This is a genomic window from Mariniluteicoccus flavus (genome assembly GCF_054776655.1).
In genome coordinates this window covers 1-56950 of record NZ_BAAHBN010000012.1, presented here as the reverse complement: position 1 = coordinate 56950, position 56950 = coordinate 1, and the positions used below count along the sequence as shown (strand labels likewise).

Sequence of the window (56950 nt, the reverse complement as noted above, 5' to 3'; positions counted from 1 at the left end):
TCGACCACGCGCAGCGTCTCGGCGAAGTCCTCCTCGGTCTCGCCGGGGAAGCCCACGATGATGTCGGTGGTGATGGCGGCCTCGGGCATGGCCTCGCGCACGCGGTCGAGGATGCCGAGGAACCGCTCGCTGCGATAGGAACGGCGCATCGCCTTCAGCACGCGATCGGAGCCCGACTGCAGCGGCATGTGCAGCTGCGGCATCACGTTCGGGGTCTCCGCCATCGCCGCGATCACGTCGTCGGTGAAGTCCTTCGGGTGGGGCGAGGTGAACCGCACGCGCTCGAGCCCGTCGATCTGGCCACACGCGCGCAGCAGCTTCGCGAACGCCTGCCGGTCGCCGAACTCCACGCCGTACGCGTTCACGTTCTGCCCCAGCAGCGTCACCTCCTGGACGCCCTCGGCGACGAGCGCCTCGATCTCGCGGAGGATGTCGCCCGGCCGGCGGTCGGTCTCCTTGCCGCGCAGCGCCGGCACGATGCAGAACGTGCACGTGTTGTTGCAGCCCACCGACACCGAGACCCAGGCCGCGTACGCCGACTCGCGTCGGGTCGGCAGGTTCGACGGGAAGGTCTCGAGCGCCTCCTTGATCTCGACCTGGGCCTGCTGCTCGACGCGCGCCCGCTCCAGCAGCGTCGGAAGGGAGCCGACGTTGTGGGTGCCGAACACGACGTCGACCCAGGGCGCGCGCTTCACGACGGTGTCGCGGTCCTTCTGGGCCATGCAGCCGCCCACGGCGATCTGCATGTCGGGCTTGGTCTCCTTGACCGAGAACAGGTGGCCGAGGTTGCCGTAGAGGCGGTTGTCGGCGTTCTCGCGCACCGCGCAGGTGTTGAAGACGACCACGTCGGCGTCGGTGCCCTTCTCGGCGCGCGCATAGCCCGCGTCCTCGAGCAGCCCCGAGATGCGCTCGGAGTCGTGGACGTTCATCTGGCAGCCGTAGGTCCGCACCTCATAGGTGCGCCGCGGCGCACCCTCGGCTGGGGTCGCGGCGGGCGTGGGCAGGATGCGGGTATCGATCGACATGGCCCGCACATCCTACCCCGCCATCCCTGTTCGACAGCCGCGGCGGCGTACGCCCCGCCGGCCCGACCGGGAGTCAGTCGTAACCCAATCGGAACGCGTCAGACGGGTTCTCCGGGCGGGGAATGCTCTACTGTCTCAGCCATGGCGCACACCCCGATCGACGACTCCGGACCCGTGCAGGACCCGACGCCCGCCCACGCGGCGCCGCGGGCCGCCCGCGAGCCCATCGTCGCCATGACGAATGTCGACAAGCACTTCGGCCCGTTGCACGTGTTGAAGGACATCAACCTCACCATCGGCAAGGGTGAGGTCGTCGTCGTCCTGGGCCCGTCGGGCTCCGGCAAGTCGACGCTGTGCCGCACGATCAACCGACTCGAGACCATCGACTCCGGCTCCATCACGATCGACGGCAACGAGCTGCCGTCGGAGGGCAAGGAGCTCGCCCGCCTGCGCGCCGACGTCGGCATGGTGTTCCAGTCGTTCAACCTCTTCGCCCACAAGACGATCCTCGAGAACGTGACGCTGGGCCCCCAGAAAGTACGCCGCCTCTCGCCCAAGGATGCCAAGGACCACGGCATGAAGCTGCTGGAGCGCGTCGGCGTCGCCAACCAGGCCAGCAAATACCCCGCCCAGCTCTCGGGCGGCCAGCAGCAGCGCGTCGCCATCGCGCGCGCCCTGGCCATGAACCCAAAGGTCATCCTGTTCGACGAGCCCACCTCGGCGCTCGACCCCGAGATGGTCAACGAGGTCCTGGACGTGATGGTCGACCTCGCGGAGCAGGGCATGACCATGGTCGTGGTCACCCACGAGATGGGGTTCGCCCGCAAGGCCGCCGACCGCGTCGTGTTCATGGCCGACGGACAGATCGTCGAGGAGAACGAGCCCGAGCCGTTCTTCACCAACCCGCAGAGCAATCGCGCCAAGGACTTCCTGTCCAAGATCCTCACCCACTGATCCATCCACACGCTGATCCACTCACCAACGAAAGCACCGGAGGAACCATGACCTCGACCCGCAAGCTGCTGGCCGCCACGGCCGGCCTCGTCCTGACGGCCGGCATGGCCGCCTGCAACACCACCCCGGGCGCCCAGCCCGCCAACCCGGGTGGCAACGCCTCCGGCGGCAGCGGCGAGGCCGTGAAGATCGGCATCAAGTTCGACCAGCCCGGCCTCGGTCTCAAGGAAGGTGCGAACTACACCGGCTTCGACGTCGAGGTCGCGAAATACGTCGCGAAGGAGCTGGGCTACGACCCGGCGAAGATCCAGTTCGTCGAGACCCCCTCGGCCCAGCGCGAGACGATGCTCCAGGGCGACCAGGTCAAGATGATCTTCGCGACCTACTCCATCACCGACACCCGCAAGCAGAAGATCTCGTTCGGCGGCCCCTACTTCATCGCCGGCCAGGACCTGCTCGTGAAGTCGGATTCGACCATCGCCGGACCCGAGACGATGAACGGCAAGAAGCTGTGCTCTGTCGCGGGCTCGACCCCGGCGAAGAACATCAAGGACAAGTACGCGAAGGACGTCCAGCTGCAGGAGTACGACACGTACTCCAAGTGTGTGGAGGCCCTGTCGTCGGGCGCCGTGGACGCGGTGACCACCGACAACGTGATCCTCGCGGGCTACGCCGCCCAGCCGCAGTACAAGGGCAAGCTCAAGGTCGTCGGCAAGCCCTTCTCCACGGAGAAGTACGGCGTCGGCATCAAGAAGGGCGATGTCGAGACCTGCAACAAGGTCAACACCGCTCTGGGGAAGATGCAGTCGTCGGGCGAGTGGCAGAAGGCCCTCGACAAGACGGTGGGCCAGTCGGGCTTCAAGCCGGACACCTCGACCAACCCGCCCAAGGCCGAGGCCTGCGCCTGATCCACCTGTGCGGGGTGGGGCGTACGCGTACGCCCCACCCCGTGCTGTGCCCCTATCGACCGTGCTGTGACCCTTATCGACCCGTTGGGAGAACCGTGTCTGGAGTGAGCGAACTCTTCAGCGAATACGGCGACGACATCCTGTGGGCCTTCGTGATGACGATCGGCCTCACCGTGCTGTCGGCGTTGGGCTCGCTGCTGATCGGCACCGTGGTGGCCATCGCGCGGGTGTCGCCCGTGCCGTTCCTCCAGAAGCTCGGCACGCTGTATGTGAACATCGTGCGCAACACACCGCTGACCCTGATCGTGGCCTTCTGCGCCCTGGGGTTCCTCAACACGATGGGTCTCAACCCGTTCAAGAGCTGGAGCGGCGCACAGATCTGGATGCCGAACTTCTTCTGGGGTGTCGTCGCCCTCGCCGTCTACCACGCGAGCTTCGTCGCCGAGGCCCTGCGTTCCGGCGTCAACACCGTCCCCCTCGGCCAGGCGGAGGCGGCCCGCGCGATCGGCCTGGACTTCCGCCAGTCGCTCTCGGAGGTCGTCCTCCCCCAGGCCTTCCGTGGAGCCATCGCCCCGCTGGGCAACACCCTGATCGCCCTGACCAAGAACACCACGGTCGTCGCCACGATCGGCGTCGCCGAAGCCTCCTACGTGATGAGGGACATGATCGAGCAGCGAGCCGACCTGATCCTGCTGATCTTCGCCATCATGGCCCTGTTCTTCGTGATCCTCACCCTCCCCATCGGGCTGCTGTTCACCCGGTGGTCCCAGAAACTGGCGGTGCAGCGATGAGTGCCCAGAGCGTCCTGTTCGACGCGCCCGGCCCCCGGGCCCGTCGCCGCAACACCCTGCTGACGGCGATCTCCGTCGTCGTCCTGCTGGCCGTGCTCGCCCTGGTGGTCTGGGGCATGAGCAGCCAACTCGGGCCCGAGAAGTGGGCGCCGTTCACCGAGGCCGACACCTGGACGCAATACCTCGTGCCCGGTCTCATCGGCACCCTGCAGGCCGCGGTCATCTCGGTCCTGCTGGCCGGCGTGCTCGGCATCCTCCTGGGGGCGGGCCGACTGTCACAGATCGCCGCCATCCGTGTTCCCGTCACCATGTTCATCGAGTTCTTCCGTGCGGTGCCGGTGCTCATGATGATGCTGTTCTCCTACTACCTCTATCTCAACCTGGGGCTGCTGAGCGGCTTCGCGCTCACACTCGCCGGCGTTGTCACGGGACTGACGCTCTACAACTCGTGCGTCATCGCCGAGCTCATCCGGTCCGGCGTCCACTCCCTCCCCAAGGGGCAGGGTGAGGCGGGGCTGGCGATCGGGCTGACGCGCGGCCAGACCCTCGCGACGATCCTGCTGCCCCAGGCGATCACCGCGATGCTGCCCTCCCTGGTGAGCCAGCTCGTCGTGGTCCTGAAGGACACGGCGCTCGGCTACATGATCAGCTATCCCGAGCTGCTCCGCGCCGGGCAGACCCTCGCGTCCGGACGCAGCAACACCATCGTCACCTTCATCGTGGTGGGGGTCATCTTCGTGATCGTCAACTATGTGCTCACCACCGTCGCGCAGTGGCTCGAGAAGAAGCTCGCCAAGCGCACGTCGGGTCACCTCGACCTGCAGAACGAGGCTGCGGCGAACGAGGCCTGAGTCAGTGGGCCACTTCCGTGGCCCGCGACTCGCGCACCACGGTGACTCGGATCTGGCCGGGATAGGTCAGCTCGTCCTCGATCTGGGCCGCGATGTCGCGGGCCATCACCTGGGCATCCACGTCGTCCACCTGACCCGGTGACACCATGACGCGGATCTCCCGCCCGGCCTGCATCGCGAACACCTTCTCGACCCCGTCGTGGGCCGCGGCGATCTCCTCGAGCCGCTCGAGCCGCTTGATGTAGGCCTCCAGCGATTCGCGCCGGGCGCCCGGGCGCCCGCCAGAGATCGCATCGGCGGCCTGGGTCAGGATCGCTTCCACGGTGCGGGGCTCGACCTCGTTGTGATGGGCCTCGATGGCGTGGACGATGTCGGGGTGTTCGCCGAAGCGGCGCGCCAGGTCGGCACCGACGATCGCATGGGTGCCCTCGACCTCGTGGGTCAGGGCCTTGCCGATGTCGTGGAGGAAGGCCGCGCGTCGGCACGTCGCGACGTCGAGCCCCAGTTCGCCCGCCATCAGTGCGGCGAGATGGCCGCACTCGACGAGGTGCTTGAGCACGTTCTGGCCGTACGACGTGCGATAGCGCAGCGCCCCGATCGTGGGGAGCAGGCCGGGATCGAGGTCGGTGATGCCCATCTCGGCCACGGCATCCTCAGCCGCTCGGAGGCAGCGCTCCTCGACCTGGCGCTGGGCCCGTTCGTGGGCCTCCTCGATGCGGGCGGGATGGATGCGACCGTCGGCGACCAAGTCGTTCAACGCCAGCCGCGCCACCTCGCGGCGCACGGGGTCGAAGCACGAGAGCAGGACGCTTCCGGGAGTGTCGTCGATCATCACGTTCGCGCCCGTGACCTGCTCGAAGGTGCGGATGTTGCGGCCCTCTCGGCCGATGATGCGGCCCTTCATGTCATCGGACGGCAGCTCGACCGTCGACACCACCGATTCCGCCGTCTGTTCGGCGGCGAGGCGCTGGATGGCCTGGACGATGATCTTCCGCGCCCGCGGCTCGGCATCGCGGCGGGCCGCGGCCTCGATGTCGCGGGCCACCACGAGGGCCTGCCGCTTGGCATCGTGCTCGGCCGAGGCGACCAGTTCGGCGCGGGCGTCGTCGGCGCTGAGCCCAGCGACACGCTCGAGCTCGGCCAGACGCTCGCCCTCGGCGGCGCGCGCCCGCTCCATGACACGCTCGGCCTCCTCGCGCTGCGCCGCAAGGGCGGCCAGACGCTCCCCCACGACCTTCGCCTCGGCGTCGAGCCGATCCTCGCGCTCCGCCAGCCTGGCCTCGCGGCGGTCGGCCGCTGCGACGCGGTCGCGGAGCTCCGCGCGCTCGGTCTCCATGCGCGTCCCGTGCTCGGTGCGCTCGCCGACCAACTGCTGGTGGAAGCGCGTCAGCTCGCTGTCGCGCCGGTTCTTGGCCTCGACCCGATCGGCCTCCGCCGCGCTGCGGACGCGCTCGGCCTCGGCGAGTTGCTCCTGACCCCGCGCCCGCAGCTCCGCCGCGTACGCCTCGGCCGCACGCCGGATCTCCGACGCCTCGGCGTCGGCCCGCGACCGCAGCTCGGCGGCGCCCGCCTCGGCGCGGTCGCGCACCCCGGCCAGGGCTCGGGCGCGCTCCGAGTCTTCCGTCGCAGCCAGCTCGCGGCTGCGGCGGACGCTGCGGAAGACCACGAGGACTCCCGCGAGCACCACCGCGAGCAGGACCAGCTGGACGATCTCGGCACCCGACATGGCCACTCCTCTTCACGCGCACCCGGCGTCCGCCGGGGACTCGAACCTAGTCGCGCGGCGGGCCCACGACCAAACGACGCGCGGTCACGGGCGAACCACGGGCGGGCTCAGCCGAAGGCCTCGTCGGACGGGTCGGTCGCCATCACCTCGGCGAGCACCGAACTCGTCGTGGACGGGCCGAAACCCTTGCGGGCAAGGGCTCCCGCAAGGCGCCGACGCTGGACGACCGGATCGAGCCCACCCATGGAACGCAGCTTCTTCTCGGCCAGGGCCAGCGCGGCCTCGCGCTCGTCGTCGGAGCCGACCTCAGCCATGGCCTCGTCGATCACGTCGCGATCGACCCCCTTGCGGCCGAGCTCTTGACGCAGGGCCCGCCGCGACAGGTGACGCCGCTGCTGGCGCGACTCCACCCACGACGCGGCGAAACGCGCGTCGTCCACGAGTCCGACCTCGTCCATGCGGTCGAGCACGCGCTCGGCCGCCTCCCCCGGGACCCCCTTCCTGCGCAGGGTCTCGGCGAGCTCGTGGCGCGTCCGCGCCTGCATCGTGAGCTGGCGCAGCACGATCTGGCGCGCGACCTCCTCGGGGTCGGCCTCGGGAGCGTTCTCGGCCACGATCAGAAGTCGACCTCGCCGGTGACCGGATCGACCCCGGCGGGCACGTCGAGCTGCGGGCCTATGCCGAGCTTCTCCTTGATCTTCTTCTCGATCTCGTTGGCGACGTCGGGATTGGACTTCAGGTAGGTGCGGGCGTTCTCCTTGCCCTGACCCAGCTGGTCGGCCTCGTAGGTGAACCACGCCCCTGCCTTACGGATGATGCCGTGCTCCACCCCCATGTCGATCAGCGAACCCTCGCGGGAGATCCCCTGGCCGTAGAGGATGTCGAACTCGGCCTGCTTGAACGGCGGCGCCACCTTGTTCTTCACGACCTTCACGCGCGTGCGGTTGCCGACCATGTCGGTGCCGTCCTTCAGCGTCTCGATGCGACGCACGTCGAGGCGGACCGACGAATAGAACTTCAGCGCGCGGCCACCGGTCGTGGTCTCGGGCGAGCCGAACATGACGCCGATCTTCTCGCGCAGCTGGTTGATGAAGATCGCCGTGGTGCCGGCGCCGCTCAGCGCGCCGGTCATCTTGCGCAGCGCCTGCGACATCAGGCGGGCCTGCAGGCCCACGTGGGAGTCACCCATCTCGCCCTCGATCTCGGCGCGGGGCGTCAGCGCCGCAACCGAGTCGATGACGATCAGGTGGAGGGCGCCCGAGCGGACGAGCATGTCGGCGATCTCGAGCGCCTGCTCGCCGTTGTCGGGCTGGCTCACCAGCAGCGCATCGGTGTCGACGCCGAGCTTCTGGGCGTATTCGGGGTCGAGGGCGTGCTCGGCGTCGATGAACGCGCAGATGCCGCCCTGGGCCTGGGCGCTGGCGATCGCGTGGAGCGCGACCGTCGTCTTGCCGCTGGACTCGGGGCCATAGATCTCGACCACGCGGCCGCGCGGCAGCCCGCCGATGCCGAGCGCGACATCGAGCGCGATGGAGCCGGTGGGGATCGTCTCGATGGGGGCACGCGTGTCTTCGCCGAGCCGCATGATCGAGCCCTTGCCGTGTTGCTTCTCGATCTGGGACAGGGCGGTTTCGAGGGCCTTCTCGCGATCTGCAACAGCCATGGTGGCTTCCTTTCTGGGTCCCGCTGAGGGGGTGTGTCGACTGGTGCCCCCGACATTAGGGACGGGCTCTGACAATTGTTCACGAGCGACCCCCGCCTGTGGACAGAGCTTCGAGGTCGTTCCCGACAGTGGATAACTTACCGAACACGTGTTCGAAGTCGCACCTTCGCCCGCGGCGTGTCGCGCGAACGTTCAGCGCTCGGAGGCCGGGAGCTCCAATTGCACCCGCACCGCGCGCCACACCGCCTTCGCCGGAACGCCGTCGGCGAGGGCTTCGACCACCGTCCGGGTCGCGAGGTCGGCGAGCGTGACCTGCTCCGCCCAGACGCCGGCGTACGCCTCGCCCAGGTGGGTGCGCAGGCGGCGCCACAACTCGGTCTCGGTCACGCGGGCAGTCTAGGCCACCGCGGAAGGGACGCCTCGCGCGCGCCGGCGGCTCAGGGCAACAGGCCCGCGCGGCGGGCGGCGACCACGGCCTCCCAGCGCGATGACGCCCCCAACCGGCGCATCGACGAGCGGAGGTAGCTCTTCACCGTCTCCGCGCTGAGGGCCAGCCGGGCGGCGACCTCGGCGTTCGACTGGCCCTGCGCGATGCACGAGAGCACGTCCACCTCACGGGCGGTGAGGCGGAGGTCGGCGGGCGGTGGCTGGCCGCCGTCAGACAGCGTCCCCGCCAGGTCGACCAACTCGGCGCGCAACACCGGGTCGTCGCACGTCGCGGCCACGACCCGGAGGCGGGCGAAGGCCTCCCGGACGGCCTCCCACTCGGCTCCCCGGTGGTCACCGACGGGCACCGGGCCCGCCCCCAGGACGATGTCGCGGGCGTGGGCGACCTGGGCGGTCAGGGCGGCGTTCACGGCGAGCTGCTGTTCGAGTTCGCGCGCCCCTTCGGCCGCCAGGCGGAGCGTACGCTCGCCCAGACTGGCTGATTCGCGCGTGGCGCCATAGAGGACGGCGCGGACCCGCCGTCCGACCACGATCGGGACGGCCAGGACGGACTGGAGCCGCTCGGCGCGGATCACGTGGTCGTAGTGGTGACTGATGCGCTCGGCACCCACGTAGTTCTCCACGGCCATGGGGCGGCGCAGCGAGGCGGCCTTGCCGCCGATGCCGGTCCCGAACCCGACCGACAGCCCGCGCAGCGCGCCCTGGACATCCCCGGCGAAGGCATTGAGGTGGAGCCGGTCCTGTTCGCGGCTCACCACGCCGATGAAGGTGACCGACAGGCCCGCCTCCGCACGGACGCGGGCCAGTGCCCGCTCGATCAACTGCTGTTCGTCGACGAGCTGGCCCTCGCCGCGTGCGCGTCCGTCGTCGGCCGCGCCGCCCTGCGCCCTGTTCTCGCGCGCCATGATCCCCTCCGCCCCGGCATCGTTGCCCAGCAGTGCCGGAGATCCTACCGTCCCGGTCCCGTGACGTGGGGTGTTCACCCTCGCGCGGGCGGCCGAACCGGCACGTCGGGCCCCTCGACCCGGCCTTGGTCGAGATTGTCGGACGCGCCCGCCACAATGGGGCGCATGACCGATCCGCTGGCCCATTTCGGCGAGGCCACCCAGGCGTGGTTCCGGGCGTCGTTCGCCGGGCCGACCCCCGCCCAGGCCGACGCCTGGGCGGCGATCGCCGCGGGGCGCCACGCGCTGGTCATCGCCCCCACCGGCTCCGGCAAGACCCTGGCCGCCTTCCTGGCGGCACTCGATCGGCTGGCCCACACCCCGCGACCCGAGGCGGCGGGCCCCCGCGTCCTCTACGTGTCGCCCCTCAAGGCCCTGGCCGTCGACGTCGAGCGCAACCTCACCGCGCCCCTGCGCGGCATCGCCAACGCCGCCGCCCGCCTCGGCGCCGACGCGCCCGAGATCCGGGTCGGCGTACGCTCCGGTGACACCTCCGCGGCCGACCGTCGGCGGCTGGTGACGAAGCCGCCGGACATCCTCATCACGACGCCGGAGTCGCTGTTCCTGATGGTGACCTCCCAGGCCCGCGAGTCCCTGCGCCAGGTCGACACGATCATCCTCGACGAGATCCACGTGCTGGCCGCGACCAAGCGCGGCGCCCATCTCGCGCTCACCCTCGAGCGGCTGGCCGCCCAGGTCGACCACCCGATCCAGCGCATCGGCCTGTCCGCGACAGTACGCCCGCCCGAGCGCGTGGCATCGTTCCTGCACCCGACCGAGCCCGTGACGATCGTGGCCCCGCCTGCTGTGAAGCGGTGGGACCTTCGGGTGGTCGTGCCCGTCGACGACATGGCCGATCCCGCCGCGAGCCGGACGCCGCGGGAGGGTTCCGGCAGCCCCGTGGGCGGGGGTCCCGAAGCACCGACCGACCCCCGCGATCGCTCCATCTGGCCCCACGTCGAGGAGCGCATCCTCGACATCGTGGAGTCCCACCGCTCGACCATCGTCTTCGCCAACTCACGGCGGTTGGCGGAGCGGCTGACCGCCCACCTCAACGAACTCCATGCCGAGCGACTCGGGCTCGAGGTGTCCGACGACGTCGCCCCACCGGCGCAGGTGATGGCCCAGTCGGGAACGTCTCACGGTGTCGACGACACGGTGGCGCCCGTGGTCGCCCGGGCCCACCACGGCTCGGTGTCGAAGGAGCAGCGCGCCCACGTCGAGGCCGACCTCAAGGCCGGACGACTGCCGTGCGTCGTCGCCACGTCCAGCCTCGAGCTCGGCATCGACATGGGCGCGGTCGACGTGGTCATCCAGGTCGCCGCGCCCCCCTCGGTCGCGAGCGGGCTCCAGCGGGTCGGCCGCGCCGGCCACCAGGTCGGGGCGGTCTCGGCGGGCGTGTTCTTCCCCGACCACCGCGGGGACCTCGTCGAGTCGGCGCTTGTCGTCGAACTCATGCGCGAGGGCCGCATCGAGCAGGTGCGTGACCTGGCCAACCCGCTCGACGTCCTCGCCCAGCAGGTGGTCGCCATCACGGCGCTCGACGACATCGGCGTGGACGACCTCTTCGCGCTGGTGCGGCGCTCCGCGCACTTCACGACCCTGCCCCGCAGCGCGTTCGAGGGCGTGCTGGACATGCTGGCCGGCCGCTATCCGAGCGAGGACTTCGCCGAGCTGCGCCCGCGTCTGGTGTGGGACCGGGAGGCCGGCGTGCTGCGCGGGCGCCCCGGTGCCCAGCGGCTGGCCACGACCTCGGGCGGCACCATTCCCGACCGCGGCCTGTTCGGCGTGTTCCTCGTCGGCGAGGGGTCCGCGCGCCGGGTCGGCGAGCTCGACGAGGAGATGGTCTACGAGTCGCGCGTGGGCGACGTCTTCACCCTCGGCACCTCCTCGTGGCGCATCGAGGCCATCACCCACGACCAGGTGCAGGTGTCCCCCGCCCCGGGGGCTCCGGGGCGCCTGCCGTTCTGGACCGGGGACTCCCCGGGCCGGCCCGCCGAGTTGGGGGTGGCCCACGGCGCCTTCCTGCGCGAGATCGCCGCAGACCGCGGCGGCGCGCGGCCCCGTCTGGAGGGCGCGGGACTCGATGATCGGGCCGCGACCAACCTGCTCGCCTACCTCGACGAGCAGGTGAGCGCCACGGGCCAACTCCCGACCGACCGCGCGCTGGTGCTCGAGCGCTTCCGCGACGAGCTCGGGGACTGGCGGCTCTGCCTCCACTCGGCGCTCGGCACGCCCGTGCTGTCGGCGTGGGCACTGGCGATCGAGCGCCGCGCTCGTGACGACGGACGCGAGGTCCACGCCTCGGCCACCAACGACGGACTCGTGATCCGCGTCCCCGACACCGACGCCGATCCCCCGGGCGCCGACCTGGTCGTGATCGACCCCGACGAACTGGAGCGGCTGGTCATCGACGAGGTGGGCGGGTCGGCCCTGTTCGCCAGCCGCTTCCGCGAGGCGGCCGCCCGCGCGCTGCTCCTCCCTCGCCGCGACCCCCGGTCCCGCTCGCCCCTGTGGCAGCAGCGCATGCGCGCCGCCCAACTGTTGGCGGTCGCCGCGCGCTACCCCGACTTCCCCATCGTGCTCGAGACCATGCGCGAGTGCCTGCACGACGTGTTCGACCTGCCCGAGCTGATCGCCGTGCAGCGGCGCATCGCCTCGCGTGAGGTGACGGTCGTCGAGGTCGAGACCCGCGAGGCGTCCCCCTTCGCGCGGTCGCTGCTCTTCGGCTATGTCGGCGAGTTCATGTATGAGGGCGACGCCCCGCTCGCCGAGAAGCGGGCCGCCGCGCTGAGCCTCGACCCCGGGCTGCTGGCCGAGCTGCTCGGCACCGATGCCCTCGACCTCGGGCTCGACCCCGAGGTGGTCGCCGAGGTCGAGTCGGAGCTCCAGTCGCTGGCCACCGGCCGCCTCGCGTCGACCACCGAGCAGTTGTTCGACCTCGTCCGCACGGCCGGCCCGTTCACTCCCGCAGAGCTCGGCGCGCGATTCGACGGCGATGTCGCGAAGTCCACCGCCGCGCTGGTGGCCGAGCGGCGTCTGGTCGAGGTCCGCATCAACGCGACCCCGATGGTCGCCACCGTCGACGACCTCCCGCGTCTCCACGACGGACTCGGCGTGCCGGCCCCACCCGGGTTCGGCGTCGAGGTGGTCGACGGTGACCCCATCGCCGACCTCGTGCTGCGCTGGGCCCGCACCCACGGGCCGTTCGTGCCGGCGGCCGTGGCGAGCCGTTATGGTCTCGGCACCGCGGTCGTCACGTCCGCGTGCCAGCGGCTGGCCGACGAGGGCACGCTCGTGCGCGGCCACTTCGTGGGCGAGGGTCGCGACCACCAGTTCTGCCACCACCGCGTGCTCGCCCTGATCAAGCGCCGCACGCTCGCCCGGCTGCGCGCCGCGGTCGAGCCCGTCGACCAGAGCGCGTACGCCCGATTCCTCCCCGCGTGGCAGGGCGTCGGCGGCGACGGCCGCGGCCTCGACGGGGTCCTCACGGCGGTCGAGGCCCTGGCGGGCGTCGCGCTCCCCGCCAGCATGGTCGAGCAGGTGGTCCTCCCCGCGCGCGTCCGCGACTACGCCCCCGCGCTGCTCGACGAGCTGCTGGCCGCCGGCGAGGTCGTGTGGACCGGCGACGGGGCGATCGGCACCCAGGACGGCTGGGTGTGCCTGTGGCCGCGTGACTGGGTCGCGCCGGTCCACCGCGACCTGCCCGAGTCGCCCGCGGCCCAGAGCCTGTGGGAGCGCCTCGAGTCCGGAGGCGGGTGGTGGTTCGACGACCTCACCCGCGGCGATGGGCTCCCCGAACTCTCGCGCGACGAGTGGATGCGCGGGCTCTGGGCCCTGGTGTGGTCGGGCCGCGTCCGCGCCGACACGTTCGCGCCGGTGCGCGCCCTGGCGGCCGACGGGGCGTTGAAGGCCCCCCGCACGCCGCGTCCCCGCTCGCGTTCCGGCATGCTGCGGTCGACGCGGCGGGGCGTACGCCCGCCCTCGGCCCCGGCGACGGGAGGCCGCTGGTCGGCGACGACGGGGGCCACGGCGCGCGACGAGGCCGAGCGGCTGTTGGTGCAGCTCGACCGCTATGGCGTGCTGACCCGCGGCAGCGTGCTGACCGAGCAGCCCGACAGCTCGTTCTCGCCGGCCTATCGGGGCCTGTCGAAGCTCGAGGAGAGCGGCCAGTGCCTGCGGGGCTATTTCGTCGACGGGCTGGGAGCGGCCCAGTTCGCGGCCTCGGCGACGGTCGACCGCCTCCGCGACCAGGGCCCGACGGGCGCGGTGGTGCTGGCGGCGACCGACCCGGCGAACGCCTACGGCGCGGCCCTGGAGTGGCCCGCGGGCTCGACCAACCACCGGCCCGGCCGCAAGCCGGGCGCGCTCGTCGTCCTGGTGGACGGCCGGTTGGCCTGTTATGTGGAGCGGGGCGCGCGCACGCTGCTGACGTTCCACGGCGAGGAGGGCGATCTGGCCGCGGCCCTGACAGCGCTGGGCGACGCGGTGCGTGGGGGGCTCACGACCGGCGTGACCGTCGAGAAGGTCGACGGGGCCCACGTGTTCGAGCATGCGCCGGCGAAGGTGGGGCTGGAGGCGGCGGGATTCGCGATGACGCCCCAGGGCATGCGGCTGAGGCGGTGACTCTCCTCGACTCGGCCGCAGACGGCTTCGCTCGGAGAACGTGGGGCCGTGACTCAGGCCGCGGCGCGCACCGGTGCGGCCTGCTCGGCCCCCGTCAGTTTCTCGCTGACGACCATCAGGAGCGTGGACAGCGGTAGGTCGAGGGACCCGCAGATGGCGGCGAGCAACTCGCTGGAGGCCTCTTTCTGGCCGCGCTCCACCTCGGACAGGTAGCCCAGGCTCACACGGGCGAGCGACGACACCTCGCGCAGGGTTCGTCCCTGGGCGGCACGCTCCTCGCGCAGCGTCTCTCCGACGATCTCGCGCATCAGCATCGGCCTCGCACCTCCTTCATGGGCTCGACTCTACCGGGCGGGGTCGCACGGCGGGAGTCCTTTCCACTCAAGGATTCGCGTGTCGCTCATATTCCCGCGCACGACCGCCGGTGAAGCCTCAGGCCGGCGCCGCGGCCAGCAGCCGTCCCAGTGCGGCTTCGACCGCCGCGGTCCGGATCGCGGCCCGGTCGCCGTCGAGCCGCAGCAGCGTGCTGCCGCTCGTGCCGGCGTACGCCCAGCCCAGCCACACCGTGCCGGCGGGCCATCCCTCCTGAGCGTCGGGGCCCGCGACCCCGCTCAGTGCGACCCCCACATCAGACCCGAAACGTTCCGCCACCGACCGCGCGAGGCCTTCGACCGTCCAGGCCGAGACGGCCCCGTGCTCGCCCAGGCCGACCGCGTCCAGGCCTCCGACCGTGGCCTTGGCGTCGGTCGCATACACGATGAGGCCGCCCCGATAGACCGCCGAGGCGCCGGGAACCGCGGTGATCGTCGCCCCCAGCAGGCCGCCCGTCAGCGACTCCGCCGTCGCGACGGTGAGCCCCGCCGAGGCGTACGCCCGCACGACCTCCTGGGCGATGGCCACGGCTCAGTCCTCGTGGTCGTCGAACGCGCCGCGGACGTAGTCGATCCCGGTGACCACCGTGACGATGACCGCGATCGCCATGACGATCCATGACCCGATCTCCGGCAGGACGGCGGTCGAGATCGGCTCGCCCCACGCGTACGGCACCAGGGGCAGCAGATAGAGGCCGAGGGCGACGGCCTGGGTGACGGTCTTGAGCTTGCCGCCGCGACTGGCGGCGAGCACGATGCCGCGGCGCAGCAGGAAGAAGCGCATCACGGTGATGCCCCATTCGCGCAGCAGGATCACGCCGGTGACCCACCACGAGAGCTCGCCGAGCACGCTGAGACCGACGAACGCCATGCCGGTCAGCGCCTTGTCGGCGATGGGGTCGGCGATCTTGCCGAAGTTGGTCACCATGTTGAACCGGCGCGCCCACCACCCGTCGACGAGGTCGGTGAGGATCGCCAGGACGAACACGATCGTCGTCGCATATCGCCAGGTCGGGTCCTGCGGATGGCTCAGCAGCATCCAGGCGAAGACGGGCACCACGAGAAGCCGCAGGCCGGTGAGGACGTTCGGCACGTTGACCTGCGACACACGCCCGGTCGCCGTCTCACTCATCGCACCTCCACGCGCAGGTCCACTCCGTCATTGCCGATGACGTCGGCATCAACGAACATACCGGGTCGGACCGAGACAGGGGCCCCCGTCAGGAGGCACTGCCCATCGACCTCGGGACCCTGGTGGGCGGCGCGGCCCCAGATCTCGCCGTCCGCGGCCGCCCCGTCGGCAGACCCCACGGTCTCGACGAGCACGCGGACGCGCTCCCCGATGCGTTCCTCGGCCCGCTGGTCGACCAACTCCGTGGCGAGGTCGGCCGTCGCCGCCCGGCGAGCCTCGATCTCGTCGTCGTCGAGTTTGCCGGGCAGGCGCGCGGCCTCGGTGCCGTCCTCGTCGGAATAGCCGAACACCCCGATCGCGTCGAGGCGTGCGGCGCCGAGGAAGTCGTGGACGATCTCCACGTCGGCCTCGGTCTCGCCAGGGAAGCCCATGATCACGTTCGACCGGATGCCGGCGGTGGGCGCGAGAGAGCGCACCGAGTCGATCAGCGCGAGGAAGGAGTCGGGATCGCCGAACCGCCGCATGCGGCGCAGGACGGCGTTCGACGCGTGCTGGAACGACAGGTCGAAATAGGGGACGACCTTGTCTGTCGCGCACATCGCCTTCACCAGATCGGGTCGCGTCTCGGCCGGCTGGAGGTAGGACACGCGGATCCACTCGAGTCCGTCGATCGCGGACAGGTCACCGATGAGCCGCTCGAGGCTCCTCAGGTCGCCGAGGTCCTTGCCGTACGACGACGAGTTCTCGCTGACGAGGAACAGCTCGCGGACGCCCTGCTCCACGAGCCAGCGCGCCTCGGCCACGACCTCCTCGGGGCGTCGCGACACGTACGCCCCCCGGAACGCGGGGATGGCGCAGAAGGCGCAGCGGCGGTCACAGCCTGAGGCGAGTTTCAGCGGCGCCATCGCCCCGCGATCGAGCCGGCGGCGCAGCACGCGCGCCCCGTACGCCTCCCCCGCCTGGTCACCCAGGTCGCTGTAGTCGGGCTGGGCCCGTTCCTCGGCCGAGGGCATGCGTACGCCGTGACCCGGCACCGCCGCCGTCGAGGCCTGCCGGTCGACGGGCGACAGCGGCAGGAGCGTACGCCGGTCGCGCGGCACGTGGGCCTGGTGCTTCTCGCCGGCCATGATCGCGCGCAGGCGCCCGGCGATGTCGGCGTAGTCGTCGAAGCCGAGCACCGCATCGGTCTCGGTCAGGGAGTCGGCAAGCTCGCTGCCGTAGCGCTCGGCCATGCAGCCCACGGCGACGACGGCCTGCGCGCGCCCGGTCTCCTTGAGGTCGGAGGCGGCCATCAGTGTCTCGATCGAGTCCATCTTGGCCGCTTCGATGAAACCGCAGGTGTTGACCATCACGGCGTCGGCGTCCTCGGCCTCGTCGACGAGCCGGAAGCCCCCGGCCTCCAAGCGGGCCGCGAGTTCTTCGGAGTCGACCTCGTTGCGCGCGCAGCCGAGGGTGGTCAGGTGGACGTTCAGGTGCTGGCTCATATCACCACCAGTATGACGCCTCACGCCCCTGCGGCGCGATCCGTCAGGCGAGCGTGGCGCGATCGACAGGAGCAGCAGCCAAGGAGGTCAGACCACGGTCACCGGGGCGAACGCTCCCCCGGGACCGCGGTCGCGGATCCGTGACCCGGTCTCAGCCCTGAAGGTTGGCCAGCACGTCGTCGAGCTCGTCGGGCTTGACGAGGACCTCACGCGGCTTGGAGCCCTCCGACGGGCCGACGATCCCGCGCGTCTCGAGGATGTCCATGAGCCGGCCGGCCTTCGCGAAGCCCACGCGCAGCTTGCGCTGCAGCATCGATGTCGAGCCGAGGTTCAGGTTGACCACGAGTTGGACGGCCTCGAGCACGAGCTCGAGGTCGTCACCGATGTCCTCGGCGACCTTCTTGCTCTCGGCCGGGCCGGCCGACACGTCTTCGCGATAACTGACCTCGAGCTGGCCCTTGACGTGGTCGACGACCTTGCGGACCTCGGACTCCGACACCCAGGCGCCCTGGATGCGCTGCGGGCGCGAGGCCCCCGACGGCAGGAACAGTCCGTCGCCCTGGCCGACGAGCTTCTCGGCTCCGGGCTGGTCGAGGATCGTGCGCGAGTCGGTCATCGACGACGTCGCGAACGCGAGGCGCGACGGCACGTTGGCCTTGATCAGGCCGGTGACGACGTCGACCGACGGGCGCTGGGTCGCCAGGACCAGGTGGATGCCGGCGGCGCGCGCCAGCTGGGTGATGCGGACGATCGAGTTCTCGACGTCGCGCGGCGCGCACAGCATGAGGTCGGCGAGCTCGTCGACGACGACGAGGAGGTAGGGGTAGGGCGCGAGCACCCGTTCCGATCCCTCCGGCAGTTTGACCTCGCCCGCGCGTACGGCCTTGTTGAAGTCGTCCACGTGGCGGAAGCCGTTGGCCGCGAGGTCGTCGTAGCGCATGTCCATCTCGCGGCAGACCCAGTCGAGGGCCTCGGCGGCCTTCTTCGGGTTGGTGATGATGGGCGTGACGAGGTGGGGAATGCCCTCGTAGGCCGTCAGCTCCACCCGCTTGGGGTCGACCAGGAGCATGCGTACCTCGTCGGGCGTGGCGCGCATCATGATCGAGGTGATCAGCGAGTTGATGAACGACGACTTGCCGGAGCCGGTGGCGCCGGCGACGAGGATGTGGGGCATCTTCGCCATGTTCGCGACGACGTAGCCACCCTCGACGTCCTTGCCGAGACCCGCCACCATCGGGTGGTGGTTGTTGCGCGCCTTGCCGGAGCGCAGGACGTCGCCCAGCGAGACGATCTCCTTGTCCTTGTTCGGGATCTCGATGCCGATGGCCGACTTGCCGGGGATCGGCGACAGGATGCGCACGTCCTCCGAGGCGACCGCGTACGCGATGTTCTTGCTGAGGCGCAGGACGGACTCGACCTTCACGGCCTGGCCGAGCTCGACCTCATAGCGCGTGACCGTGGGGCCGCGGGTGTAGCCCGCGACCTGGGCGTCGACGTTGAACTGCTCGAGCACCTCCGACAGTGAGCGGACGACGGCGTCGGACGCCGCGGTGCGGGCCTTGGGAACGCTGCCGGGCTTGAGCGCCTCGGAATCGGGAAGCATGTATTGCACGTCGCCCGACAGCTGGAGCTGCTCGACGCGCTGCGGCATCGGGCCGGGGTTCGGCGCCTCGACCGCGGGCGGTTCGGCGATCTCCGGCGGCAGACCGGCCGTGACCTTCCTGCCGGCGTCGACGTCGAGGTCCTCGTAGTCGGGGGGGGCGGCGGTCGAGCCGGTGCGCGTCGGCGCGTCGCCGGTGAGACCGACGGCGTCGACGTCGAACACGTCGTCGACACGCTCCGACGGCAGGCTGTCGCGATGGGCGGGCTTCGCTCGGGCCCGCGGCTTCGGTCGGGGCTCGGGTTCGGGCTCTGGTTCCTCCGCGACCTCCTCGGGGTCGGCGACCAGCGGGGTGTCGTACGCCTCGTCGACGCCATATTCCAGGGCGGCAGCGCGACGCTCGGCGACCCGCTCGCGCCGTTCGTCGAGGGCGGCCTGGCCACGGTCGACGAGCTCGTAGAGCGGGATCCCGATGATGACGAGCACGCCGAAGAACGCCAGGAGCACCAACAGCGGCACCGTCACATAGACCGTCAACAGGTCGGCCAGGAGGCTGGAGGAGACGAACCCGAGCATCCCGCCGGCCGCGCGCACTGCTGCCGGGTCCTCCGGACGCGGCAGGCCGTGGGCGATGTGGACCAGCCCGAGGAGGCCGAGCGAGAAGCTCAGCCAGCCGACGATCTGGCGGCCGGCGGCACCGTTGTGGTCGGGGTGGCGCAACGTACGCCAGGCCATCCAGCCGAACAGCAGCGGCGACGCGATGGCCAGGCTGCCGATGACGGTGGTGACCCCGTGGCGAATCAGCGCGCCGACGGGGTCGGGCATGGAGAACCAGAAGGTGGCGCCGAGCACGATGCCGCAGGCCAGGAGGAACAGGCCGATGCCGTCGCGACGGAGCGCGGGATCGAGGTCACGGGCGCCGGTGCCGACCGATCGGGCGGCGGTGCCGGCCCCGAGCGCGAGGCCCCGGTAGGCCGCCACGAGGCCCTTGCCGATCACCTCGAGGAAGCCGGGGTGGCGCTCGACGCGCGTCGCCCCCTTGGCCGGCGTACGCCTGGTCGGGGGTGCCTTCCGGGCAGCACTCGACCCCCCGCCTCGGTTCTGCGGACGGGTGGACTGGGTCTTCTTGCTTCCGGACGAACGCGAACCGGAGCCGGACGCTGAGGTCTGGCTCCGGGTCCGCGCTGGGGAAGACGCGCGGCTCGCCATGCTGCGAGGCTAGGCCACCACCGCCGAGATCCCAACCGGCCACGCCGATCGGTCCTGCGGCACCGGAGTCGTTATCGTTCCGTTGCCTGGCTGTCGGACTCGCGAGCGCTCAGCGCCGGAAGTGGTCGTGGCCGCGGTCGCCCTCCCAGGTCGCCCGGTCGACCAGCACCTCGGGCTCGTCACTGCGCCGGGTCACGGTGCCGATCACGGTCCAGCCCTCCGGCACCGCGTCGTGGTCGAAGGTCGCCGCGAGTGCGTGGTCCTCTCCCCCGCCCAACATCAGGGCCAACGGGTCCGCCCCGGTGGCCGCGGCGACCGCGGCGATGGGATCGGGCACGCCGAAAGCGCTGGAGTCGAGGTCGATCTCGACCCCGGACGCGACGGCGACGTGGCCGAGGTCGGCCAGCAGTCCGTCGCTCACGTCGACCATCGCGGTGGCGCCGGCCTCGGCGGCGCGCCGGCCCTCGCCATAGGGCACCTGGGGAACCTTCTGCGCCTCGACGACGGCGCGGGGGGACCGGAACCCCTTCCCCAGCACGCGCAGCCCGGCCGCGGCCCAGCCGACGCGTCCGCACAACGCCACGACCTGGCCCGGCCGCGCCCCCGCTCGCGTCACGAGCCGGCGGCCCGCCGCGTCTCCGTGCACGGTGACGGTGATGACGACCTGCGGCGCGCGCGTGAGGTCGCCGCCGACGAGGCTCGTGCCTGACCGGGCGGCCTCGAGGCGCATGCCCTGGCCGCACTGCCGCAGCCACGAGGCGGGGAGGTCGTCGGGTGCGGCCAGCGAGACGACCATGGCGACCGGCGTCGCGCCCATGGCCTCGATGTCGGCGACCGCTGCCGCGACCGCCTTGGAGCCGACCTCGGGGGCCAGCGACCAGTCGCGCCGGAAATGGACCCCCTCCACCATGGTGTCGGTCGACACCACCAGGTCGCCCGTCAACGACACCACGGCGGCGTCGTCGCCGGGCCCGAGGACCACGGCGTCACCGAGGGGCAGGTCCTCGGTGATCTGGGCGATGAGCCCGAACTCGCCGGCCTCGGCGAGGCTCCCGGGTTCCGGGGCGCGTCGTGGGGAAGACCCTGATGAGGAAGACAAAGGCGGACCTCCTGTCGCGGTTGACTCCGACACGGTAGCGTGACTGCGACGCCACCGTACGACGTCACGCGAAGGAGCATCCATGAGCACCGTGCAGGCCTACATCCTCGTCCAGACCAATGTCGGCAAGGCCGCCGAGGTCGCCACCGCGATCCGCGAGATCTCCGGTGTGACCCTCGCGGAAGACGTGACCGGCCCCTACGACGTCATCGTGCGCGCGGAGTCCGAGACGGTCGACGAACTCGGCCAGCTCGTGGTTGCCCGCGTCCAGTCCGTGCCCGGCATCACCCGCACGGTCACCTGCCCGGTCGTGAACATCTGAACGACCCCCGTCGCATGCTCCGCCCGATCGCGTACGCCGCGGTCGGTGCCCTGCTGACCGCCTGCACGGGGCCCGTGGACGTCGCCGATCCCACTCCCCCGGCCGCCGTGGCGGCCGTGTGCGCGCGCATGATGGGCCACCTGCCCACGACGGTGCTGGGGCAGGACCGCCGCCAAGTGCGCCCCGGGGCGCTCACTGCGGCGTGGGGCGATCCCCCGATCACCCTCACGTGCGGGGTGGAGGTGCCGCCCGACATGGCGCGCGACACGCGCTGCTTCGAGGTCAACGGCGTCGGCTGGTTCGCCGAGGAGGGCCAGGGCGGCTGGCTGTTCACCACCATCGGCCGCGAGGCGGCCGTGCAGCTCGGCGTCCCGTCGAAGTACGCGCCCGAGGCCAACGCGCTGGTCGACGTGGCGGGGGCGATCTCCGCCCACGACAAGGTGCTGAAACCCTGCCTGTGAAGGGTTTCAGACCCCGATCAGCGCAGGCCGAGGGGTCGCGTGAGCGCGAGGCCCACCAGGTGGTCGATGAGGTCGGCGTACGCCACCCCCGCGTGCTTCCACACCTCGGGGAACATCGAGGTCGCGGTGAAGCCAGGCATGGTGTTGATCTCGTTCACCCACACGCAGTTCTGGGCGCCCACGAAACAGTCGACGCGAGCCAGGCCCTCACATCCCATGGCCGTGAAGGCCTTCGCCCCCACCCGTCGCACCTCGTCGGCGACCTCCTCGGGGAGGTCGGCCGGGAGGTCGATCGTGACCTGCCCCTCGGGGAGGTATTTGGCGTCGAAGTCGTAGAAGCGATCCTCGGTGTGCATGACGATCTCGGCCACGCTGGAGACCCGGGGCGCTCCTCCGTCGGGGTCCTGCAGCACGCCGCACTCGACCTCGCGGATGTCGGTGAACCCCTGCTCGACGATCACCTTCGGATCGAAGCGCCGGGCCTCCTCGATCGCCGCTTCGACCCCAGCCGGCTCGGTGACGCGGCTGATGCCCATCGACGACCCGCCACGGGCGGGCTTCACGAACACCGGGAACTCCAGTGCCGAGACGGCGTCGAGGCACGCGGCCGGGTCGGAGACCCACTCGTGGGGCAGAACCACGACGTAGGGGCCCACCGGGAGGCCGGACGCGGCCAGCACCATCTTCATGACGTGCTTGTCCATGCCGGTCGCCGACGCCATCACGCCCGAGCCGACATAGCGGACACCCATCATCTCGAACAGTCCCTGGACCGTCCCGTCCTCGCCGAACGTGCCGTGGAGCAGGGCGAACGCGACGTTGACCACGCGGCGGTCGACCAGCCGGTCGCCGTCGACCGTGGCGACCTCGGCCCCGTCGGCGTGGCGCAGGAGCACCGCCTCGCCCCGATCGGACGGGACGGTCGGCAGGTCGCGGCCCACGACCTGCAGCGCTCGCACCTCCTCGGCCGGCACCTGGACCCAGCGCCCGTCGCGGGTGATGCCGATGCCGACGACGTCGTAGCGTTCCGGGTCGATCGCGCGGGCGACGCTCGCCGCGGTGAGGCAGGAAACCCCGTGCTCGCTGGAATCACCACCGAACACGAGGGCCACCGTGGGACGACCCGAGCTCGGCTCGCCGGCGGGCGCGGGGGCCGGCGTACGGTCGGGCGCGTGGGGGGTGCCGTTCATGGACGTGACCCTACAGGCCGACGCGCTCGGGCTTGCTCACCCGAGCCATCAGGGTCTGGAAGGCCGCCTCCGACGTCATCTCGCCGGCCAGCACCTGCACGACGCGGTGCACGATGGGCATCTCGACGCCGTGGCGGGCCGCCAGCTGCTCGATCGACACCGAGGAGCGCACTCCCTCCGCCACACCTCGGGAGGCCTCCGTCGCCTCCTCGACCGTGGCGCCGCGACCGATCATCTCCCCGAAGGAACGGTTCCTCGACAGCGGTGACGAGCAGGTGGCGACCAGGTCACCCAGTCCGGCCAGGCCGGCGAACGTGTGGGGGTCGGCACCCAGCGCCTCGCCGAGACGCGTGGTCTCGGCGAGGCCCCGCGTGATGACCGAGGCCACCGCGTTGGCCCCGAAGCCGAGCCCGATGCCGAATCCGACGGCCAGCGCGATGGCGTTCTTCGTGGCCCCGCCGATCTCACACCCGATGACGTCGGTGTTGGTGTAGGGCCGGAAAGTCGTGGTCCTGCAGGCGCGCTGGAAGGCGACGGCCCGGTCGTGGTCGACACACGCGACGACCGCGGCCGCCGGCTGGCGCTCGGCGATCTCCGCCGCCAGGTTGGGCCCGGAGACCGCGATGATGCGGTCGGGAGACACCCCCTGGTCGGCGATGACCTCGGTCATCAGCTTGAGCGTGTCGACCTCGATGCCTTTGGCCAGGCTGACGACATCGACGCCGGTGGGCAACGTCCACTGCTCCAGGTTCGACCGGAGCTGCTGCGACGGCACGGCGAGCACCACGGCGTCGGCGCCGTCCAGGGCGGTCTCCCACGAGGCGGTCGCCCGAATGCCGGTGGGCAGCTCGACATCGCCGAGATAGCGCGTGTTGCGGCGCTGCGTGGTGATCTCGTACGCGAGCTCCTGTCGCCGCGCCAACAGACGCACGTCGTTGCCGGCATCGGCGAGCACCATGGCGAAGGCGGTTCCCCAGGCCCCCGCGCCCATGACGGCGATGCGGCGTGTTCCACGCCGCCCGCCGGATTCCCCGCCCCCGAAGGAATCCGCCATGTCAGGACCCGTCGCGCGAGTCGGGCAGGTCGCGCGTCCCCTGCGGGTCCTCGCGTCTCCCGAGCCTGATGTTCCACCGCGTGGCGGGGGGCTGTTCGTCGCGCAACTCGCTCACGAGCGCGGTGATGGCGTCCATGATCCGCTCGCTGGCCTCGGCCAGGACCTCGCCGCTCAAGGGCTTTCCGCGCAGGTCGTCGAGCTGGACCGGCTCCCCGGTGATGAGCCGCATGGTCTTGCGGGGGAACAGGCGGGGCCACGTCAGCTTCTTGCCGGGGAGCACCTCGTTGGCGCCCCACTGTCCGACGGGGATCACGGGAACGTCGGCCTCGAGGGCGATGCGGGCCGCGCCCGACTTCGGTGTCATTGGCCACCCGTCGGGATCGGCCGTGATGGTGCCCTCCGGATAGATCGAGACGCTCTTGCCCGCACGGACGGCCTCCACGGCCGCCTCGACCGCCTTGAAGGCATCGGGTCCGCCCCGCTTGACCATGATCTGGCCGGCGTTCGTCGCGACCCACCCGAGGGCCGGGACCTTGAAGATCTGTTCCTTGGCGAGGAATCGGGGCCACCGGCCCGCGTACGAGATGTAGTGGCCATAGGCCAGCGGGTCGAAGTTCGAGATGTGGTTCACCACGAAGACGACCCCGCCGGTCTGGGGCACGCGTTCCATGTGACGCCAGTCGAGGCGCGTCACCACGCGCAGCATGCGGGTGAGGATCACGACGGTCGTCATGAGCACGGGCTCGACGACCTCATGGTTGACGTCTTTCAACCTGCGCTGGGCAATCTCGCTCATGCTGGCTCCTCCTGTGGTCGCGGGCTCGCCAACCCTAGCGACACCACGGGCGCTCGGGAACGTGGTGGACGGACGCCGGCCACCGCACCGTGGTCCTTGTGGCAGCATCCCTCCCATGGTTGGCATCCCCACGGGCGCGGTCGTGGCCCTCAAGCGCCTCGACCTCGCCAAATCGCGGCTCGACGACACCGCCCCCGCCCTGCGCGAGCGGCTGGCACTCGCCATGCTCCTCGACACCTGCGCCGCCCTGACGGCGGTCGTCGACACGACGATCGTGGTCACGCCCGTGCCCGGGCTGAAGGGACCACTGGCGCGCCGCGGGGTATCGGTCGTCGCCGACCCCGGCAACGGGCTGAACGGGGCGTACGCGGCGGGGGCGGCGGCGCTGGAGGAGTCCGGCGTACGCCGGGTGATGGCTGCGGTCGCCGACCTGCCGGCGCTGACGGCCAGCGATGTGGGCGCCGTGCTGGACGCCGCTGCCGAGGGTCCGGGGCGGGCGTTCGTGGCTGACCACACCGGCCTCGGGACGACGCTGCTCGTCGCACACGACGTGCCCCTGGATCCCCTGTTCGAGCACGGATCGGCGCAACGCCACGCTCAGTCCGGTGCGACCGCGCTCGCCCTCGACGCACCGCGCGCCCGCCTCGACGTCGACCGCCTCGGCGACCTCGCCGCCGCGGCCGAGCTGGGGCTCGGTCCGGCCACCTCCACACTGTGGGACGGGGACCGTCCCGTCATCCTCGACACGGGTGTCATCGCGGCCTCCGAGCCCGACGGGTGGTCGGTGGTGTGCGCCGACGGGGTCCGCCGGCAGATCCCCCGACGCGCAATGTCTCCGGAACTCACCGGGCTGCATCCCACCCAACGCGTGCACCTGGCGCGCGCCCGCGACTCCATCAGGCTCGCCTGGGTGTGACTGCACAGCGACGCCCGGTCGACCATGCGGTTGACCGGGCGTCGCTGTCTGGTGGGGGGTTCAGGCTGAGTCGCGTCTCAGGCCTTCTTCGCCGTCCTGCGCGCAGGAGCCTTCGCCGTGGCCGCCTTCTTGGCCGTCGATCGCGTCGCGGTCGTCGTCTTGGCCGCCGTGGTCCGAGCGGCGCTCGTCCTCGCCGAGGTGGCCTTGGCCGCCGAGGCCTTGGCCGGGGTGGCCTTGGCCGCCGCCTTCTTGGTGGTCGTCCGGGTGGCCGGCGCGGTCTTGGCCGCGGTGCGGGCCGAGGCGGCCTTGGCCGGGGTGGCCTTCTTGGTGGCCGCAGCGCGCGTGGTGGTCGCCTTGGCCGGGGTCGACGCGGCCTTCGCGGTGCGGGTGGCCGTCGTCCTGGCGGCGGTCTTCGCCGTCGAACGCGCCGGCGCCTTGGCCGCGGTCTTGTTCGTCGTGGACTTCGCGGCGGCCGTCTTCGTGGCGGCGGCGCGCGTCGCGGGCTTCGCGGCGGCGGAGCGCGTGGACGTGCTCGTCGTTCCGGAAGCCTTGGCGGGCTTGGCCTTCGGGACCTTCTTCTCACCCGAGACGAAGGCCTTCAGGTCGGTTCCGGCGCGGAAGCGGGGGATGCTGGTCGCCTTCGCGCGCTTCCGCTCGCCCGTGCGGGGGTTGCGGACCATGCGCGCGGGGCGATTGACCTTCTCGAAGACACCGAAGCCGGTGATCGACACCTTTCCGTCGCGCGCGGTCTCATGGACGATGGTCTCGACCACGGCGTTGAGCGCGCGGCCTGCCTCCGCCTTGTTGCCATCGAAATGCACCGACAGCGACTCGATCAGTTCAGCCTTGTTCACAGTTCCCTCTTTCGAACCGTTTCGACGACGAGCCGAAACATGCCAAATCCAAGCCCTGTCGGGGCGTTGGGGCACCCGCAGAGCGCGGGTACGGGACCCACGCTAGGGACTTGCGGGGCCAGGCACAAACATCTGATGCCTGCGGATTCGCCGTGTCGCAAGAATTCTCGTCTCCGTGCGCCGGCGGTGACGGCCTCGGACCTCGCTGATCGAGGCGGGCGTCAGTCGGCGAAAGTCCTTGCAGGCAAGGTCTTCGGCTTGAACGCCGGACGCTTCTCCTCGAAATCGGAGATGGCCCGCTCGTCGCGCAGGGTCAGGCCGATGTCGTCGAGCCCTTCCATGAGACGCCAGCGGGTGTGGTCGTCGATCGTGAACGCCAGCACGAGATCACCGGCGGTGATGCGCCGTTCGACGAGGTCCACCGTCACGGCCAGCGCGGGGTCGGCCTCGAGGCGTGCCCACAGGCGCTCGATGTCCTCTTGTTCGAGCGTCGCCAGCAGGAGCCCCGACTTCCCCGCGTTGCTGCGGAAGATGTCGCCGAAGCGCGAGCCGATGACGACCGTGAAGCCGTAGTTCTGGAGGGCCCACACCGCGTGCTCGCGTGAGGATCCCGTGCCGAAGTCGGGGCCGGGCACGAGGATGGTGGCGCCCTGGTGTTCAGGTCGGTTGAGTTCGAAGTCGGGGTCGCCGCGCCACGCGGCGAACAGGCCGTCCTCGAACCCGGTGCGCGTGACCCGCTTGAGATAGACCGCGGGGATGATCTGGTCGGTGTCGACGTTGCTGCGGCGCATGGGGATCGCCGTTCCCGTGTGACTGGTGAACTTCCCCATGATCAGACCCCTTCGGAGACGAGCTGGTGGTCGGCGGCGTCGTCGAGCTGGCCCGGCGCGCTGAGTCGGCCGACGACGGCCGTCGCGGCGGCGACGGCGGGCGAGACGAGGTGCGTACGCCCGCCCTTGCCCTGGCGCCCCTCGAAGTTGCGGTTGGAGGTCGCGGCACAGCGCTCGCCCGGTGCCAGCTGGTCGGGATTCATGCCCAGGCACATGGAGCAACCCGCGGCGCGCCACTCGGCTCCCGCATCGAGGAACACGCGGTCGAGCCCTTCGGCCTCCGCCTGCAGGCGTACGCGCGCCGATCCCGGAACCACGAGCATGCGCAGGCCGTCGGCCAGCTTGCGCCCGCGGATGACCGACGCCGCCAGTCGGAGGTCCTCGATGCGCCCGTTGGTGCAGGAGCCCAGAAAGACCGTGTCCACAGCGATGTCGCGCATCCGCTGCCCGGCCGTGAGCCCCATGTAGGTGAGCGCCCGCTCGGCCGCGCTGCGCTCGTCGGGGTCGGCGAACGAGGTCGGGTCGGGGACGACGTCGTCGAGCAGCACGCCCTGTCCGGGGTTGGTGCCCCAGGTCACGAAGGGCGACAGGGCGGTGGCGTCGATCTCCACCACCGCGTCGAATGCGGCGCCGTCGTCCGTACGCAGGGTGCGCCAATAGGCCACCGCGTCGTCCCCGTCCTGCCCGGAGGGGGCGTGCGGCCGGCCCTCCAAGTAGGCGAACGTCGTCTCGTCCGGGGCGACCATCCCCGCCTTGGCACCCCACTCGATGCTCATGTTGCACAGGGTCATGCGCCCCTCCATCGACATCGCCTCGATCGCTGGACCGCGATATTCGACGATGTAGCCCTGTCCGCCGCCGGTGCCGACCTGCGCGATGAGGGCGAGGATCAGGTCTTTGGCCGTGACACCCTCGGGCAGGTCCCCGCGGACCTCGACGGCCATGGTCTTCGGGCGCGCCTGCGGGAGTGTCTGGGTCGCGAGGACGTGCTCGACCTCCGACGTCCCGATGCCGAAGGCGATGGCCCCGAACGCGCCGTGCGTCGCGGTGTGCGAGTCACCGCACACCACCGTCATGCCGGGCTGGGTCAGCCCGAGCTGCGGGCCGATGATGTGCACGATCCCCTGGTCGGCGTCACCCAGGCTGTGCAGGCGTACGCCGAACTCGGCCGCGTTGCGACGCAGTGTCTCCACCTGCGTCCGCGACACGGGGTCGGCGATCGGCTTCCCGATGTCGAGGGTCGGCGTGTTGTGGTCCTCCGTGGCGACGGTGAGGTCGGGGCGCCGCACGGGACGCCCGGCCTGGCGCAGGCCGTCGAAGGCCTGCGGGCTGGTGACCTCGTGGACGAGGTGGAGGTCGATGTAGAGGAGATCCGGCGCGCCGTCGACGCCGGGGCGGACCACGTGGTCGCGCCAGAGCTTCTCGGCGAGCGTCGTCGGACCGGAAACCGGCCGCCCATCACTCGTTCGCATGTGGATCTCCCTACTCTTGGAATCGCTGTACGCCGCATTCGATCGGAAAAGTACTTGCCATACCACTATCCGAGACGGCAATATCAGTACATGGACAACTCTAGCGGAGTCGGCGTACTCGACAAGGCGGCGCTCGTGCTCAGCGCCCTGGAGACCGGCCCGACCACCCTGGCCGGTCTGGTGACCGCCACCGGGCTCGCCCGCCCCACGGCGCACCGACTGGCCGTGGCGCTGGAACACCACCGCCTCGTCGGCCGCGACCTGCAGGGCCGCTTCGTCCTCGGACCGCGCCTGGCCGAGCTCGCCTCGGCCGCCGGTGAGGACCGGCTGCTCGCCACCGCCGGCCCCGTCCTCGCCCGCCTGCGCGACATCACGGGCGAGTCGGCCCAGCTGTTCCGACGCCAGGGCGACATGCGCATCTGCGTCGCCGCCGCCGAGCGCATGTCCGGCCTCCGCGACACCGTGCCCGTCGGCTCGCAGCTGACCATGTCCGCCGGCTCCGCCGCCCAGGTGCTGCTCGCCTGGGAGGAGCCCGACCGCATGCAGCGCGGGCTCCGCGGATCGCGCTATTCCGCCGTCGCCCTGGCCTCGGTGCGTCGCCGCGGGTGGGCCCAGTCGGTCGGCGAGCGCGAGGCCGGGGTGGCGTCGGTGTCGGCCCCGGTCCGCTCCCCCTCCGGCAAGGTCATCGCCGCCCTGTCGGTGTCGGGACCCATCGAGCGCCTGTCGCGCCAGCCCGGTCGCCTGCACGCGCGCGCCGTCATGGCCGCCGCCGATCGCCTCTCGGAGGTCCTGCGCCACAGCGGCGCGGAGGGCTGAACACCCTAGGATGACGGCCATGCGCGCAGCCTGGCCCCCACGGACGATCCTCTGGACGTTGATCGGCTCGGTCGGGACGTCGCTGGTCGCACTCGATGCCCTCGCGAGCAGCCACCTGCCCCGTGGCCCCCTCCGCATGGTCGAGGCCGTGCTGCCGTGGCTTCGTCACGGCGGCTGGGTCGGCGCCGCCCACCTGGGCGCCCTGGTCGGCTCGCTGGCCCTGTTCGCCGCCTGGCTGGCGCTTCGCCCCGGCACCGACCCCGGTGCGCGCGCGGGGCTGCGCACGCCCGTCCTCGGGATCCTCGCCCTGTGGTGCATCCCGCTGCTCCTGGCCCCGCCGGTGATGACCGCCGACCCCTACGCGTACGCGGCCCAGGGCTGGCTGCTGGCGACAGGTCGCGACCCGTACGAGGTGCCCATGGGCGTGCGCGGGCCCTTCGCCGAGGGCGTCTATTTCATGTGGCGCCCGACGACTGCGGTCTATCCGCCCTATGCCCTGCTGCTGCAGGAGGGCGTGGTCCGGCTCACCGGCGCCCACCCCTGGTGGTCGGTCGTCGCCATGCGCGCGATCGCGCTGCTGGGGCTCGCCATCATGGCCGTTGCCACGGTGTTGCTTGCGCGCCAACTCAAGGTCTCGACGCGCCTGGCGCTGTGGGGCACCGTGCTCAACCCGCTGGTCGTCGTCCAACTCATCGGCGGCGCCCACAACGACACGATGATGATCGGCCTGGTCATGCTCGCCCTGTGGGCCGCCCGGCGCCACGGACTGATCGCGGGCGCCGTCATGGTCGGGGTCGCCGCGATGTTCAAGCAGCCGGCGGTTCTCGCGGGGATCGGCGTCGTGTTGATCTCCCTGCCCGACGAGCTCCGCCGTCGACCCGTCCGGTGGGCCGCGATCGCGGGACGGCTCGTGCTGGGCGGCGCCATCGGCGGCGCGGTGTTCGCCGTCCTGTCGCTTCTCAGTGGTCTGGGCTTCGGCTGGCTCGGCGACGGCGCCGGCTCCCCCAGCCTCGTGATCAACCAGACGCCGCTGAGCTGGCTGGCCCAGGCCGCGCGCGTCCGCAACGTCTCCCCCGGCGTCATCGACGCGTCGCTCACCATCGTCAGCACGATCCTCATGGTCGCCTGCATCGCCTGGGTGCTCCGCCGGTTCGCCCTCGACCGCCCGGTGCTCACGACCGCGGGAATCCTGCTGGCGTTCGGACTGCTGGGGTCCGCGGTCCAGCCGTGGTATCCGCTGTGGGGCGGCCCCCTGCTCGCCCTCGCCGGCCTCACCCGCCGCAGCGAGCGCCTCGCCTGCGCCGGCGTGCTGCTCTTCCTCGTGTCGGGGGCGTTGCAGGGAATGCCGTCGCCCGTGGTCTCGGTTCCCCTGGGCGCCCTGATCGCCCTGTGCTGGTGGCGATTCGCGCCGTCGCGCCGGTCGGACGCCGAGCCCGTCCACGAGGACGCCGACACCCGCGTGGGCTGATACTTTGGCGCGCATGATCGACGAGTCGCCCGCCGCCCCCGAGGACTTCATCCGCACCGCCGTCCGCCAGGACAACGAGCAGGGAACCTATGGCGGTCGCGTGCAGACGCGGTTCCCACCCGAGCCCAACGGCTATCTCCACATCGGCCACGCGAAGGCGATCACGGTCAACTTCGGCATCGCCGAGGACTTCGACGGCATCTGCAACCTGCGCCTCGACGACACCAACCCCGACACCGAGGAGTCCGAGTACGCCGACTCGATCCTCGCCGACATCGCGTGGCTCGGCTACACCCCGGCGCGCGTGCTGCACGCCTCGGACTACTTCGACCAGCTGTACGCCTGGGCCGAGCTCCTCGTGCGCGAGGGCAGGGCGTACGTCGACGAGCAGGACCCCGACACCATCTCGGCGCAGCGCGGCGGCTACGGCAAGCCCGGCATCGAGTCGCCGTTCCGCGACCGTCCGGCCGAGGAGAGCCTCGACCTCCTGCGACGCATGAAGGACGGCGAGTTCCCCGACGGCTCGATGGTGCTGCGCGCCCGCATCGACATGCAGCACGAGAACATGCAGCTGCGCGACCCCGTGATGTATCGCATCCGCCACACCCACCACCACCGCACCGGCGACGCGTGGTGCATCTATCCGACCTACGACTGGGCCCACGGCCAGTCGGACGCCATCGAGGGGGTGACGCACTCTCTGTGCACGCTGGAGTTCCAGAGCAACCGCCCGCTCTATGACTGGTATCTCGACCAGCTTCCCCTGCCGGGCGACCAGCCCAAGCAGCGCGAGTTCGCGCGCCTCGAGTTCACCCACACCATCACCTCGAAGCGGCGCCTGAAGAAGCTCGTCGACGACGGTGTCGTCGACGGCTGGGACGACCCGCGCATGCCGACGCTGCAGGGCCTGCGCCGCCGCGGCTATCCAGCGTCGGCCATCCGCGCGTACTGCCGCGACACCGGCACCACCCGCACCAACGCGCGCCACGCGATCGAGGCGCTGGAATCCCATGTACGCAGGGATCTCAACGCTACGGCCCAGCGCCGCATGGCCGTCACGCGGCCGTTGAAGCTGACGATCACCAACTGGCCCACCGACGCCGACGGCGCGCCCGTGGTCGAGCAGTTCGAGCTCACGAACAACCCCGAGAACGAGGCCGACGGCGTCCGCAGTGTCCCGTTCACCGGTGACCTGTGGATCGAGCGCGACGACTTCGCCGAGGTGCCGCCGCCGAAGTTCTTCCGCCTGTCCCCCGGCCGCGAGGTACGCCTGCGCGGCGCCTATCTCGTGACGTGCACCGACGTGGTCAAGAACGACGCCGGCGAGGTCATCGAGGTCCGCACGACCGCCGACCTTGATTCGCGCGGCGGCACCGCGCCCGATGGCCGCAAGGTGAAGTCGACGATGCACTGGGTGTCGGCGCCCCACGCGGTCCCGGCCAAGGTCGCCCTCTATGAGCGCCTGTTCACCGCCGAGGTGCCGGGCCAGGCGACGGGCGAGGCGCTGGACGACCTCAACCCCGACTCGCGCGAGCTGCTCACTGATTGCCAGGTGGAGCCGGCCCTGGCCGACTGCGCGCCGGGCGAGGTCGTGCAGTTCGAGCGACTCGGCTATTTCGCGCTCGACCCGCGCGAGCCCATGCTGTTCCACCGCACCGTGGGACTGCGCGACGAGTGGGCGAACATCCAGAAGCGCCAGAACGGCTGAGCGGCGCTCGCGGACCCGACCCTGCGTACACTTAACGTCGCTCACACGTTAAAGGGGTCACTTTGTCCTGGACCGAGATCCTCGGCTTCGTCACCGGCGCCATCTGCGTCTGGCTGACCGTCCGCCGCAACATCTGGAACTTCCCCGTCGGCATCGCCAACAACGTCTTCTTCTTCGTCCTGTTCCTCCAGACGGGGTTGTACGCCGACGCGTGGCTCCAGGTCGTCTACCTCGGGCTCGCCGCCCTCGGCTGGTACTGGTGGCTGCGCGGTGGCGTCGACCACACCGCGCTCGTGGTCCGGCGTACGCCAGCCTGGGCCTGGGCGGCGGTCCTGGCGGCTGTGGGTGCCGCGACCGCCGTCCTCTGGCGCGTCCTCACCTCCAACACCGATTCGACGGTTCCCGTGTGGGACGCCGTCACGACTGCACTGTCGCTCGGCGCGCAGCTGATGCTCAACCGCAAGTGGATCGGCCACTGGTGGCTCTGGATCACCGCCGACGTGCTCTACATCGCCCTCTATTGGCACAAGGGTCTCCATCTCACGTCCGCCCTCTACGTGCTGTTCCTCGCGATGTGCGTGGTCGGGCTGGTGCAGTGGCGCCGCGCGCTGAGCGCTCCGACGGACGTCGAGGTGACGAAGGCCGCGCCCGAGGTGGTGATCCACGACCTGCTGGACGCGCCGGTCGACGCGGTGTTCACCTCCGACGCGTACGGGGCGGAACTGGGGCGCAGGCTCGACGCCGCGTGGGTCCGGGTCGACCCGGGTCGCGTGGCGACGCCGGTCTCCGGCACCGCCGTCCGCACCGACGTTCCCGGTCATTGGTGGGCGCTCTCCCCCACGGTCCGCGCCGACCTCGCGCGACGGGTCGTCGTGCTGGGGGCCGAGTCGACCGGCTCGACCACGTTGGCGAGACACCTGGCCGCCCGCCTGGGCTGCCCGTGGGTCCCCGAGTTCGGCCGCACGTGGAGCGGCGTACGCCCCGGCGGTCTCGACGCGCAGTGGCACCCCGCCGAGTTCGAGCTGATCGCCGTGGAACACCAGCGGCAGGAGGTCGAGGCGCTCCGATCCACGCCCGTGCCCGTTGTCGTCTCCGACACCGACGTCCTCGCGACGTGCCTGTGGTTCGAGCGCTATGTCGGCGGGCGGCTGGAGTCGCTGTGGGAGCGCGCAGAGGCCTGGCGTCCCGACCTCTATGTCCTCACCGGCGACGAGATCCCCATTGTGCAGGACGGCATGCGCGACGGCGAGCACATCCGCCACGCGATGCAGGAACGGTTCCGCCAGGTGCTCACGGGTTGGGGCGTCGAGTGGATCGAGGTCCGCGGCTCGGAGCCGGCGCGACTGGCGCAGGCGTACGCGGCCGTCGGCGCCCTGCTCGGGCGCGGCTGGCAACTGGCGCCACCGCTGGGGTGACGCGAGCTTCAAGCACCCCAACGTGATCGAGCCGGGCCCGAAGGCCCGGCTCGATCGACGACTCTTGTAGCCCCGACGGGATTCGAACCCGCGCTACCGCCTTGAGAGGGCGGCGTGCTAGGCCGCTACACAACGGGGCCCCAGCAAACCCTCCGCCACCGGTGAGGGTGAGGAGAGTCGTAGCCCCGACGGGATTCGAACCCGCGCTACCGCCTTGAGAGGGCGGCGTGCTAGGCCGCTACACAACGGGGCCCTAGCCAAGAAGTGGCACCACGACCCAGCGGGATCGGACACTCTTCCTGCGCTGGGGTACCAGGACTCGAACCTAGACTAACTGAACCAGAATCAGTCGTGCTGCCAATTACACCATACCCCAACGGCCCCGCGAGGGGCCGCATCGCGCCGTCGCTCTCGCTCCGGCACGAGGGTAAACACTAGAGCATTTCCCGCCCGTACGCCAATCCGGGCGCCCGTGTCACGCGCGGTTCTCCGGGCCGTCGGGCACGGCCTGCCCGAGGCGTGCGGGGACCGTGTTCGGCACCGCCATCAAGCGGGCGACGACGGCCGCCCCGAGGGCCACGGCGGCGAAGGTCAGCACGTCACCGAAGGCGGCCGTCCAGGTGATCACGGTGAGCCCGCGCGCGGCCGCGATGGTGCTCGTCAGGCCGGCGAGTGTGAACGCGAACACGTTGTTCACCACGTGGGCGGCGATGCCGGCCTCGAGCCCGCCCGTGCGGACGACCAGCCACCCGGCCAGCAGCCCGAACACGAAGCGACTGACGAACAGCGGCACGTTCTGCGTCCCGTGGAAGAGGGCGAAGACCAGCGCGGACGCGACGATGCCGACCCACGGCGTACGCGCCAGTCCGCCGAACGCCTGCAGGAGGTAGCCGCGGAAGAACACCTCCTCGGCGATCGCCTGCAGCGGCGAGGTCAGCAGGATGACGACGAGGAACGCCCAGAACCCCTGCTGGGGATGGAGTTGCAGCGGTTGGCCGCGCAACGGCAGCGTCGACACATAGGTCCCGAACACGACGAGCGAGATCAGGAAGCACGCCGCGAGGTAGCGCCAGCGCGGCGCCGCCCACACCGAGACGAGCCAGCCGCCGCGCAGCCGGTGGACGAAGCGCACCAGTGCCCACGAGATCGGGATGAGGATCGCGATCGACAGGTGGGCGGCCAGCATCCCTTCCCAGTGGTGGAATCCGCGCGCCGCCGTGGCGAAGTCGGCGTACGCGACGTCGCGGTGGCCGACCGCGTGGGCGATCCTGAGGACGACGTCTCCCACGAGCCCCGCCGACAGCAGCCACGCCGAGGCAGCCACGAGGAAGCACACGACCCCGATAACGGGGCCATAGAAGCCGCCGGTGAGGATGCGCGGATAGAGCGCCCCGCTCGGCGGCAGTCCCAGCGTGCCGGCCTCGGGCGGCGATCCCGCGGCCCGGCCGACGGTCGCCGCCATCAGGCCAGCGTCGCGCGGGCTCGCGCGATGCGCGACAGCGACGAGTCGCGGCCGAGCAGTTCCATCGACTCGAACAGCGGCGGCGACACCTTGCTGCCGGTGATCGCCGTACGCACGGGGCCGAAGGCGAACTTGGGCTTCAGGCCCAGGCCGTCGACCAGGGACGCCCGCAGGGCCGCCTCGATCTCGGCGGCGGTGAACTCGCCGATCTCCGACAGCGCCGCGGTCGCGGCGTCGAGCACGCCGGCCTCCTCGGGCTTGAGCGCCGCCTTCTCCTCGATCTCGATGGAATCGTCGGCCAGGAAGAGGAAGCGGACCTTGTCGACCGCCTCCGACAGCGTGTTCAGGCGCTCCTTGATCAGCGGCGTCGCGCCGCGCAGCAGGGCGAGCTCGTCCTCCTGGGGCGGGTCGGTCGTGACCCCGGCCCCGACGAGGAACGGCACAAGGGCGTCGGCCAACTCGTCGTCGGGCGTCATGCGGATGTGGGCCGCGTTGATCGCCTCGCACTTCTTCGGGTCGAACCGCGCGGGGTTGGGGTTCACGCGGCGAATGTCGAACGCGTCGGCCATCTCCGCCAGGGTGAAGATGTCGCGGTCCTCGGCGATCGACCAACCGAGCAGCGCGAGGTAGTTCAACAGGCCCTCCGGGAGGAAGCCGCGCTCGCGATATTCTGCGAGGCCCGACCCGGCGTCGCGCTTGGACAGGCGGCGATTGCCCTCCCCCATCACGATCGGCAGGTGGCCGAACATCGGCGTACGCCCGGGCCCGACACCCAGGTCGCGCAGCGCCTCGTAGAGCACGATCTGGCGCGGCGTCGACGACAACAGGTCCTCGCCGCGCAGCACGTGGGTGATGCCCATGAGCGCGTCGTCGACCGGGTTCACCAACGTGTACAGGGGATCGCCGTTGCCGCGCACGATCACGTAGTCGGGCACGTGCTCGGCCTTGAACGTCACCGGGCCGCGCACGAGGTCGGTGAAGGTGATGTCGCGGTCGGGCACGTGCATGCGGACGACGAACTCCCTCGCCGCCAGCCGGCGCTCGACCTCGTCGGCCGGCAGCGTCGGGCACGGGTTCGCGGGGTCGCGATGGATCGCCGCGTCGCCGAGCTCCTCGAGCTCCTCGCGCGTGTGGGCGTCGCGGTAGGCGTACCCGCCCTCGAGCAGCTTCGCGACGACGTCGCCATAGGTGCCGCGGCGCTGCGACTGGAGGTAGGGCTCGTGGGGGCCACCGACCTCGGGGCCCTCGTCCCACGTCAATCCCAACCAGCGCAGCGATTCCAGCACCCCGCGCATCGACTCCTCGGTCGAGCGGGCCGCGTCGGTGTCCTCGATGCGCAGCACCAGCTTGCCCCCGTAGTGGTGGGCGAACGCCCAGTTGAACAGGGCGCTGCGTACGTTGCCCACGTGGAGGTTGCCGGTCGGCGACGGCGGGAAGCGTACGCGCACCTCCGCCGGGTCGATGCCTCCCAGGACGTCGAGGTCTCCGGCGTGGTCGGCGGGTGAGGTCACTGCTGGTCTCCTACGGTGTCGGGGTTGTCGAGGTTCTCGGAGTCGTCGTCGGGGACGGTGAAGGCGCCCGGAGGCGCGGCGTCGGCCGCGACGACGGTGTTGGTCAGCGCGCCCATGCCCTCGATCTCGATGGTGATCTCGCTGCCGGGCTTGACGATGCCGACGCCCTCGGGCGTGCCGGTCAGGATCACGTCACCGGGCAGCAGCGTGGTGTAGCTCGACACGTGGGCGATGATCTCCGCGATCGAACGCACCATCTGGCTCGTCGACCCCTGCTGGCGCACCTCGCCGTCGACCGTCGTGGTCAGCGTGAGGTTGCCGGCGTCCTCGATCGAATAGTGGCTCGTGATCCACGGACCCAGCGGGCACGAGGTGTCGAAACCCTTGGCCCGCGCCCACTGCCCGTCGGTCTTCTGCTTGTCGCGCGCCGTCATGTCGTTGGCGATGGTGTAGCCGAAGATCACGTCCTGGGCCCGCTCGACCGGCACCTCCTTGCAGATGCGCCCGATCACGACGGCGAGCTCGCCCTCGTAGGAGACCGAGTCGGACCACGACGGGTGGACCACGGCCTCGTTCGGGCCGATGACTGCGGTGTTGGGCTTGAAGAACGTCAACGGCTCGGCCGGCACCTCGCCGCCCATCTCCGCGGCGTGGGCCGCATAGTTCTTGCCGACGCAGACCACCTTGCTGCGGGGGATGACCGGGGCGAGGAGGCGCGCGTCGGCCAGCGGCGTACGCTCCCCCGTCAGCTGCACCGGCATGGCCAGCGGGTCACCGTTGAGGGCGGCGATGGTGTCGGGGTGCTTGCCCCCATCGGACTCGAGCTCGACGATGCCGTACTTGGGGTCGCCCCCCGTGGAATAGCGCGCGATTCGCATTCCCCAACCCTAGCGAAGTACGCCGGATCGCAGGCGGCGCGATCCCGCGCGGTCCAGTTGCGGCACGATGCGGACGATGGACGAATGCGCGAGGATGGGCCCATGAGCAGCTTCGACGCCGTAGAGATGATCCGCACCAAGCGCGACGGGGGCACGTTCACCGACGCCCAGGTCGACTGGATCATCGAGGCCTACACCTCTGGGACGATCGCCGACGAGCAGATGTCGGCCCTCGCCATGGCCATCTTCTTCCGCGGCATGCAGCCCGCGGAGCTGTCCCGCTGGACCAACGCCATGATCGCCACCGGCGAGCGCCTCGACTTCTCGTCGCTGTCGCGCCCCACGGCCGACAAGCACTCCACCGGCGGCGTCGGCGACAAGATCACCCTCCCGCTGGCCCCGCTCGTCGCGGCCTGCGGCGTCGCGGTCCCCCAGCTCTCGGGCCGCGGGCTCGGCCACACCGGCGGCACCCTCGACAAGCTCGAGGCCATCCCCGGCTGGCGCGCCGCGCTGTCCAACGCGGAGATGCTGCGCCAGCTCGAGGAGGTCGGCGCGGTGATCTGCGCCGCGGGCTCCGGCCTGGCCCCGGCTGACAAGAAGTTGTACGCCCTGCGCGACGTCACCGGCACCGTCGAGTCGGTCGAGCTGATCTCGAGCTCGATCATGAGCAAGAAGATCGCCGAGGGCACCGGCTGTCTGGTGCTCGACGTCAAGGTCGGCGCGGGCGCGTTCATGAAGACCGAGGCCGACGCGCGCCGCCTCGCCGAGACCATGGTGCGCCTCGGCAAGGACGCGGGTGTCCACACCGTCGCCCTGCTCACCGACATGGAGACACCGCTCGGGCTGACGGCCGGCAACGCGATCGAGGTGGCCGAGTCGGTCGAGGTGCTGGCCGGCGGCGGTCCCGCCGATGTCGTCGAGCTCACCGTGGCGCTGGCCCGCGAGATGCTGGCGGGGGCCGGCGTACGCGATGTCGACCCCGCCGAGGTGTTGGCCTCCGGCAGGGCCATGGACACGTGGAAGGCGATGATCTCCGCGCAGGGCGGTGACCCCGACGCCGACCTGCCGACGGCCCGTCACAACGACACGGTCACCGCCGACGCCGACGGCGTCGTCACGCGCCTGGACGCCATGGGCGTCGGCCTCGCGGCCTGGCGCCTGGGCGCCGGTCGCGCGCGCAAGGAGGACCCGGTGCAGGCAGGCGCCGGCGTGGTCATGCACGCCAAGCCCGGCGACCGCGTACGCGCCGGCGACCCGCTGTTCACGCTCCTCACCGACGACGAGGACCGCTTCGCCCGTGCCCGCGAGGCGCTCACCGACGCGGTGGAGGTCGGGGAGGCGTACGCGGCGCGGCCGGTGGTCATCGACCGGCTGGGGTGACGGGGAGGCTGCCCGAGTCGAAGGTGGCTTCGACTCGCTGGCGCTCGCTCAGCCAACGTGGGAACGCGCTCGCTCAGCCAACGTGGGAACGCGCTCGCTCAGCCAACGTGGCGGCGCCCCGCTCTGCCATCAGCAGACCCGGTGCATCCACCCGTGCGTGTCCTCGGCCCGGCCGTACTGCACGTCGAGGAGGTGGGTACGCATCGCCTGGGTGTGCTGGCCCACGCCGCCGTCGCCGACCTCGTAGCGCTCGCCGTCCTCGGTCAGGAACCAGCCGATGGGGGTGATCACCGCGGCGGTGCCGCAGGCGAAGACCTCCTTGATGTCGCCCGAGCGGATGCCGTCGAACAGCTCCGTCATCTCGACGGGCCGCTCGGTCGCGACGAGGCCGCGGTCGGCGGCCAGCCCGAGGATCGAGCCGCGCGTCACGCCCTCGAGGATCGACCCCGACAGCGCCGGGGTGACGAGCTCGCCCTCCTTGTTGACGAAGAACACGTTCATGCCGCCGAGCTCCTCGACGAACCGGTGCGTACCGGCGTCGGCGAACAGCACCTGCGAGCAGCCGTGGGTCGTGGCCTCCTGCTGCGCGAGCAGCGAGGACGCGTAGTTGCCGCCGCACTTGGCAGCGCCCGTTCCGCCGGCGCCGGCGCGCGAATACTGCGACGTGACCCAGATGCCGACCGGCTTCACACCCGTCGGGAAGTACGCACCCGCCGGGCTCGCGATGCAGCAGTAGGTGACGTGCTCGGCCGCGCGGACGCCGAGGAACGCCTCCGAGGCGAACATGAACGGGCGCAGATACAGGCTGGCCTCGCCGTCGCCCGGCTCGGGCACCCAGTTGCGGTCGGCCGACACCAGCGCGTCGACCGAGCCGATGAAGTCCCCGATGGGGAACTCCGGCAGGCCGAGGCGATGGGCCGACTTCACGAAGCGGGCGGCGTTCATGTCGGGGCGGAAGGTCCAGATCGAGCCGTCGGCGTGCCGATAGGCCTTGAGGCCCTCGAAGATCTCCTGGCCGTAGTGGAACACGCCGGCAGCGGGCTGCAGGCTGAACGGCCCGTAGGGCACGACGGCTGAGTCGTGCCAGCCGTCGCTGCGGGTCCAGGTGGCCACGGCCATGTGGTCGGAGAAGGTGGTGCCGAATCCGGGGTTGGCCAGCACGGCTGCCCGATCCTGCTCCGTCGCAGGCTGGGAATGGGGTCGCACGTCGAACATCAGGGTCATGGCAGCAAACTAACGCACCTGCCGAGTCGTGAGACACCGTCCTCGAAAGTCGTGGCGTCATTAGGGTTTGCCGGGTGTCGACCCATGATCATTCCCCGTCAGCAGACCGCCCCCTGATCGCCGTCATCGGCGGCGACGGCATCGGCCCGGAGGTGGTCGCCGAGGGCCTGAAGGTGCTCGCCGCCACCTGCGGTGACGACGCCTTCGAGCTCGTCCACCACGACCTCGGGGCCGAGCACTGGAAGCGGACCGGCGAGGTGCTGCCCGAGGCGAAGCTCGCCGAGATCGCGCGCGCCGACGCCATCCTGTTCGGCGCGATCGGCGCCGCACCGGGCGACACCGAGGTGCCGTCGGGCCTGATGGAGCGCGGCGTGATCCTGGCGCTGAGGTTCGCGTACGACCACCACGTCAACCTGCGCCCGGCCACCCTCTATCCCGGCGTTCCGACGCCACTGAACGAGGATGTGGTCGGCGGACGCGAGATCGACTTCGTCGTCGTCCGCGAGGGCACCGAGGGCCTCTATTGCGGCAATGGCGGCAACGTACGCACCGGCACGCCCCACGAGATCGCGACCGAGGTCAGCGTGAACACCGCGTACGGGGTCGAGCGCGTGGTGCGCGACGCGTTCGTCCGGGCGACCCAGCGCCGCAACCGGCTGACCCTGGTGCACAAGCACAACGTGCTGGTCCACGCCGGCGCGTTGTGGCGGCGGGTCTTCGAGTCGGTGGCCACGGAGTTCCCTCAGGTCGAGACCGACTACCTCCACATCGACGCCGCCACGATCTTCATGGCGACCGACCCGGCCCGCTTCGACGTGATCGTGACCGACAACCTGTTCGGCGACATCTTGACCGACCTGGCGGCAGCGGTCACGGGCGGCATCGGGCTCGCGGCCTCGGGCAACATCAACCCCAGCGGCGCCTTCCCCTCGATGTTCGAGCCGGTCCACGGGTCGGCGCCCGACATCGCCGGGCAGCAGCTCGCCGACCCGACGGCGGCCATTCTGTCCGCGGCCCTCATGCTGGACCACCTCGGCCGCAAGGACGACGGCGACCGCATCCGGGCCGCCGTCACCGCCGACATCGCCGAGCGAACCGGCCGCAGGTCGACCTCCGAGATCGGCGACGCGATCGCAGCGCGGGTGCGCGGCTGACCCTGGGCTCCGGTTGGAGCGAGTGCCGGCGGCTTCGACACGAGGCGCTCGCTCAGCCAACGTGGCGGCTGCCCCAAGAACACACGCCCCCGGCCTGATGGCCGGGGGCGTGCGACGTCTGCGGGGACGGTCAGCGCTCGAGGCGCGCCGGAATCTCGGGCGAACGCGAGTCGGTGCGGCGCTGGCGGCGACGAAGGACGGGCTTGGCCTCCTTCTCACGCGACTGCTCGCGGGTCCAATCCGCGGGATACATGTCATACATGGCGACTCCTTTCGTTCGTCGAGTGGTTCTCCGTGGGGCCGAATCTACGCCGACACGGCCCTACTATCCAGTATATGGGCGCTTTCGTCTCACTTTATGAACGTCCAGCGGTCCCGGATGGCGGACCGCGCGGCGTACGCGGCCCCGCGCAGGCACACTGCTTCGGTGAGTTCCCACCCCGATGTGCCGCCGCTGGTCACCAAGGCGCTGCGTGCGTCGCTCTCGCAGGGCTTCATCGAGGCCACCCGGAGCGAGACGGGGCGCCTGCTCGCCACCCTCGCCGCGACGCGGACCGGCACGATCGCCGAGTGTGGCACCGGGTGCGGCGTCGGCGCGGCGTGGCTGCGCAGCGGTGCGCCGACCGCGACGCGGGTGATCACCGCCGAACTCGACGACGAGCGGGCCCTGGGGGCGCGCGACACCTTCGCCGGTGACGACATCGAGGTGCTCTCGGCCGACTGGACCGAGCTCGGGCGGCGCGGCCCCTTCTCGCTGCTGTTCCTCGACGCGGCCATCGCGCGGGCGACCCAGGTGGACGAGGTCATCACACTGGTCGAGCCCGGCGGCATCGTGGTCATCGACGACCTCGTCCCCTGCCACACCTGGCCGCCGACCGACCACTCCGGCATCGACGTGATGCGGCTCGAGTGGCTCTCGGACGAGCGCGTGTCGAGCATGGAGGCCCTGGTGGCCGAGGACACGGCGGTGCTGGTGGCCGTTCGGCGGGGCTGATCAGGTTCACCCGTCGGATCGCCCGCCACGACCCGCGGATTCGGGCAGGATACGTCCATGGCAACGGTGCATCCCCACCTCGACGAGCAGGTCCGCAAGCGACGCAGCAGGTCGCTCAAGACTGTGGTCGGCGTGGCCGCGATGGGACTGGTCGTCATCGCGGCACTCCTGTTCATCATCAGCAACGCCGGCCGATGGGGGGTGCCGATGTTCAGCTTCACCAACGAGCACGGGTCGCACTGCAAGAACCAGTTCATCGGCCAGCGCTGCGAACCGATGACGCTGGCCGACATCGAGGCCCGTGCGGAGGCGGACATCCCCGACGACGCGCAGATCGTGTCCGCGGTGTTCACCAAGACCCACGACTACGACCTCGACGCCCGGCTGATCTATCCCGCCGCGTCGGCTGAAGCGGGCGTCGCCACGCTGGTGAAAGAGTTCGGCGAATGCAGGCCCGGCATCCCGACCCCCTTGACCCAGATCCCCGGGGTCAAGGACGTCTGCACCATGACCAACATCGGCCGCATCAGCACCGACGGCAAAAAGCCGGATCCCCGCATCTGGCAGGTCTCGAAGGGTCTGCAGCCCGACGGGCGGACCGCGGTGCACCTGCACGTGCGATCGCGGTAGCTCCTCGTCTCGCTGGCGCCTGTGCTGAGCGAGGCCGTCCACGGCCGAGACGAAGTGCTCGCTCGGAGAGCGTAGGACCAGCGAGACGAAGAGTGATCAGCGCCGCTGGCGCCCGCCCGGAACGTTCTCCGAGCGAGCGCCAGCGAGTCGAGGAGCGATCAGCGCGCCGCCGTGCCCTCGACGTAGTCGTCGTCGTGCGACTTCACCCACGCCATCAGGCCGCGGAGCTCGGCGCCCGTCTTCTCGATCGGGTGCTCGGCGCCCCTGGCGCGGAACTCGTTGAACTCCTTGGCTCCCGAGCTCTGGTCGTCCATGAACCGCTTCGCGAACGAGCCGTTCTGGATGTCGGCGAGGACGTCCTTCATGTTCTGCTTCACGTGGTCGTCGATGACGCGCGGGCCCGACACGTAGTCGCCGAACTCGGCGGTGTCGGAGATCGACCAGCGCTGCTTGGCGATGCCTCCCTCATACATCAGGTCGACGATCAGCTTCAGCTCGTGCAGGCATTCGAAGTACGCCACCTCGGGCTTGTAGCCCGCGTCGACCAGCGTCTCGAAGCCAGCCTGGATCAGCGCCGATGCGCCGCCGCAGAGCACGGCCTGCTCGCCGAACAGGTCGGTCTCGGTCTCCTCGGTGAACGTCGTCTTGATGCCGCCGGCGCGCAGGCCGCCGATGGCCTTCGCGTACGACAGGGCGAGGTCCCACGCCTTGCCGCTGGCGTCCTGCTCGACCGCGACGAGCACGGGCACGCCGCGCCCCTCGGAGTATTCGCGCCGCACGAGGTGGCCCGGGCCTTTGGGCGCGACCATGGCGACGTCGACGCCCTCGGGCGGGGTGATGAAGTCGAAGCGGATGTTGAAGCCGTGGGCGAAGAAGAGCGCGTCGCCGGGGACGAGGTTCGGCTCGACGGCCTCTTTGTAGAGCTTCGCCGCATGCTGGTCGGGCACCAGCATCATGATCAGGTCGGCCTCCTCGCACGCCTCGTAGGGCGTGAGGACGCGCAGGCCCTGGGCCTCGGCCTTCGCGCGGCTCTTCGAGCCCTCGGCCAGACCGACGCGGACGTCGACACCCGAGTCGCGGAGCGACAGCGCGTGGGCGTGGCCCTGGCTGCCGAAGCCGAGGATGGCGACGTTGCGCCCCTGGATCAGGCTGAGGTCGGCGTCGGTGTCGTAGTACAGATCGGTGGCCACGGTGGGTTCTCCCTTGTTCTTCTTGTTGTGTGGTTGGGGTTTGCGGGGTGGTGCGGCGGATGGAACAGCGTCACACCACGCGGATGGGTCGCGAGCGCTCGTTGCGCTGCGTACGCTCCGACAGCGAGCGGCTGCCGCGGGCGAGCGCGACCATGCCGGACTGCACGAGCTCCTTGAGTCCGTAGGGCTCCAGCATGCGCAGCAGGGCGTCGATCTTCTCAGGCCCGCCGGTCGCCTCGATCGTGATCGAGTCGGCGGCGACGTCGACGGTCTTGCAGCGGAACAGCGACACGATCTCGAGCACCTGGCCGCGGGTCTCGCCGGTGCAGTGCACCTTCACCAGAAGGAGTTCGCGGCGCACGGCCGTCGGCTCGAGCTCGACGATCTTGAGCACCTCGACGAGCTTGTTGAGCTGCTTGGTCAGCTGTTCGAGGGCGAAGTCGTCGACCATCGCCACGATGGTGATGCGCGACAGGTTGGGCTGTTCCGTGGGTCCCACCGCGAGCGACTGGATGTTGAAGCCGCGCCGGGAGAACAGGCCCGCGATGCGGGTGAGTACGCCGGGCTGGTCCAGCACCAGGACCGACAGGGTGTGGATGGGGGTGCTCACAGCTGCTCCTCGTCCCATTCGGGCGCCATGTCGCGCGCGATCTTGATGGCGTCGTTGCTCGTGCCGGCGGCCACCATCGGCCAGACCATGGCGTCCTTGTGGACCACGAACTCGACGACGACGGGTTGGTCGGTGATGGCCAGCGCCTGGCGGATGGTGTCGTCGACGTCCTCGGCCTTCTCGCAGCGCAGGCCGACGCAGCCCATGGCCTCGGCGAGCTTCGGGAAGTCGGGGATGCGGCTCGACTTGAGGTCGGTGTTGGAATAGCGACCCTCGTAGAACAGGGTCTGCCACTGCCGCACCATGCCGAGCGACTGGTTGTTGATGACCGCGATCTTGATCGGAATCCCTTCCAGTGCACAGGTCACGAGCTCCTGGTTGGTCATCTGGAAGCAGCCGTCGCCGTCGATGCCCCACACCACCGACTCGGGCTGCGCGACCTGCGCGCCCATCGCCGCAGGGACGCAGTAGCCCATGGTGCCGAGGCCGCCGGAGTTGAGCCAGTGGGTGGGCTCCTCGAACGGGAGGAAGTGGGCCGACCACATCTGGTGCTGCCCCACGCCCGAGGCGTAGTAGGCGTCCGGACCGGTGATCTCGCCGATGCGCTTGATCACGTGCTGGGGCGACAGGGTGCCGTCGGTGGGCTCGTCCCAGCCGGTCGGGTATTTCCGCCGCATCTCGGAAAGCTGCGCGTGCCACGGGGCGTAGTCGGGCAGGTCGGCTTCGCGGACCAGCGGCAGCAGGCCGCTCAGCACCTCGCGGCAGTCGCCCACGATCGGCACGTCGGCGACGCGGTTCTTCGAGATCTCGGCCGGGTCGACGTCGGCGTGGATCACCTTGGCCAGCGGCGCGAAGCTCGGCAGGTGGCCGGTCACGCGGTCGTCGAACCGCGTACCGATGGCGACCAGCAGGTCGGCACGCTGCAGTGCGCCCACGGCCGACACGGCGCCGTGCATGCCGGGCATGCCCATGTGGAGGTCGTGGCTGTCGGGGAACGCGCCCCGCGCCATCAGGGTCGTCACGACCGGGATGCCGGTCTCCTCGGCGAACTCACGCAGCTCGGCCCACGCGCGGGCGCGGATGACGCCGCCGCCCACATAGAGCACGGGACGCTGCGACTCCTTGAGGAGGCGTACGGCCTCGCGCAGCTGCTTGCCGTGGGGGCGCGTGGTGGGGCGATAGCCCGGCAGTTCGAGGGTGGCCGGCCAGACGAAGTCGGTCTCGGCCTGCAGGGCGTCCTTGGTGATGTCGACGAGCACCGGGCCGGGGCGGCCGGACGACGCGATGTGGAACGCCGCGGCGATGGCCTCGGGGATGTCCTCGGGCTTCGTGACGAGAAAGTTGTGCTTGGTGATCGGCATGGTGATGCCGCGGATGTCGGCCTCCTGGAACGCGTCCGTGCCAATGGACGCGCTGCCCACCTGGCCGGTGATCGCGACGATCGGCACCGAGTCCATGTAGGCGTCCGCCAGCGGCGTCACGAGGTTCGTCGCGCCGGGGCCCGACGTGGCCATGCAGACGCCGACCTTGCCGGTGGCGACCGCGTACCCCTCGGCGGCGTGGCCCGCGCCCTGCTCGTGGCGGACGAGGATGTGGCGTACCTTCTCGGAATCGAAGAGGGGGTCATAGGCCGGGAGGATCGCGCCGCCCGGAATGCCGAAGACGACCTCCGCCCCGACCATCTCGAGCGAGCGGACCAGCGACTGCGAGCCGGTGACCCGCCCGGGGGGCGTCGTGTCCGGCTCCCCCACCGAGGTGTCCTGCGCCTGCGGCACCACCAGGGCCTCGACCCCGGCTGCCTTCTCCTGCTTCACCTTCATGGTGTGTTCCTTTACGTCTGTGACGGCCGGCGACGCGCCCTGCGCACCGGGTCATCAGCACGTTCATCTCGAAACTGCTTCCTCGGATCGGGGATCGGCCCGATACGAAAAAACCCCCGTCGCCGTGGGCGTCGAGGGAGCGTGTCGCGGTGAGGGATCGACCTCAGGCGACACGCTTGATGATGACGAGAGTCTGGCACTGCTGCACACGTTCACCCTGTCGCAGATCTGCACTGGTGTCAATCCGTGGACACCTGATCTCAGAATCCGGACAGGGTGAACGGTGTCGTTCAGTTGACCTCGCGTACAGCGCCGAAGCTCGCCGGCCGGACCAGGGACGCGTACGCCTGCAGGGCCTTGCTGACCACGCGCTCGCGGTTGGCGGGGCGCCACGAGGTCTCCCCCATCTCAGCACGCCGGCGCTCGAGCTCGTCGTCGGGGACGTTGAGCTGGAGCTTGCGCGCGTGGATGTCGATCTCGATCTCGTCTCCGTCGCGGACGAGGCCGATGGTGCCGCCGCCCGCCGCCTCGGGCGACACGTGGCCGACCGACAGGCCGGAGGTGGCGCCCGAGAAGCGGCCGTCGGTGATCAGCGCGCACTGCGTGCCGAGGCCGCGCCCCTTGAGGAACGACGTGGGATAGAGCATCTCCTGCATGCCGGGGCCGCCCTTCGGGCCCTCGTAGCGGATGACGACGACGTGGCCCGGACGCACGACCTTGTTGAGGATCTTCTCGACGGCCTCCTCCTGCGACTCCATGACGATGGCCTCGCCGACGAAGTGGAACAGCGACTCGTCGACGCCGGCGCTCTTGATCACCGAGCCCTGCTCGGCGAGGTTGCCGTAGAGGATCGCGAGCCCGCCGTCGACGGTGTACGCATGCTCCACCGACCGGATGCACCCGTCGGCCTGGTCGGTGTCGAGCGAGTCCCAGCGGTTCTCGGTCGAGAAGGCCTGGGTGGTGCGTACGCCGCCCGGGGCCGCATGGAACAGCTCGATGGCCTGCTCGGTGGCCTTGCCGCCGCGGACGTCCCACGCGTCGAGCCACGACTGGAGGTCGTCGGAGTGGACGCTGTGGACGTCGGTCTCGAGCAGGCCGGCGCGGTTGAGCTCGCCCAGGATGGCCGGGATTCCGCCGGCGCGATGGACGTCCTCCATGTGGTATTTCGGCGAGTTCGGCGCAACCTTGGACAGGCACGGCACCTTCGTCGAGAGGTCTTGGATGTCGTCGAGGGTGAAGTCGATCTCGCCCTCGATGGCGGTCGCGAGCGTGTGGAGGATCGTGTTGGTCGAGCCGCCCATGGCGATGTCGAGGCACATGGCGTTGCGGAACGCGGCCTTCGTCGCGATGTTGCGCGGCAGGACCGACTCGTCGTCACCGTCGTAGTAGCGCTTGGTCAGGTCGACAACGCGCCGGCCGGCCTCGAGGAACAGCTCACGGCGGGCGGCGTGGGTGGCCAGCGTCGAGCCGTTGCCCGGCAGGGACAGGCCGAGCGCCTCGGTCAGGCAGTTCATCGAGTTGGCCGTGAACATGCCGGAACACGAGCCGCATGTCGGGCAGGCCGAACGCTCCATCTCGTCGATGCCGGCGTCGCCGATCTGGTCGTTGGCGGTGGCGGACATGGCCGAGCTCAGGTCGGTCGAGGGGTAGGCCACGCCGTCGAGCACCATCGCCTTGCCGGCCTCCATCGGGCCGCCCGAGACGAACACCACGGGGATGTTGAGGCGCATCGCGGCCATCAGCATGCCGGGCGTGATCTTGTCGCAGTTGGAGATGCAGACGATCGCGTCGGCGCAGTGGGCGTTGACCATGTATTCGACCGAGTCGGCGATCAGCTCGCGGCTCGGCAGCGAATAGAGCATGCCGCCATGGCCCATCGCGATGCCGTCGTCGACCGCGATGGTGTTGAACTCCTTCGACACACCTCCCGCCTCGGCGATGGCCGACGCGACGAGGTCACCCATGTCCTTGAGGTGCACGTGGCCCGGCACGAACTGCGTGTAGGAGTTCGCGATGGCGATGATCGGCTTGCCGAAGTCGTCATCTCCCATGCCGGTGGCGCGCCACAACGACCGGGCGCCGGCCATGTTGCGACCGTGGGTGGACGTGCGGGAACGAAGCTGCGGCATGACGTGGTCCTTCCGTGCGTGGACCAACGAGGCTACTCCGGAGCAGGCGTACGCTCCGGCGGGCCCACGATGCGGGAACCGGACCTTGCCCGGGCGGGCTCCGTGCGCGCCGGGGCGATGAACCAGGCGAGCGTCGCCATCACGAGCAGCGTCGCCCAGAGCGGGCCCACGAGGCCGAGCGCGACCTGGCCCGGGTCCCGGCCCGCAGCGGCTGCAGGTCCGACCCTACCCCACACCAGCACCGGGCACAGCGCCACCCACACGGCCCACGCGGCGTACGCGGCCCGCAGCCACACCGGCACGCGCAGGCCGGCCGGCGCCACGGCGCCGATGAGGACAAGGACAGCCCAGACGTAGTGGTGGGTCCACGCGATCGGCGAGGCGAGGCACGTCGCGACGCCGATGGTGCCGACGGCGAGCACGCCAGCGTGCCGGGCGTGCAGGCGCGCGGCGCAGAGCGCGGCGACGACCGCGGTCACGACCCCCGCGGCCAACGCCACGGCGTGGATCGTTGGCGAGGTGCCCAATCGGTTGATGGCGCCGACCAGGGACTGGTTGCCGATGTACCTCGGGTCGCCGTAGAGGTCGTTGGCGAGGACCTTGCGCAGGAAGGTCGCCGAGGCGTGCGGCATCGCGAGCGCCCCGACGCCGGTGAGGACCACGAACGTCGTCACGGTGACGACCGCGAGACGCCAGCGGCGGGTCGCCACGGCGTACAGCACGAACAGCAACGGGGTGAGCTTGATGGCCGCGGCGATGCCGAGCAGGATGCCGGCGCGCCGGCGATGGCGCCCGCGGCGCGCGTGGCCGATCGGGTGGTCCGGCAGGAGGTCGGCGACGACCAGGGTCATCAGCAGGAGGTTGACCTGGCCGTAGCCGAGCGTCGTGCGCAGCGGCTCGACGGCGATCATGAGCAGGGCGCCGAGTGCCCCGAGCGTCGGCCCCCGTCGGATACCGGCGCGGCGCAGGACGAGGCCGAGGGCGAGGACGTTGGCCACGATCCAGAGCAGTTGCAGGACCGTGCGCGGGACCAGGCCCAGCGGCGCCATCAGCAGGGCGGCGATCGGCGGATAGATGAAGGGGAGGTCCCACCCGGGCGTACGCACGGCATAGACATCGCCCCCGTCGAGCAGGGTGCGCCCCGCCAGGCGATAGACGTCGAGATCGATCATGTTGGGCCGCCACGGCCACGCCGAGCCGTCCTTGATCACCCAGGGGACGACGAGCAGCGCCACCACCAGCGCCGGGAGGTGTTCGACGACGAAGCGCCCGACCCGGGAGGCGGCGGTCGGCCGGGGTCCCGTCACCGCGTCAGCAGGGCGTGCACGGCGTCGAGGTCGTCGGCAGCCGCCTCGTCGCGCTGGAAGAGCCCGCGCAGTCCGGGCGCCTTCGCATAGCGCGGCACGAGGTGGACGTGGAGGTGGAACACCTCCTGGCCCGCGACCTTCCCGGCCGAGCTGAACACGTTCATGCCATCGGCGTCGAGGCGCTCGACGAGCAGGCGGGACGTCGCCTCGATGGCGGGCGCGACCTCGGTGAGCGCGGGCGGGTCGGCGAGGACGTCGTCGACGTGGCGGCGCGGGATGACGAGCGTGTGGCCGCGATGGAAGGGTGCGATGTCGAGGAAGGCGACCGCGTGGTCGTCGGCGTACACCTGCTTGGAAGGGATGTCACCGGCGACGATCGAGCAGAACAGGCAGTCCATGGGAGCAGTGTGGCACGTTCAGTTCACGCGGTGGAGGAGTTCCTCGCCCGCCGCGAGTCGCCGGAGTTGCTCGGCGAGCAGCGCGTGGAATCGGGGGAAGAACGATGTCGCGGCGCCGCCGCGGTGGGGGACGACGATGACGCCGGGGGTCTCCCAGAGCGGATGTCCGGGCGGGAGCGGCTCGGGGTCGGTGACGTCGAGGGCGGCGCGGATGCGACCCGTCGCGCAGGCCTCGACCAGGGCATCGGTGTCGACGACGGGTCCGCGCGCGACGTTCACGACGAGCGCGTCGTCCGGCAGCAGCGCGAGGCGCCGGGCGTCCATGAGGTGGCGGGTCTCGGGCGTGAGCGGACAGATCAGGCAGACGATGTCGGCGGTCGGCAGGAGGTCGTCGAGCTCGTCGATGGCGTGGATGCCGTCGCGGGCGGTCCGGGCGACGCGGGCGATCGAGGCGACCTCGAAGCCCTCCAACCGGCGCTCGATGGCGCCACCGATGCGGCCGGCCCCGACGATGAGGACGCGGCGGTCGGCGAGGCTGATGCCGAACCGCGGGTCCCACTCCCCTCGCTCCTGGGCCCGGGCGTAGTGGTCGAGCCGCCGCCCCGACGCCAGCATCAGCGCGACCGCCAGCTCGGCGGTGGCCGCGTCATGGACGCCCGCGGCGTTGTGGAGGGTGACGCCGTCGGGGAGCAGCTCCCGCAGCCCCTCGAAGCCCGCCTGGCTCAGCTGCACCGCCTTGAGGTTCGGCATCTCGTCGACGCGCGCGAGGATCGCGTCGCCGGTCAGGTAGGGCTGGGCGATGAACTCCACCTCGTCCAGACGATCGGGCCACGGGGCGCTCGGGTCGGGGACGCCCACGACCTCGACACCGTCGGGCAGCGGGCCCATCAGTCGTTCGGCCTCGACCTGGTCGTCACACGGCAGCCACACCAGCACGGGGATCCACCTCCACGAGTCGCACGGGGAAGCCGGCCTCGGCGAGGGCGGCCTTGACGTCAGCAACACGTACGGCGCCGAAATGGAAGACGCTCGCGGCCAGCACCGCGTCGGCTCCGGCGCGGGCGGCGTCGACGAAGTGGCCCACCTCGCCCGCTCCGCCCGACGCGATCACCGGCACCTGGACGGCGGCCCGCATGGCCTCGATCATCTCGACGTCGAAGCCGTCGCGCGTCCCGTCGGCGTCCATCGAGTTCAGCAGGATCTCGCCCGCCCCCAGGTCGACCGCGCGCTTCGCCCACTCGAGCGCGTCGAGCCCGGCGGCCGTGCGGCCGCCGTGGGTGGTGACGCCGAATCCCGACGGCTGGCCGGGCTCCCGGCGGGCGTCGACCGACAGCACGAGGACCTGGTTGCCGAAGCGCATCGTGATCTCGCGGATGAGCTCGGGGCGGCGGATGGCCGCGGTGTTGACCCCGACCTTGTCGGCCCCCGTGCGCAGGAGGTCGTCGACGTCCTGCACGCTCGCCACTCCCCCGCCGACCGTGAGCGGGATGAAGACGCTCTCGGCCGTGCGCCGCACGACGTCACGGGTCGTCTCGCGGCCCTCGTGGGACGCGGAGATGTCCAGGAACGTGAGCTCGTCGATGTGGGCGCGGTCGTACGCGGCCGCGAGCTCGACAGGGTCGCCGGCGTCGCGGAGGGCGCTGAAGTTCACGCCCTTGACGACCCGGCCGTCGTGCACGTCCAGGCAGGCGATGACGCGGATGGCAACGGTCATGGGGGTCAGGCTACTGGTGGGGCCTAGGGTGGCCGCATGGGTGAACACCGGGTGGACGAACGATTCGCGTCGCTGCCGCTGGAGGCGCTGGCCGATGCGGCGCTGCAGCGGGCCAAGGACCTCGGGGCGGAGCACGCCGACGTGCGCATCGAGCGGCTCGAGCAGGGCTCGCGGGTGGTGCGGGACGGGCGGCTGGAGAGCGCCAACGACGGTGTGGTCCTCGGGCTCGCGGTGCGCGTCGTCCATCAGGGCGCGTGGGGCTTCGCGTCCGGCATCACGTTGACGTCCGGGGCCGCGGCCACGATCGCGGAGCAGTCCGTCGCCACGGCCAGGGTCGCCGCGTCGCTCGGCGGGGCGTCGGTCGAGCTGGCTCCCGAGCCGGTGCACCGCGGCGAATGGGTGTCCGCGTACGCAGTGAATCCCTTCTCCGTCAGTGAATCCGATCGCGTCGGTCGCCTCGTCGAGCTGTCGCGTGCGCTGCTGGACGCCGACGGAGTCGACCACGTCGACGCGTCGGTGCTGTTCCAGCAGGAGAACAAGTTCTATGCCGACCTCGCCGGGACGTCGACGCTGCAGCAGCGGGTCCGCATCCACCCGGAGTTCACGGCGGTCAGCATCGGCGACCACGGCTTCGCCTCCATGCGCACGCTGGCCCCGCCCGTCGGGCGCGGCTGGGAATACCTCACGGGGACCGGCTGGGACTTCGACGCCGAAGTCGCCGCGATCCCTGCCCTGCTTGCGGAACACGCGGCCGCACCGTCGGTGGAGGCGGGCGCGTACGACCTGGTGATCGAGCCGTCGAACCTCTGGCTGACGATCCACGAGTCGATCGCCCATGGCACCGAGCTCGACCGCGCGCTGGGTTATGAGGCGGCGTACGCGGGCACGTCGTTCGCGACGTTCGACCAGCTGAACTCCTTGGCGTACGGGTCGGAGGCGCTGAACGTGACCGGCGACCGCGTCACGCCGCACGGCCTCGCGACCATCGGGTGGGACGACGAGGGCGTGGCCGCGCAGACCTTCGACATCGTGCGCGACGGCACGCTAGTGGGCTATCAGCTGAACCGACAGATGGCGCGGGAGTTGGGATTCGGGCGATCGAACGGCTGCGCCTTCGCCGACTCCCCCGGCCACATCCCGCTGCAGCGCATGCCGAACGTGTCCGTGGCCGCCGACCCGGACGGACCCTCGGTGGCCGAACTGATCGGGCGGGTCGAGCGCGGGCTCTATGTGGTGGGCGACAAGTCGTGGTCGATCGACATGCAGCGCTACAACTTCCAGTTCACCGGCCAGCGGTTCTTCCGCATCGAGAACGGCGAACTGGCCGGACAGGTCCGCGACGTGGCCTACCAGGCGACGACGACGGAGTTCTGGGGCTCGATGGAGGCGGTGGGCGGCCCGGAGACCTATCTGCTCGCGGGGGCCATGAACTGCGGCAAGGGACAGCCGGGCCAGGTCGCCGCGGTGTCCCACGGGACACCGGCCGCACTGTTCCGCGGCATCAACGTGCTCAACACGACGCAGGAGGGTGGACGATGACGAACCCCGACGCGCGGGTCGCCGCGTGGATCGAGGCGGCGCTCGAACGCGCCGCCGACCGGACCGACGCCTGCATGGTCATCGTCGACGAGGCGACGCAGGCCAACCTCCGTTGGGCCAACAACGCGCTGACCACGAACGGGCAGATGCACAGCCGCACCGGCACGGTGATCGCGATCGCCGACCGCGACGGCGGCCGCTGCGCCTCGGTGGTGCAGGGCATGGTGGCTGACTCCGAGGCGCTGGGATCGCTGGTGGACAAGGCGATCGCCGGCCTCACGGACGCGTCACCCGCCGAGGACGGGATGCCACTGGTCGACGGCGGAGTCTCCGAGGACTGGGATCGTGCGGCTGACCAGACGTCGATCGCCGTGCTGGAAGGGTTCGCGGCCGGGCTGGGGCGCTGCTTCGGCCGCGCGGCCGGCCGCGATCTCCGAGCGAGCGCCGGCGAGGCGAGGAGTCACCTCCTGTTCGGCTTCGCCGAACACCACCTGACGACGACCTGGCTCGGCACCTCGGCGGGCACGCGGCTGCGGCACACCCAGCCCATGGGCCGGGTCGAGTTGAACGCCAAGCACACCGACATGATCGGCTCGGCGTGGGTGGGGCGCGCGACCGTCGACTTCGCCGACATCGACGCGGAGGCGCTCGTCGACGAGGTCCTGGAGCGACTTTCGTGGTCGGAGAACCGCATCGACCTGCCGGCGGGCGACTACGAGACGATCCTGCCGCCGTCGGCGGTGGCCGACCTGATGATCAGCGCCTATTGGGGCATGGGTGCGCGCGCGGCCGCGGAGGGGCGGAATGCCTTCTCCCGCAAGGGAAAGCCGGGCGAGACCCGCATCGGCGACCGGCTGTCCGAGCTCCCGCTCACCTTGGCGAGCGACCCCGCCGACGCCGAGCTGCGTACGACGCCGTTCGTCGTTGCGCACGCCTCGGCCGAGGGCGAACAATCGGTGTTCGACAACGGAGTTGCGACCGCGCGTACGGCGTGGGTCGATCGCGGCCAACTGGCCGACCTGGTGCGGACGCGCAAGGTGGCCGCCGACCAGGGGCTCGAGCCGAGGCCGGCGACGTGGAACCTGCGGCTGGACGGCGACGGAACGGCCTCGCTGCAGGACATGATCGCGTCGACGAAGCGGGGGCTTCTGCTGACGTGCCTGTGGTACATGCGGGAGGTCGATCCCGAGCGGCTGCTGATGACCGGACTCACGCGCGACGGTGTCTATCTGATCGAGGACGGCGAGGTCGTGGGCGCGGTGAACAACTTCAGGTTCAACGAGTCGCCGGTGGAGCTGCTGGGGCGCGTCAGCGAGGTGTCGCGCGCCGAGCCCACGCTCTGTCGTGAGTGGAACGACTACTTCACGCTGACGGCGATGCCGGCCATCCGCGTGCCGGACTTCCACATGTCGACGGTGTCGAAGGCCCACTGACGGTCGGCTGAGCGAGCGCCTCGAGTCGAAGCGTCGGCTGAGCGAGCGCCTCGAGTCGAAGCGTCGGCTGAGCGAGCGCCTCGAGTCGAAGCGTCGGCGTGGGCGTGGACCCGGCGTACGCGCAGTTGGTAGGCCATCATCAGGGCGCTCATCGGCATCGTGTCGACGAGTTCCGCCTCGAGCTGCACGGGGCACTCGGCGACGCGTGCCGGAGCCACGAGGTCGGAGGGCTCCGGCGTGAATCCGCCGAGGCTCCACTTGTCCGGCTCGTGGCGATAGACGCCCCGCTTGGGTTCGGGCACCTCGGGCGATCCGGTGGTCGGAGCGATGGCCTCCACCGCGGCGCACTGGTGGGCGCCGACGAGGTTGAGCACGGCCTGACCGTTGCGTTCGAGGTTCTCCGCACCGCGGTGGACGCGCAGCATGCCGAGCACATAGCGGTCCTCCAGCGACCAGGTGGAGGAGATGGGGGTCAGGTTGGTGGAGCCGTCGGCGTTGCTGGTCGAGACGATCACCACCGCGGAGCCGAAATAGTGGACCGAGGGACTGATGACGAGGGTTCTCATGGTTCGACCCTGGTGTCCCGACCGTTCGGTGGGCGCCGCACCATCGCCGGGGTTGAATGGGCCCATGGCCACCACACCGTCGCAGCCCGACCTCGCCGGGGTCGCCCGCGCCCTCGCCGACGAGTCGCGCGCCACCATGGCCGTGGCCCTCCTGGACGACCGCGCGTGGACGGCGGGCGAGCTGGCGGCGTACGCGGGGATCGCCCGCAGCACGGCTTCGGCCCACCTCGACCAGCTCGTGGCCGTGGGACTGGTGTCGGAGTTGCGCCAGGGACGCCACCGCTATCTGCGCCTGACTGACGCCTCGGTGGCCGACGCGATCGAGGCGCTGGCCCAACTCAGCGGCCGTGAGCGACCGGCCGCCCCCAACCTGTCCTCGCAGCGCGTCGACGCGGAGCTGCGGGCCGGGCGCACGTGCTATCGGCACCTGGCGGGAGCGCTGGGGCTGCACCTCACCGAGGAATGGCGACGCCTGGGGGTGGTGACCGAGGCGTGGGAGCTGACGGCCGACGGGCGGGAATGGCTGTCGTCATTGGAGGTTCCGGACCTCGGGGACACACGCCGAGCGCTGGTCCGGCCGTGCCTCGACTGGACCTAGCGCCGGGAACACATGGCCGGCGCTGCGGCGGACGCGTTCGCCCAGCACTGCCTGGAGCGAGGCTGGCTGGCGCGCGGGAGCCACACGCGATCGGTGCGGGTGACCGACGAGGGACGCCAGGCGCTGACCGCGGCGGGGGTGAGGGACCTTTGACGGCTCATCCCAAAGCAGGGTGGGTTCTGAATCCGCCGGTCTCGAGTAGGCATCGGGCGATGTAGTTGGTGAGGTTGCGGAAGCCCAGGGCAGAGCCGCGGAGGTGTTCGAGCCGCCCGTTCAGGGCT

At 70.9% G+C, this 56950-nt stretch carries 51 protein-coding genes and 3 tRNA genes (1 of these 54 cut by a window edge); 19 read left to right on the top strand and 35 right to left on the bottom strand.

Annotation, left to right across the window (positions count from 1 at the left end; genetic code table 11):
- A protein-coding gene (gene miaB / locus ACYVAG_RS15410) for a tRNA (N6-isopentenyl adenosine(37)-C2)-methylthiotransferase MiaB (RefSeq protein ID WP_460771103.1) crosses the window boundary here: on the bottom strand, positions 1–1025 show its 5' portion. It extends 505 nt beyond the left edge of the window; only the first 1025 of its 1530 coding nucleotides appear in the window; its start codon is at positions 1023–1025; its stop codon lies beyond the left edge, outside the window.
- A 225-nt stretch (positions 1026–1250) separates the two neighbouring features.
- On the opposite strand from miaB, the gene ACYVAG_RS15405 reads away from it, so the two are divergent.
- The 4 genes from ACYVAG_RS15405 (at position 1251) to ACYVAG_RS15390 (ending at position 4529) form a co-directional block, all read left to right on the top strand.
- Positions 1251–1979, top strand: a complete 729-nt coding sequence (locus ACYVAG_RS15405; protein WP_460771153.1) for an amino acid ABC transporter ATP-binding protein — start codon at positions 1251–1253, stop codon at positions 1977–1979.
- 47 nt (positions 1980–2026) lie between these two features.
- A complete protein-coding gene (locus ACYVAG_RS15400; protein WP_460771102.1) occupies positions 2027–2887 on the top strand; it encodes a glutamate ABC transporter substrate-binding protein in 861 nt (286 codons plus the stop codon).
- Positions 2888–2991: 104 nt separating this feature from the next.
- Positions 2992–3678, top strand: coding sequence for an amino acid ABC transporter permease (locus ACYVAG_RS15395; protein ID WP_460771100.1), 687 nt, complete (start codon positions 2992–2994; stop codon positions 3676–3678).
- A complete protein-coding gene (locus ACYVAG_RS15390; protein ID WP_460771098.1) occupies positions 3675–4529 on the top strand; it encodes an amino acid ABC transporter permease in 855 nt (284 codons plus the stop codon). The genes ACYVAG_RS15395 and ACYVAG_RS15390 overlap by 4 nt, the downstream gene beginning before the upstream one ends.
- Before the next feature lies 1 nt (position 4530).
- Here ACYVAG_RS15390 and rny read toward each other — a convergent pair whose 3' ends face one another.
- From rny to ACYVAG_RS15365, 5 genes are all read right to left on the bottom strand, one after another.
- Positions 4531–6255: a ribonuclease Y gene (gene rny / locus ACYVAG_RS15385; RefSeq protein WP_460771095.1), complete on the bottom strand. Its 1725-nt coding sequence runs from the start codon at positions 6253–6255 to the stop codon at positions 4531–4533.
- Positions 6256–6362: 107 nt separating this feature from the next.
- A complete protein-coding gene (locus tag ACYVAG_RS15380) occupies positions 6363–6869 on the bottom strand; it encodes a regulatory protein RecX (protein ID WP_460771093.1) in 507 nt (168 codons plus the stop codon).
- A 2-nt stretch (positions 6870–6871) separates the two neighbouring features.
- Positions 6872–7918 (bottom strand): recombinase RecA, encoded by a 1047-nt coding sequence (recA, locus tag ACYVAG_RS15375; RefSeq protein WP_460771091.1) that lies wholly within the window; start codon positions 7916–7918, stop codon positions 6872–6874.
- A 192-nt stretch (positions 7919–8110) separates the two neighbouring features.
- On the bottom strand, positions 8111–8305 hold the full coding sequence (locus tag ACYVAG_RS15370; protein WP_460771089.1) for a DUF3046 domain-containing protein: 195 nt from the start codon (positions 8303–8305) through the stop codon (positions 8111–8113).
- Between the two features lie 50 nt (positions 8306–8355).
- A complete protein-coding gene (locus tag ACYVAG_RS15365; RefSeq protein WP_460771087.1) occupies positions 8356–9270 on the bottom strand; it encodes a helix-turn-helix transcriptional regulator in 915 nt (304 codons plus the stop codon).
- A gap of 156 nt (positions 9271–9426) precedes the next feature.
- Between ACYVAG_RS15365 and ACYVAG_RS15360 the strand changes: the two genes are divergently transcribed.
- Entirely contained in the window at positions 9427–13935 is a 4509-nt protein-coding gene (locus tag ACYVAG_RS15360) for an ATP-dependent helicase (RefSeq protein WP_460771085.1), read from the top strand.
- Between the two features lie 53 nt (positions 13936–13988).
- On the opposite strand, the gene ACYVAG_RS15355 is transcribed toward ACYVAG_RS15360, so the two are convergent.
- The 6 genes from ACYVAG_RS15355 to ACYVAG_RS15330 all read right to left on the bottom strand — a co-directional run bounded on the left by ACYVAG_RS15355 (position 13989) and on the right by ACYVAG_RS15330 (position 20830).
- Positions 13989–14249, bottom strand: coding sequence for a helix-turn-helix domain-containing protein (locus ACYVAG_RS15355; protein WP_460771083.1), 261 nt, complete (start codon positions 14247–14249; stop codon positions 13989–13991).
- A 118-nt stretch (positions 14250–14367) separates the two neighbouring features.
- On the bottom strand, positions 14368–14835 hold the full coding sequence (locus tag ACYVAG_RS15350) for a CinA family protein (RefSeq protein WP_460771081.1): 468 nt from the start codon (positions 14833–14835) through the stop codon (positions 14368–14370).
- 3 nt (positions 14836–14838) lie between these two features.
- Positions 14839–15438, bottom strand: coding sequence for a CDP-diacylglycerol--glycerol-3-phosphate 3-phosphatidyltransferase (gene pgsA, locus ACYVAG_RS15345; RefSeq protein WP_460771079.1), 600 nt, complete (start codon positions 15436–15438; stop codon positions 14839–14841).
- Positions 15435–16910 carry a 30S ribosomal protein S12 methylthiotransferase RimO gene (gene rimO / locus ACYVAG_RS15340; RefSeq protein ID WP_460771151.1) on the bottom strand — a complete coding sequence of 492 codons (1476 nt, stop codon included), beginning with the start codon at positions 16908–16910 and terminating at the stop codon, positions 15435–15437. Before rimO ends, pgsA begins: the two co-directional genes overlap by 4 nt.
- 163 nt (positions 16911–17073) lie before the next feature.
- Positions 17074–19731: an FtsK/SpoIIIE family DNA translocase gene (locus tag ACYVAG_RS15335; RefSeq protein ID WP_460771077.1), complete on the bottom strand. Its 2658-nt coding sequence runs from the start codon at positions 19729–19731 to the stop codon at positions 17074–17076.
- A gap of 109 nt (positions 19732–19840) precedes the next feature.
- Positions 19841–20830 (bottom strand): thiamine-phosphate kinase, encoded by a 990-nt coding sequence (locus ACYVAG_RS15330; RefSeq protein ID WP_460771075.1) that lies wholly within the window; start codon positions 20828–20830, stop codon positions 19841–19843.
- 82 nt (positions 20831–20912) lie between these two features.
- Between ACYVAG_RS15330 and ACYVAG_RS15325 the strand changes: the two genes are divergently transcribed.
- Together ACYVAG_RS15325 and ACYVAG_RS15320 are read left to right on the top strand one after the other, a co-directional pair.
- Positions 20913–21152, top strand: coding sequence for an Lrp/AsnC family transcriptional regulator (locus ACYVAG_RS15325; protein WP_460771074.1), 240 nt, complete (start codon positions 20913–20915; stop codon positions 21150–21152).
- A gap of 14 nt (positions 21153–21166) precedes the next feature.
- Positions 21167–21613 carry a DUF3515 domain-containing protein gene (locus tag ACYVAG_RS15320; protein WP_460771072.1) on the top strand — a complete coding sequence of 149 codons (447 nt, stop codon included), beginning with the start codon at positions 21167–21169 and terminating at the stop codon, positions 21611–21613.
- A gap of 17 nt (positions 21614–21630) precedes the next feature.
- Here the strand turns inward: ACYVAG_RS15320 and ACYVAG_RS15315 are convergent, their stop codons facing one another.
- The 3 genes from ACYVAG_RS15315 to ACYVAG_RS15305 are packed head-to-tail and all read right to left on the bottom strand — an operon-like array spanning position 21631 to position 24653.
- Complete coding sequence (locus tag ACYVAG_RS15315; RefSeq protein ID WP_460771070.1) at positions 21631–22803, bottom strand: D-alanine--D-alanine ligase family protein; 1173 nt, start codon at positions 22801–22803, stop codon at positions 21631–21633.
- Positions 22804–22813: 10 nt separating this feature from the next.
- On the bottom strand, positions 22814–23857 hold the full coding sequence (locus ACYVAG_RS15310) for an NAD(P)H-dependent glycerol-3-phosphate dehydrogenase (protein ID WP_460771069.1): 1044 nt from the start codon (positions 23855–23857) through the stop codon (positions 22814–22816).
- Position 23858: 1 nt separating this feature from the next.
- Positions 23859–24653 carry a lysophospholipid acyltransferase family protein gene (locus ACYVAG_RS15305; RefSeq protein ID WP_460771067.1) on the bottom strand — a complete coding sequence of 265 codons (795 nt, stop codon included), beginning with the start codon at positions 24651–24653 and terminating at the stop codon, positions 23859–23861.
- A 115-nt stretch (positions 24654–24768) separates the two neighbouring features.
- On the opposite strand from ACYVAG_RS15305, the gene cofC reads away from it, so the two are divergent.
- Positions 24769–25569: a 2-phospho-L-lactate guanylyltransferase gene (cofC, locus tag ACYVAG_RS15300; protein ID WP_460771065.1), complete on the top strand. Its 801-nt coding sequence runs from the start codon at positions 24769–24771 to the stop codon at positions 25567–25569.
- 77 nt (positions 25570–25646) lie between these two features.
- Here cofC and ACYVAG_RS15295 read toward each other — a convergent pair whose 3' ends face one another.
- From ACYVAG_RS15295 to leuC, 3 genes are all read right to left on the bottom strand, one after another.
- Complete coding sequence (locus ACYVAG_RS15295; protein WP_460771064.1) at positions 25647–26423, bottom strand: HU family DNA-binding protein; 777 nt, start codon at positions 26421–26423, stop codon at positions 25647–25649.
- 221 nt (positions 26424–26644) lie between these two features.
- A complete protein-coding gene (gene leuD / locus ACYVAG_RS15290) occupies positions 26645–27253 on the bottom strand; it encodes a 3-isopropylmalate dehydratase small subunit (protein ID WP_460771062.1) in 609 nt (202 codons plus the stop codon).
- Between the two features lie 2 nt (positions 27254–27255).
- On the bottom strand, positions 27256–28725 hold the full coding sequence (gene leuC / locus ACYVAG_RS15285; RefSeq protein ID WP_460771061.1) for a 3-isopropylmalate dehydratase large subunit: 1470 nt from the start codon (positions 28723–28725) through the stop codon (positions 27256–27258).
- 90 nt (positions 28726–28815) lie between these two features.
- On the opposite strand from leuC, the gene ACYVAG_RS15280 reads away from it, so the two are divergent.
- The 4 genes from ACYVAG_RS15280 (at position 28816) to pnuC (ending at position 34132) form a co-directional block, all read left to right on the top strand.
- On the top strand, positions 28816–29541 hold the full coding sequence (locus ACYVAG_RS15280) for an IclR family transcriptional regulator (RefSeq protein ID WP_460771059.1): 726 nt from the start codon (positions 28816–28818) through the stop codon (positions 29539–29541).
- Between the two features lie 19 nt (positions 29542–29560).
- Entirely contained in the window at positions 29561–31009 is a 1449-nt protein-coding gene (mptB, locus tag ACYVAG_RS15275; protein ID WP_460771058.1) for a polyprenol phosphomannose-dependent alpha 1,6 mannosyltransferase MptB, read from the top strand.
- A 13-nt stretch (positions 31010–31022) separates the two neighbouring features.
- Positions 31023–32717 (top strand): glutamine--tRNA ligase/YqeY domain fusion protein, encoded by a 1695-nt coding sequence (locus ACYVAG_RS15270; RefSeq protein WP_460771057.1) that lies wholly within the window; start codon positions 31023–31025, stop codon positions 32715–32717.
- A 62-nt stretch (positions 32718–32779) separates the two neighbouring features.
- Complete coding sequence (pnuC, locus tag ACYVAG_RS15265; RefSeq protein WP_460771055.1) at positions 32780–34132, top strand: nicotinamide riboside transporter PnuC; 1353 nt, start codon at positions 32780–32782, stop codon at positions 34130–34132.
- A gap of 67 nt (positions 34133–34199) precedes the next feature.
- On the opposite strand, the gene ACYVAG_RS15260 is transcribed toward pnuC, so the two are convergent.
- The 6 genes from ACYVAG_RS15260 to ACYVAG_RS15235 all read right to left on the bottom strand — a co-directional run bounded on the left by ACYVAG_RS15260 (position 34200) and on the right by ACYVAG_RS15235 (position 37983).
- A tRNA-Glu gene (locus ACYVAG_RS15260) sits at positions 34200–34272 on the bottom strand.
- A 40-nt stretch (positions 34273–34312) separates the two neighbouring features.
- A tRNA-Glu gene (locus ACYVAG_RS15255) sits at positions 34313–34385 on the bottom strand.
- Between the two features lie 51 nt (positions 34386–34436).
- Positions 34437–34508, bottom strand: a tRNA-Gln gene (locus ACYVAG_RS15250).
- 99 nt (positions 34509–34607) lie between these two features.
- Entirely contained in the window at positions 34608–35594 is a 987-nt protein-coding gene (locus ACYVAG_RS15245) for a lysostaphin resistance A-like protein (protein ID WP_460771054.1), read from the bottom strand.
- On the bottom strand, positions 35594–37105 hold the full coding sequence (gene gltX, locus ACYVAG_RS15240) for a glutamate--tRNA ligase (RefSeq protein ID WP_460771052.1): 1512 nt from the start codon (positions 37103–37105) through the stop codon (positions 35594–35596). Before gltX ends, ACYVAG_RS15245 begins: the two co-directional genes overlap by 1 nt.
- Positions 37102–37983, bottom strand: a complete 882-nt coding sequence (locus ACYVAG_RS15235; protein WP_460771051.1) for a fumarylacetoacetate hydrolase family protein — start codon at positions 37981–37983, stop codon at positions 37102–37104. The genes gltX and ACYVAG_RS15235 overlap by 4 nt, the downstream gene beginning before the upstream one ends.
- Before the next feature lie 102 nt (positions 37984–38085).
- Here ACYVAG_RS15235 and ACYVAG_RS15230 point away from each other — a divergent pair, with 102 nt between their 5' ends.
- Entirely contained in the window at positions 38086–39363 is a 1278-nt protein-coding gene (locus tag ACYVAG_RS15230; protein WP_460771049.1) for a thymidine phosphorylase, read from the top strand.
- 129 nt (positions 39364–39492) lie between these two features.
- Here the strand turns inward: ACYVAG_RS15230 and ACYVAG_RS15225 are convergent, their stop codons facing one another.
- Entirely contained in the window at positions 39493–40587 is a 1095-nt protein-coding gene (locus tag ACYVAG_RS15225; RefSeq protein ID WP_460771047.1) for a branched-chain amino acid aminotransferase, read from the bottom strand.
- Between the two features lie 74 nt (positions 40588–40661).
- Between ACYVAG_RS15225 and ACYVAG_RS15220 the strand changes: the two genes are divergently transcribed.
- Positions 40662–41741, top strand: a complete 1080-nt coding sequence (locus ACYVAG_RS15220) for a 3-isopropylmalate dehydrogenase (protein WP_460771045.1) — start codon at positions 40662–40664, stop codon at positions 41739–41741.
- A gap of 130 nt (positions 41742–41871) precedes the next feature.
- Here ACYVAG_RS15220 and ACYVAG_RS15215 read toward each other — a convergent pair whose 3' ends face one another.
- Positions 41872–42003, bottom strand: coding sequence for a hypothetical protein (locus tag ACYVAG_RS15215; protein ID WP_460771043.1), 132 nt, complete (start codon positions 42001–42003; stop codon positions 41872–41874).
- 165 nt (positions 42004–42168) lie between these two features.
- Between ACYVAG_RS15215 and ACYVAG_RS15210 the strand changes: the two genes are divergently transcribed.
- The gene (locus ACYVAG_RS15210) at positions 42169–42735 is read left to right on the top strand and encodes an O-methyltransferase (RefSeq protein ID WP_460771041.1); all 567 of its coding nucleotides are present in this window, start codon (positions 42169–42171) and stop codon (positions 42733–42735) included.
- Positions 42736–42792: 57 nt separating this feature from the next.
- Positions 42793–43365, top strand: coding sequence for a hypothetical protein (locus ACYVAG_RS15205; protein ID WP_460771040.1), 573 nt, complete (start codon positions 42793–42795; stop codon positions 43363–43365).
- Positions 43366–43523: 158 nt separating this feature from the next.
- Here ACYVAG_RS15205 and ilvC read toward each other — a convergent pair whose 3' ends face one another.
- The 8 genes from ilvC to hisF all read right to left on the bottom strand — a co-directional run bounded on the left by ilvC (position 43524) and on the right by hisF (position 52533).
- Positions 43524–44555 carry a ketol-acid reductoisomerase gene (gene ilvC / locus ACYVAG_RS15200; RefSeq protein WP_460771038.1) on the bottom strand — a complete coding sequence of 344 codons (1032 nt, stop codon included), beginning with the start codon at positions 44553–44555 and terminating at the stop codon, positions 43524–43526.
- Positions 44556–44625: 70 nt separating this feature from the next.
- Positions 44626–45165: an acetolactate synthase small subunit gene (gene ilvN, locus ACYVAG_RS15195; protein WP_460771037.1), complete on the bottom strand. Its 540-nt coding sequence runs from the start codon at positions 45163–45165 to the stop codon at positions 44626–44628.
- A complete protein-coding gene (locus tag ACYVAG_RS15190) occupies positions 45162–46985 on the bottom strand; it encodes an acetolactate synthase large subunit (RefSeq protein WP_460771035.1) in 1824 nt (607 codons plus the stop codon). The genes ilvN and ACYVAG_RS15190 overlap by 4 nt, the downstream gene beginning before the upstream one ends.
- A 290-nt stretch (positions 46986–47275) precedes the next feature.
- Positions 47276–49114 (bottom strand): dihydroxy-acid dehydratase, encoded by a 1839-nt coding sequence (ilvD, locus tag ACYVAG_RS15185; protein WP_460771034.1) that lies wholly within the window; start codon positions 49112–49114, stop codon positions 47276–47278.
- A gap of 32 nt (positions 49115–49146) precedes the next feature.
- Entirely contained in the window at positions 49147–50421 is a 1275-nt protein-coding gene (locus ACYVAG_RS15180; protein WP_460771032.1) for a glycosyltransferase 87 family protein, read from the bottom strand.
- A complete protein-coding gene (locus tag ACYVAG_RS15175; RefSeq protein ID WP_460771030.1) occupies positions 50418–50819 on the bottom strand; it encodes an HIT family protein in 402 nt (133 codons plus the stop codon). The genes ACYVAG_RS15180 and ACYVAG_RS15175 overlap by 4 nt, the downstream gene beginning before the upstream one ends.
- 18 nt (positions 50820–50837) lie before the next feature.
- Positions 50838–51755: a 2-hydroxyacid dehydrogenase gene (locus ACYVAG_RS15170; RefSeq protein ID WP_460771029.1), complete on the bottom strand. Its 918-nt coding sequence runs from the start codon at positions 51753–51755 to the stop codon at positions 50838–50840.
- Positions 51733–52533, bottom strand: a complete 801-nt coding sequence (gene hisF / locus ACYVAG_RS15165; RefSeq protein ID WP_460771028.1) for an imidazole glycerol phosphate synthase subunit HisF — start codon at positions 52531–52533, stop codon at positions 51733–51735. The genes ACYVAG_RS15170 and hisF overlap by 23 nt, the downstream gene beginning before the upstream one ends.
- A gap of 36 nt (positions 52534–52569) precedes the next feature.
- Here hisF and ACYVAG_RS15160 point away from each other — a divergent pair, with 36 nt between their 5' ends.
- Both ACYVAG_RS15160 and ACYVAG_RS15155 read left to right on the top strand, forming a co-directional pair.
- A complete protein-coding gene (locus ACYVAG_RS15160; protein WP_460771026.1) occupies positions 52570–54072 on the top strand; it encodes a TldD/PmbA family protein in 1503 nt (500 codons plus the stop codon).
- A complete protein-coding gene (locus ACYVAG_RS15155; protein WP_460771025.1) occupies positions 54069–55505 on the top strand; it encodes a metallopeptidase TldD-related protein in 1437 nt (478 codons plus the stop codon). The genes ACYVAG_RS15160 and ACYVAG_RS15155 overlap by 4 nt, the downstream gene beginning before the upstream one ends.
- On the opposite strand, the gene ACYVAG_RS15150 is transcribed toward ACYVAG_RS15155, so the two are convergent.
- Positions 55430–56071, bottom strand: coding sequence for a flavin reductase family protein (locus ACYVAG_RS15150; RefSeq protein WP_460771023.1), 642 nt, complete (start codon positions 56069–56071; stop codon positions 55430–55432). The genes ACYVAG_RS15155 and ACYVAG_RS15150 overlap by 76 nt on opposite strands.
- A 64-nt stretch (positions 56072–56135) precedes the next feature.
- Between ACYVAG_RS15150 and ACYVAG_RS15145 the strand changes: the two genes are divergently transcribed.
- A complete protein-coding gene (locus tag ACYVAG_RS15145) occupies positions 56136–56669 on the top strand; it encodes an ArsR/SmtB family transcription factor (RefSeq protein ID WP_460771021.1) in 534 nt (177 codons plus the stop codon).
- The last annotated feature ends 281 nt before the right edge of the window (positions 56670–56950 follow it).

Excerpts from the sequence above, each read along its gene's own strand:
- ACYVAG_RS15400 (WP_460771102.1), top strand. The coding sequence starts at position 2,027 with ATGACCTCGACCCGCAAGCTGCTGGCCGCCACGGCCGGCCTCGTCCTG.
- ACYVAG_RS15390 (WP_460771098.1), top strand. The coding sequence starts at position 3,675 with ATGAGTGCCCAGAGCGTCCTGTTCGACGCGCCCGGCCCCCGGGCCCGT.
- rny (WP_460771095.1), bottom strand. The coding sequence starts at position 6,255 with ATGTCGGGTGCCGAGATCGTCCAGCTGGTCCTGCTCGCGGTGGTGCTC.
- recA (WP_460771091.1), bottom strand. The coding sequence starts at position 7,918 with ATGGCTGTTGCAGATCGCGAGAAGGCCCTCGAAACCGCCCTGTCCCAG.
- ACYVAG_RS15365 (WP_460771087.1), bottom strand. The coding sequence starts at position 9,270 with ATGGCGCGCGAGAACAGGGCGCAGGGCGGCGCGGCCGACGACGGACGC.
- ACYVAG_RS15360 (WP_460771085.1), top strand. The coding sequence starts at position 9,427 with ATGGGGCGCATGACCGATCCGCTGGCCCATTTCGGCGAGGCCACCCAG.
- ACYVAG_RS15355 (WP_460771083.1), bottom strand. The coding sequence starts at position 14,249 with ATGCTGATGCGCGAGATCGTCGGAGAGACGCTGCGCGAGGAGCGTGCC.
- pgsA (WP_460771079.1), bottom strand. The coding sequence starts at position 15,438 with ATGAGTGAGACGGCGACCGGGCGTGTGTCGCAGGTCAACGTGCCGAAC.
- ACYVAG_RS15335 (WP_460771077.1), bottom strand. The coding sequence starts at position 19,731 with ATGGCGAGCCGCGCGTCTTCCCCAGCGCGGACCCGGAGCCAGACCTCA.
- ACYVAG_RS15325 (WP_460771074.1), top strand. The coding sequence starts at position 20,913 with ATGAGCACCGTGCAGGCCTACATCCTCGTCCAGACCAATGTCGGCAAG.
- ACYVAG_RS15320 (WP_460771072.1), top strand. The coding sequence starts at position 21,167 with ATGCTCCGCCCGATCGCGTACGCCGCGGTCGGTGCCCTGCTGACCGCC.
- ACYVAG_RS15315 (WP_460771070.1), bottom strand. The coding sequence starts at position 22,803 with ATGAACGGCACCCCCCACGCGCCCGACCGTACGCCGGCCCCCGCGCCC.
- ACYVAG_RS15310 (WP_460771069.1), bottom strand. The coding sequence starts at position 23,857 with ATGGCGGATTCCTTCGGGGGCGGGGAATCCGGCGGGCGGCGTGGAACA.
- ACYVAG_RS15305 (WP_460771067.1), bottom strand. The coding sequence starts at position 24,653 with ATGAGCGAGATTGCCCAGCGCAGGTTGAAAGACGTCAACCATGAGGTC.
- cofC (WP_460771065.1), top strand. The coding sequence starts at position 24,769 with ATGGTTGGCATCCCCACGGGCGCGGTCGTGGCCCTCAAGCGCCTCGAC.
- leuD (WP_460771062.1), bottom strand. The coding sequence starts at position 27,253 with ATGGGGAAGTTCACCAGTCACACGGGAACGGCGATCCCCATGCGCCGC.
- leuC (WP_460771061.1), bottom strand. The coding sequence starts at position 28,725 with ATGCGAACGAGTGATGGGCGGCCGGTTTCCGGTCCGACGACGCTCGCC.
- ACYVAG_RS15280 (WP_460771059.1), top strand. The coding sequence starts at position 28,816 with ATGGACAACTCTAGCGGAGTCGGCGTACTCGACAAGGCGGCGCTCGTG.
- mptB (WP_460771058.1), top strand. The coding sequence starts at position 29,561 with ATGCGCGCAGCCTGGCCCCCACGGACGATCCTCTGGACGTTGATCGGC.
- ACYVAG_RS15270 (WP_460771057.1), top strand. The coding sequence starts at position 31,023 with ATGATCGACGAGTCGCCCGCCGCCCCCGAGGACTTCATCCGCACCGCC.
- ACYVAG_RS15245 (WP_460771054.1), bottom strand. The coding sequence starts at position 35,594 with ATGGCGGCGACCGTCGGCCGGGCCGCGGGATCGCCGCCCGAGGCCGGC.
- ACYVAG_RS15235 (WP_460771051.1), bottom strand. The coding sequence starts at position 37,983 with ATGCGAATCGCGCGCTATTCCACGGGGGGCGACCCCAAGTACGGCATC.
- ACYVAG_RS15230 (WP_460771049.1), top strand. The coding sequence starts at position 38,086 with ATGAGCAGCTTCGACGCCGTAGAGATGATCCGCACCAAGCGCGACGGG.
- ACYVAG_RS15225 (WP_460771047.1), bottom strand. The coding sequence starts at position 40,587 with ATGACCCTGATGTTCGACGTGCGACCCCATTCCCAGCCTGCGACGGAG.
- ACYVAG_RS15215 (WP_460771043.1), bottom strand. The coding sequence starts at position 42,003 with ATGTATGACATGTATCCCGCGGATTGGACCCGCGAGCAGTCGCGTGAG.
- ACYVAG_RS15205 (WP_460771040.1), top strand. The coding sequence starts at position 42,793 with ATGGCAACGGTGCATCCCCACCTCGACGAGCAGGTCCGCAAGCGACGC.
- ACYVAG_RS15190 (WP_460771035.1), bottom strand. The coding sequence starts at position 46,985 with ATGAAGGTGAAGCAGGAGAAGGCAGCCGGGGTCGAGGCCCTGGTGGTG.
- ilvD (WP_460771034.1), bottom strand. The coding sequence starts at position 49,114 with ATGCCGCAGCTTCGTTCCCGCACGTCCACCCACGGTCGCAACATGGCC.
- ACYVAG_RS15175 (WP_460771030.1), bottom strand. The coding sequence starts at position 50,819 with ATGGACTGCCTGTTCTGCTCGATCGTCGCCGGTGACATCCCTTCCAAG.
- hisF (WP_460771028.1), bottom strand. The coding sequence starts at position 52,533 with ATGACCGTTGCCATCCGCGTCATCGCCTGCCTGGACGTGCACGACGGC.
- ACYVAG_RS15160 (WP_460771026.1), top strand. The coding sequence starts at position 52,570 with ATGGGTGAACACCGGGTGGACGAACGATTCGCGTCGCTGCCGCTGGAG.
- ACYVAG_RS15155 (WP_460771025.1), top strand. The coding sequence starts at position 54,069 with ATGACGAACCCCGACGCGCGGGTCGCCGCGTGGATCGAGGCGGCGCTC.
- ACYVAG_RS15150 (WP_460771023.1), bottom strand. The coding sequence starts at position 56,071 with ATGAGAACCCTCGTCATCAGTCCCTCGGTCCACTATTTCGGCTCCGCG.
- ACYVAG_RS15145 (WP_460771021.1), top strand. The coding sequence starts at position 56,136 with ATGGCCACCACACCGTCGCAGCCCGACCTCGCCGGGGTCGCCCGCGCC.